General features: G+C 72.9%; 48 protein-coding genes and 1 tRNA gene (1 of these 49 cut by a window edge). 28 read left to right on the top strand and 21 right to left on the bottom strand.

The window, feature by feature from the left end:
* The first annotated feature begins 255 nt into the window (after positions 1-255).
* On the top strand, positions 256-1,272 hold the full coding sequence (locus tag ACIGDI_RS01735; protein WP_399889008.1) for an aspartate-semialdehyde dehydrogenase: 1,017 nt from the start codon (positions 256-258) through the stop codon (positions 1,270-1,272).
* Here ACIGDI_RS01735 and ACIGDI_RS01730 read toward each other — a convergent pair.
* A complete protein-coding gene (locus tag ACIGDI_RS01730; RefSeq protein ID WP_399889005.1) occupies positions 1,262-1,741 on the bottom strand; it encodes a DUF1203 domain-containing protein in 480 nt (159 codons plus the stop codon). The genes ACIGDI_RS01735 and ACIGDI_RS01730 overlap by 11 nt on opposite strands.
* A 120-nt stretch (positions 1,742-1,861) precedes the next feature.
* Here ACIGDI_RS01730 and pepN point away from each other — a divergent pair, with 120 nt between their 5' ends.
* On the top strand, positions 1,862-4,432 hold the full coding sequence (gene pepN, locus ACIGDI_RS01725; RefSeq protein WP_399889003.1) for an aminopeptidase N: 2,571 nt from the start codon (positions 1,862-1,864) through the stop codon (positions 4,430-4,432).
* A 62-nt stretch (positions 4,433-4,494) separates the two neighbouring features.
* Here the strand turns inward: pepN and ACIGDI_RS01720 are convergent, their stop codons facing one another.
* From ACIGDI_RS01720 to ACIGDI_RS01710, 3 genes are all read right to left on the bottom strand, one after another.
* A complete protein-coding gene (locus ACIGDI_RS01720; RefSeq protein WP_399889000.1) occupies positions 4,495-5,253 on the bottom strand; it encodes an SDR family NAD(P)-dependent oxidoreductase in 759 nt (252 codons plus the stop codon).
* A gap of 82 nt (positions 5,254-5,335) precedes the next feature.
* Positions 5,336-6,733 (bottom strand): sigma-70 family RNA polymerase sigma factor, encoded by a 1,398-nt coding sequence (locus ACIGDI_RS01715; RefSeq protein ID WP_399888997.1) that lies wholly within the window; start codon positions 6,731-6,733, stop codon positions 5,336-5,338.
* An 81-nt stretch (positions 6,734-6,814) separates the two neighbouring features.
* Positions 6,815-7,702, bottom strand: a complete 888-nt coding sequence (locus ACIGDI_RS01710) for a LysR substrate-binding domain-containing protein (RefSeq protein ID WP_399888994.1) — start codon at positions 7,700-7,702, stop codon at positions 6,815-6,817.
* 130 nt (positions 7,703-7,832) lie between these two features.
* Here ACIGDI_RS01710 and ACIGDI_RS01705 point away from each other — a divergent pair, with 130 nt between their 5' ends.
* Positions 7,833-8,744 carry an SDR family oxidoreductase gene (locus ACIGDI_RS01705; RefSeq protein WP_399888992.1) on the top strand — a complete coding sequence of 304 codons (912 nt, stop codon included), beginning with the start codon at positions 7,833-7,835 and terminating at the stop codon, positions 8,742-8,744.
* Here ACIGDI_RS01705 and ACIGDI_RS01700 read toward each other — a convergent pair.
* The gene (locus tag ACIGDI_RS01700; protein WP_399888989.1) at positions 8,728-9,657 is read right to left on the bottom strand and encodes an EamA family transporter; all 930 of its coding nucleotides are present in this window, start codon (positions 9,655-9,657) and stop codon (positions 8,728-8,730) included. The genes ACIGDI_RS01705 and ACIGDI_RS01700 overlap by 17 nt on opposite strands.
* A gap of 149 nt (positions 9,658-9,806) precedes the next feature.
* On the opposite strand from ACIGDI_RS01700, the gene ACIGDI_RS01695 reads away from it, so the two are divergent.
* Positions 9,807-10,316 (top strand): MarR family winged helix-turn-helix transcriptional regulator, encoded by a 510-nt coding sequence (locus ACIGDI_RS01695; protein ID WP_399888986.1) that lies wholly within the window; start codon positions 9,807-9,809, stop codon positions 10,314-10,316.
* A gap of 106 nt (positions 10,317-10,422) precedes the next feature.
* Here the strand turns inward: ACIGDI_RS01695 and ACIGDI_RS01690 are convergent, their stop codons facing one another.
* The 3 genes from ACIGDI_RS01690 to ACIGDI_RS01680 form a co-directional block, all read right to left on the bottom strand.
* Positions 10,423-10,686 (bottom strand): hypothetical protein, encoded by a 264-nt coding sequence (locus tag ACIGDI_RS01690; protein ID WP_399888983.1) that lies wholly within the window; start codon positions 10,684-10,686, stop codon positions 10,423-10,425.
* 73 nt (positions 10,687-10,759) lie between these two features.
* Positions 10,760-12,871, bottom strand: a complete 2,112-nt coding sequence (gene malQ, locus ACIGDI_RS01685) for a 4-alpha-glucanotransferase (RefSeq protein ID WP_399888980.1) — start codon at positions 12,869-12,871, stop codon at positions 10,760-10,762.
* Positions 12,872-13,102 carry a hypothetical protein gene (locus ACIGDI_RS01680; protein WP_399888978.1) on the bottom strand — a complete coding sequence of 77 codons (231 nt, stop codon included), beginning with the start codon at positions 13,100-13,102 and terminating at the stop codon, positions 12,872-12,874.
* A gap of 214 nt (positions 13,103-13,316) precedes the next feature.
* Between ACIGDI_RS01680 and ACIGDI_RS01675 the strand changes: the two genes are divergently transcribed.
* From ACIGDI_RS01675 to ACIGDI_RS01665, 3 genes are read left to right on the top strand one after another with little or no spacing between them, the layout of a single operon-like run.
* Positions 13,317-13,850, top strand: a complete 534-nt coding sequence (locus ACIGDI_RS01675; RefSeq protein WP_399888975.1) for a helix-turn-helix transcriptional regulator — start codon at positions 13,317-13,319, stop codon at positions 13,848-13,850.
* On the top strand, positions 13,847-14,542 hold the full coding sequence (locus ACIGDI_RS01670) for an ABC transporter ATP-binding protein (protein WP_399888972.1): 696 nt from the start codon (positions 13,847-13,849) through the stop codon (positions 14,540-14,542). Before ACIGDI_RS01675 ends, ACIGDI_RS01670 begins: the two co-directional genes overlap by 4 nt.
* Positions 14,539-15,897 (top strand): FtsX-like permease family protein, encoded by a 1,359-nt coding sequence (locus ACIGDI_RS01665; RefSeq protein WP_399888969.1) that lies wholly within the window; start codon positions 14,539-14,541, stop codon positions 15,895-15,897. Before ACIGDI_RS01670 ends, ACIGDI_RS01665 begins: the two co-directional genes overlap by 4 nt.
* Positions 15,898-15,994: 97 nt before the next feature.
* On the opposite strand, the gene ACIGDI_RS01660 is transcribed toward ACIGDI_RS01665, so the two are convergent.
* Entirely contained in the window at positions 15,995-16,531 is a 537-nt protein-coding gene (locus tag ACIGDI_RS01660; protein ID WP_399888966.1) for an HNH endonuclease, read from the bottom strand.
* Between the two features lie 320 nt (positions 16,532-16,851).
* Between ACIGDI_RS01660 and ACIGDI_RS01655 the strand changes: the two genes are divergently transcribed.
* The 14 genes from ACIGDI_RS01655 (at position 16,852) to ACIGDI_RS01590 (ending at position 35,639) form a co-directional block, all read left to right on the top strand.
* Positions 16,852-17,955: a mechanosensitive ion channel family protein gene (locus tag ACIGDI_RS01655; RefSeq protein ID WP_399888963.1), complete on the top strand. Its 1,104-nt coding sequence runs from the start codon at positions 16,852-16,854 to the stop codon at positions 17,953-17,955.
* Between the two features lie 215 nt (positions 17,956-18,170).
* On the top strand, positions 18,171-19,382 hold the full coding sequence (locus ACIGDI_RS01650) for an ROK family protein (protein WP_399888961.1): 1,212 nt from the start codon (positions 18,171-18,173) through the stop codon (positions 19,380-19,382).
* Positions 19,383-19,441: 59 nt separating this feature from the next.
* Positions 19,442-20,803, top strand: coding sequence for an ABC transporter substrate-binding protein (locus tag ACIGDI_RS01645; protein ID WP_399888958.1), 1,362 nt, complete (start codon positions 19,442-19,444; stop codon positions 20,801-20,803).
* Positions 20,804-21,772 carry a carbohydrate ABC transporter permease gene (locus ACIGDI_RS01640; RefSeq protein WP_399888955.1) on the top strand — a complete coding sequence of 323 codons (969 nt, stop codon included), beginning with the start codon at positions 20,804-20,806 and terminating at the stop codon, positions 21,770-21,772.
* Between the two features lie 2 nt (positions 21,773-21,774).
* Positions 21,775-22,668, top strand: coding sequence for a carbohydrate ABC transporter permease (locus tag ACIGDI_RS01635; RefSeq protein ID WP_399888952.1), 894 nt, complete (start codon positions 21,775-21,777; stop codon positions 22,666-22,668).
* 6 nt (positions 22,669-22,674) lie between these two features.
* A complete protein-coding gene (locus tag ACIGDI_RS01630) occupies positions 22,675-23,940 on the top strand; it encodes a 6-phospho-beta-glucosidase (RefSeq protein WP_399888950.1) in 1,266 nt (421 codons plus the stop codon).
* Entirely contained in the window at positions 23,931-24,905 is a 975-nt protein-coding gene (locus tag ACIGDI_RS01625; protein WP_399888947.1) for an N-acetylglucosamine kinase, read from the top strand. The genes ACIGDI_RS01630 and ACIGDI_RS01625 overlap by 10 nt, the downstream gene beginning before the upstream one ends.
* Before the next feature lie 215 nt (positions 24,906-25,120).
* A complete protein-coding gene (locus ACIGDI_RS01620; protein WP_399888945.1) occupies positions 25,121-26,566 on the top strand; it encodes a hypothetical protein in 1,446 nt (481 codons plus the stop codon).
* 14 nt (positions 26,567-26,580) lie between these two features.
* The gene (locus ACIGDI_RS01615; protein WP_399888942.1) at positions 26,581-27,624 is read left to right on the top strand and encodes a glutamate ABC transporter substrate-binding protein; all 1,044 of its coding nucleotides are present in this window, start codon (positions 26,581-26,583) and stop codon (positions 27,622-27,624) included.
* 55 nt (positions 27,625-27,679) lie between these two features.
* Positions 27,680-29,008, top strand: a complete 1,329-nt coding sequence (locus ACIGDI_RS01610) for a hypothetical protein (protein WP_399888940.1) — start codon at positions 27,680-27,682, stop codon at positions 29,006-29,008.
* A complete protein-coding gene (locus tag ACIGDI_RS01605) occupies positions 29,005-31,497 on the top strand; it encodes a tetratricopeptide repeat protein (protein ID WP_399888937.1) in 2,493 nt (830 codons plus the stop codon). The genes ACIGDI_RS01610 and ACIGDI_RS01605 overlap by 4 nt, the downstream gene beginning before the upstream one ends.
* Entirely contained in the window at positions 31,498-32,814 is a 1,317-nt protein-coding gene (locus ACIGDI_RS01600) for a PP2C family serine/threonine-protein phosphatase (protein ID WP_399888934.1), read from the top strand.
* Between the two features lie 97 nt (positions 32,815-32,911).
* Positions 32,912-34,258 (top strand): VWA domain-containing protein, encoded by a 1,347-nt coding sequence (locus ACIGDI_RS01595; protein ID WP_399888931.1) that lies wholly within the window; start codon positions 32,912-32,914, stop codon positions 34,256-34,258.
* A gap of 55 nt (positions 34,259-34,313) precedes the next feature.
* Positions 34,314-35,639, top strand: coding sequence for an FHA domain-containing protein (locus ACIGDI_RS01590; protein ID WP_399888928.1), 1,326 nt, complete (start codon positions 34,314-34,316; stop codon positions 35,637-35,639).
* 4 nt (positions 35,640-35,643) lie between these two features.
* Here ACIGDI_RS01590 and ACIGDI_RS01585 read toward each other — a convergent pair whose 3' ends face one another.
* Positions 35,644-36,633, bottom strand: coding sequence for a methyltransferase domain-containing protein (locus ACIGDI_RS01585; protein WP_399888925.1), 990 nt, complete (start codon positions 36,631-36,633; stop codon positions 35,644-35,646).
* Positions 36,634-36,706: 73 nt separating this feature from the next.
* On the opposite strand from ACIGDI_RS01585, the gene ACIGDI_RS01580 reads away from it, so the two are divergent.
* From ACIGDI_RS01580 to ACIGDI_RS01565, 4 genes are all read left to right on the top strand, one after another.
* A complete protein-coding gene (locus ACIGDI_RS01580) occupies positions 36,707-37,111 on the top strand; it encodes a globin (protein WP_399888922.1) in 405 nt (134 codons plus the stop codon).
* 113 nt (positions 37,112-37,224) lie between these two features.
* Positions 37,225-40,470: an FtsX-like permease family protein gene (locus ACIGDI_RS01575; RefSeq protein WP_399888920.1), complete on the top strand. Its 3,246-nt coding sequence runs from the start codon at positions 37,225-37,227 to the stop codon at positions 40,468-40,470.
* A gap of 1 nt (position 40,471) precedes the next feature.
* Complete coding sequence (locus ACIGDI_RS01570; protein WP_399890448.1) at positions 40,472-43,186, top strand: ABC transporter permease; 2,715 nt, start codon at positions 40,472-40,474, stop codon at positions 43,184-43,186.
* Between the two features lie 289 nt (positions 43,187-43,475).
* The gene (locus ACIGDI_RS01565; protein ID WP_399888917.1) at positions 43,476-44,444 is read left to right on the top strand and encodes an ABC transporter ATP-binding protein; all 969 of its coding nucleotides are present in this window, start codon (positions 43,476-43,478) and stop codon (positions 44,442-44,444) included.
* On the opposite strand, the gene ACIGDI_RS01560 is transcribed toward ACIGDI_RS01565, so the two are convergent.
* The 8 genes from ACIGDI_RS01560 to ACIGDI_RS01525 all read right to left on the bottom strand — a co-directional run bounded on the left by ACIGDI_RS01560 (position 44,445) and on the right by ACIGDI_RS01525 (position 53,688).
* Complete coding sequence (locus tag ACIGDI_RS01560) at positions 44,445-45,122, bottom strand: hypothetical protein (RefSeq protein ID WP_399888914.1); 678 nt, start codon at positions 45,120-45,122, stop codon at positions 44,445-44,447.
* Positions 45,119-45,532 (bottom strand): thioesterase family protein, encoded by a 414-nt coding sequence (locus tag ACIGDI_RS01555; RefSeq protein WP_200701271.1) that lies wholly within the window; start codon positions 45,530-45,532, stop codon positions 45,119-45,121. Before ACIGDI_RS01555 ends, ACIGDI_RS01560 begins: the two co-directional genes overlap by 4 nt.
* 2 nt (positions 45,533-45,534) lie before the next feature.
* Positions 45,535-47,199 carry an energy-dependent translational throttle protein EttA gene (gene ettA / locus ACIGDI_RS01550; protein ID WP_200701270.1) on the bottom strand — a complete coding sequence of 555 codons (1,665 nt, stop codon included), beginning with the start codon at positions 47,197-47,199 and terminating at the stop codon, positions 45,535-45,537.
* Positions 47,200-47,385: 186 nt separating this feature from the next.
* Entirely contained in the window at positions 47,386-47,748 is a 363-nt protein-coding gene (locus ACIGDI_RS01545) for a hypothetical protein (RefSeq protein WP_399888910.1), read from the bottom strand.
* 84 nt (positions 47,749-47,832) lie between these two features.
* Positions 47,833-49,251, bottom strand: coding sequence for a Cys-Gln thioester bond-forming surface protein (locus ACIGDI_RS01540; protein WP_399888907.1), 1,419 nt, complete (start codon positions 49,249-49,251; stop codon positions 47,833-47,835).
* 267 nt (positions 49,252-49,518) lie between these two features.
* A complete protein-coding gene (locus ACIGDI_RS01535) occupies positions 49,519-49,983 on the bottom strand; it encodes a single-stranded DNA-binding protein (RefSeq protein WP_399888904.1) in 465 nt (154 codons plus the stop codon).
* Between the two features lie 192 nt (positions 49,984-50,175).
* Positions 50,176-52,077 (bottom strand): YfjP family GTPase, encoded by a 1,902-nt coding sequence (locus ACIGDI_RS01530; protein ID WP_399888901.1) that lies wholly within the window; start codon positions 52,075-52,077, stop codon positions 50,176-50,178.
* Between the two features lie 3 nt (positions 52,078-52,080).
* Positions 52,081-53,688, bottom strand: coding sequence for a dynamin family protein (locus ACIGDI_RS01525; RefSeq protein WP_399888898.1), 1,608 nt, complete (start codon positions 53,686-53,688; stop codon positions 52,081-52,083).
* 321 nt (positions 53,689-54,009) lie between these two features.
* Here ACIGDI_RS01525 and ACIGDI_RS01520 point away from each other — a divergent pair.
* The 3 genes from ACIGDI_RS01520 (at position 54,010) to ACIGDI_RS01510 (ending at position 55,696) form a co-directional block, all read left to right on the top strand.
* Positions 54,010-54,082: transfer RNA gene (locus ACIGDI_RS01520), tRNA-Arg, on the top strand.
* A gap of 241 nt (positions 54,083-54,323) precedes the next feature.
* Positions 54,324-55,283 carry a D-2-hydroxyacid dehydrogenase family protein gene (locus ACIGDI_RS01515; RefSeq protein ID WP_399890445.1) on the top strand — a complete coding sequence of 320 codons (960 nt, stop codon included), beginning with the start codon at positions 54,324-54,326 and terminating at the stop codon, positions 55,281-55,283.
* Between the two features lie 137 nt (positions 55,284-55,420).
* Complete coding sequence (locus ACIGDI_RS01510; RefSeq protein WP_399888895.1) at positions 55,421-55,696, top strand: chaplin; 276 nt, start codon at positions 55,421-55,423, stop codon at positions 55,694-55,696.
* Positions 55,697-55,775: 79 nt separating this feature from the next.
* Here ACIGDI_RS01510 and ACIGDI_RS01505 read toward each other — a convergent pair whose 3' ends face one another.
* The 3 genes from ACIGDI_RS01505 to ACIGDI_RS01495 all read right to left on the bottom strand — a co-directional run.
* Complete coding sequence (locus ACIGDI_RS01505) at positions 55,776-56,642, bottom strand: tyrosinase family protein (protein WP_399888892.1); 867 nt, start codon at positions 56,640-56,642, stop codon at positions 55,776-55,778.
* A complete protein-coding gene (locus tag ACIGDI_RS01500) occupies positions 56,626-57,111 on the bottom strand; it encodes a tyrosinase family oxidase copper chaperone (RefSeq protein WP_399888889.1) in 486 nt (161 codons plus the stop codon). The genes ACIGDI_RS01505 and ACIGDI_RS01500 overlap by 17 nt, the downstream gene beginning before the upstream one ends.
* A 132-nt stretch (positions 57,112-57,243) precedes the next feature.
* Positions 57,244-57,671, bottom strand: partial view of a hypothetical protein gene (locus tag ACIGDI_RS01495; protein ID WP_399888886.1) — the 3' portion only. Its footprint extends 85 nt past the window's final position; only the last 428 of its 513 coding nucleotides appear in the window; its start codon lies off the right edge, out of view; it ends in the stop codon at positions 57,244-57,246.

The following is a 57,671-nucleotide window of genomic DNA, read 5'->3' as shown; positions in this document are numbered from 1 at the left end:
GTTCGACCGGATGCCGCGCCGCGCGTCGAGGCGTACGTCACACCCGCGCCCGGAGCTGCACGGCTTGCGGCGAAGGGCGATCGTAGGACGAATTTCTCCAGCTCAGAAGGGGTGTGGCGGGAGTTTGGCGGCCACCGCCCGGCCCGCGCCGTCCCGTCGGTCGGGCATGGCTCGCAAAGAATTGGACAGGTAGGCCCGGGTCGGCCGCATGATGGAAACGCCGCAGACACAGAGAACGACAGCGAAGGAGTCACCGTGAGGGTCGGAATCGTCGGAGCCACCGGTCAGGTCGGCACGGTCATGCGCAGGATCCTCACGGAACGGAACTTCCCGGTCACCGAGCTGCGCCTGTTCGCCTCGGCCCGCTCGGCCGGCACGGAGCTGGACGGCGTGACGGTGGAGGACGCGGCGACGGCGGACTACACCGGCCTGGACATCGTGCTCTTCTCGGCGGGCGGCGCGACCTCGAAGGCGCTGGCCGAGAAGGTCGCCTCGCAGGGCGCCGTCGTGATCGACAACTCCTCCGCCTGGCGCAAGGACCCCGAGGTCCCGCTGGTCGTCTCCGAGGTGAACCCGCACGCGATCGCCGACCGCCCCAAGGGCATCATCGCCAACCCGAACTGCACGACGATGGCCGCCATGCCGGTCCTGAAGCCGCTGCACGCCGAGGCGGGCCTGGAGGCGCTGGTCGTCGCCACCTACCAGGCGGTGTCCGGCTCCGGTCTCGCGGGCGTGGCCGAGCTGCACGGCCAGACGCAGAAGGTCGTGGCCGACGCCGACCAGCTCACCCACGACGGCGCGGCGGTCGACTTCCCCGAGCCCGGCGTCTACAAGCGCCCCATCGCCTTCAACGTCCTGCCCTTCGCCGGCAACCTCGTCGACGACGGCCTGAACGAGACCGACGAGGAGCAGAAGCTCCGCAACGAGTCCCGCAAGATCCTGGAGATCCCCGGGCTGAAGGTCTCCGGCACCTGCGTCCGCGTCCCCGTCTTCTCGGGCCACTCCCTGCAGGTCAACGCCCGTTTCGCCCGCCCGATCAGCCCCGAGCGCGCCACCGAGCTGCTCGCCGGCGCCCCTGGCGTGGAGCTCTCCGACATCCCCACCCCCCTGCAGGCCGCCGGCCAGGACCCCTCCTACGTCGGTCGCATCCGCAAGGACGAGACCGTCGACAACGGCCTCGCCCTGTTCATCTCCAACGACAACCTCCGCAAGGGCGCGGCCCTGAACGCGGTGCAGATCGCGGAACTGGTGGCGGCGGAACTCAAGGGCTAGAGAGCCCGCGCACCTCGTAGAGGAAGCAGCCGTACTCGACGGCCCGGACGTGGACGAGCGCCACGGCCGGGTCGTCGAACGCTTTGTGGAAGGCGTCGTCGTCCGGGGCGTCGACCAGTTCCCCGCCCAGGATGTGTCCGTCGGCGGAGTAGCGGCGCAGGACGCGGGGCGCGTTCGCGAACGGGTGGCCGTCGAGGTCGGGGCCCGCGCACTCCTCGGCGTGGACGAAGACGGGGCCCTGCTCGTCGTAGGCCCCCGGCCGGGCGCCCGTCGCGGCCGCCCAGCGGCGCAGCGGCGCGTACGACACGAGGGCGATCCGCTCCCCCGGCTCGCTGCGGCGCAGACAGCAGCGCAGGGGCGCGCCGCCCTCGTCGTCGGTGAACGGGGCCATCGGGCGGCCCGCGTCGTCCGCGGTGCGCAGTTCCGCCAGGACGGACGGGGGCACGGGTCGTGCGGTGTAGGTCGTCATGTGTTCACGGTCCCGCGTGGCCGCCGTGCTCACCGGCGGTAATTGGACATCGCCTTCTCCGCCGACGGCGTGGAAGGATGGCCGGACCGCCGAACCGACACATACCGAGGAGATGACCGCGTGCCTGGCACAAACCTGACTCGCGAAGAGGCTCAGCAGCGGGCGAAGCTGCTCACCGTCGAGTCGTACGAGATCGATCTCGACCTCTCCGGCGCGCAGGAGGGCGGTACGTACCGGTCTGTGACGACGGTGCGCTTCGACGTCGCGGAGAACGGTGCGGAGTCCTTCATCGACCTGGTGGCCCCCACGGTCCACGAGATCACCCTGAACGGCGACGCGCTCGATCCGGCGGAGGTCTTCGCGGACTCCCGCATCGCCCTGCCCGGCCTGCTGGAGGGCCGCAACATCCTGCGCGTGGTCGCCGACTGCGCGTACACCAACACCGGTGAGGGCCTGCACCGCTTCGTCGACCCCGTCGACCAGCAGGCGTACCTCTACACCCAGTTCGAGGTGCCCGACGCCCGCCGGGTCTTCGCCTCCTTCGAGCAGCCGGACCTGAAGGCCACCTTCCAGTTCACGGTGAAGGCGCCGGCCGGCTGGACCGTCATCTCCAACTCGCCGACGCCCGAGCCCAAGGACGACGTCTGGGTGTTCGAGCCGACGCCGCGGATCTCCACGTACATCACGGCCCTGATCGTCGGCCCGTACCACTCCGTGCACAGCGTGTACGAGAAGGACGGCCGGTCCGTGCCGCTGGGCATCTACTGCCGGCCCTCGCTCGCCGAGTTCCTCGACTCCGACGCGATCTTCGAGGTCACGCGGCAGGGCTTCGAGTGGTTCCAGGAGAAGTTCGACTACGCGTACCCGTTCAAGAAGTACGACCAGCTGTTCGTGCCGGAGTTCAACGCGGGCGCGATGGAGAACGCGGGCGCGGTGACCATCCGCGACCAGTACGTCTTCCGGTCCAAGGTGACCGACGCCGCCTACGAGGTGCGTGGGGAGACGATCCTGCACGAGCTGGCCCACATGTGGTTCGGCGACCTGGTCACCATGGAGTGGTGGAACGACCTGTGGCTGAACGAGTCGTTCGCCACCTACACCTCCATCGCCTGCCAGGCGCACCACCCGGCCTCGCGCTGGCCGCACTCGTGGACGACGTTCGCCAACTCCATGAAGACGTGGGCCTACCGGCAGGACCAGCTGCCCTCCACCCACCCGATCATGGCCGAGATCCGTGACCTCGACGACGTCCTGGTCAACTTCGACGGCATCACCTACGCCAAGGGCGCCAGCGTCCTCAAGCAGCTCGTCGCCTACGTCGGCATGGACGAGTTCTTCCGCGGCGTGCAGGCGTACTTCAAGCGGCACGCGTTCGGCAACACGCGCCTGTCCGACCTGCTCGGCGCGCTGGAGGAGACCTCGGGCCGCGACCTGGGGACCTGGTCGCAGAAGTGGCTGCAGACCGCCGGCATCAACGTCCTGCGCCCGGAGATCGAGACCGACGCCGAGGGTGTCGTCACCTCCTTCGCCATCCGTCAGGAGGCCCCGGCGCTCCCGGCGGGCGCGAAGGGCGAGCCCACCCTGCGGCCGCACCGCATCGCGATCGGCCTGTACGAGCTCGACGAGGCGAGCGGCAAGCTGGTCCGCGAGGAGCGCGTCGAGCTGGACGTCGACGGCGAGCTGACCGCCGTACCGCAGCTGGTCGGCAAGCGCCGCCCGGCCGTGGTGCTGCTCAACGACGACGACCTGTCGTACGCCAAGGTCCGGCTGGACGAGCGCTCGCTGGCGTTCGTCACCGAGCACCTCGGTGACTTCGAGTCCTCGCTGCCGCGCGCCCTGTGCTGGGCGTCGGCCTGGGACATGACCCGGGACGCCGAGCTCGCCACCCGCGACTACCTCTCGCTCGTCCTGTCGGGCATCGGCAAGGAGTCCGACATCGGTGTCGTGCAGTCGCTGCACCGCCAGGTGAAGATGGCGATCGAGATGTACGCCGATCCGACAGCCCGTGAGGCCCTGCTGACCCGCTGGACCGACGCGACGCTCGCGCACCTGCGCTCCGCCGAGCCGGGCAGCGACCACCAGCTGGCCTGGGCGCGCGCGTTCGCGGCCACGGCCCGTACGCCGGAGCAGCTGGACCTGCTGGAGGCGCTGCTCGACGGTTCGCAGACGGTCGAGGGGCTGACCGTCGACACCGATCTGCGCTGGGCGTTCGTGCAGCGGCTCGCGACGGTCGGCCGGTTCGACGAGGCGGAGATCGCCGCCGAGTACGAGCGGGACAAGACGGCGGCGGGTGAGCGGCACGCGGCCAGCGCCCGCGCCGCCCGCCCGACGGCCGAGGCGAAGGCGGAGGCCTGGGCGTCGGTCGTGGAGTCCGACAAGCTGCCGAACGCCGTGCAGGAGGCGGTCATCGGCGGCTTCGTGCAGCCCGACCAGCGCGAGTTGCTGGCGCCTTACACGGAGAAGTACTTCGAAGTGGTCAAGGAGATCTGGGGGTCCCGTTCGCACGAGATGGCCCAGCAGATCGCCGTGGGCCTGTACCCGGCCTTCCAGGTCTCGCGGGAGATCCTGGACCGCACGGACGCCTGGCTGGCCGACGCGGAGCCGAACGCGGCCCTGCGCCGCCTGGTCTCGGAGTCCCGTTCGGGCGTGGAGCGCGCGCTGAAGGCGCAGGCGGCGGACGCGGCCGTCTAGCCCCCACTACGAGAACGAAGGGCGCCCGGCGATCCGCCGGGCGCCCTTTCCGTTGCGTGCCCTCAGCGGGCCACCATGCCGCCGGTGACGTTGACGAAGGTGCCGGTGAGGCCGGCCGCGTGGTCGGAGGCGAGGAAGACGGCGGTGGCGGCGACCTCGGCGAGGGTGGGGTTGCGGCGGGTCATGCGCATCTGGGCGAGGTTGTCGACGATGCCCTGGACGGCGGCGGCGTCGATGGCCGGGTTGACCGCGGACAGCTTCTCGACCGAGAACGTCTCCGGCACTCCGGCCGCCCACATCCCCACGGCCCGCACCCCGCGCGGTCCCAGCTCGATCGCCAGGTTCCGCACGAGGGTGTCGATCGCCGCGTCGGCGGGCCCGGTGCCGCCCATCATCGGGCTGCCGTGCGCGGAGCCGCTGTCGAGGGTGAGGATCACCCCGGAACCGCGCTCGGCCATACGGCGGCCGGCCGCGCGGGCGGTGAGGAAGTTGGCGCGCAGGCCGTCGGTCACGGGCCGCAGGAAGTCCTCCACGGGCATCTCGGTGAGCGGGGCGCCCTGTACGTCGCCGCGCGTGACCAGGTTGAAGGAGATGTCGACGTCACCGACGCGCGCGAGGTGCTCCTCGACGGCCGCCTCGTCGAGCGCGTCCACCACGGCGACCTCGGCGTCCTCGATGTCGGCGGCCACCGCCTCCAGCGTCTCGCGGGTGCGGCCCACCAGGTGCAGGCGGGCGCCCTCGGCGGCGAAGGCGCGGGCGACCGCACCGCCGATCGAGCCGCCGGCGCCGTAGATGATCGCGGTCTTGTCGGTGAGCAGCATGGTGGTCTCCCGAGGAAAGGTGGTCCGTGTCGGTCGGACATACAGACGCACGGGACCGCGAACGATCATCGGCCGGGCGGGATCACAGGCGCAGCGGCAGGCCGAAGGCCGGGAACAGGTGCGGCTCGAAGGAGGTGATCTCCACGATCCGGTCGTCGGCGTCGAAGCGCAGGACGTCGAGGACCTGGGCGCGGTAGACGTTCGTGCCGGGCCTGCGGACGTAACCGCCCGCCGCGAGCTGGCCGTTGGCGCGGGCGGGCAGATGGCGCCAGTGGCCGAAGAACATGGGGGACGCGGGGTCGAGGCTGGGCCGCAGGAAGTCGACCAGGGCGTCCCGGCCGGTGAACCAGAAGGGGTTGGGCGGCATCGTCAGCGTGACGTCCTTGCTGAGCAGGTCGGTCATCGCGGTGAAGTCGAGCGTGCGGGCCGCGGTCATGTACTGGTGCAGGACGGTGCGCTGGGACTCCGTGGGCTCGACGGTGCGCCAGTCGGCGCGCCGGCCGGGCAGGTGGTCGCGGAGGGTGGGGCGGGCGCGCTGCAGGGCGCTGTTGGCGGAGGCGACGGTCAGGCCTAGGGCCTCGGCGGTCTCGGCGGCGGACAGGCCGAGCACGTCCCGCAGGATCAGCACGGCGCGCTGGCGGGGCGGCAGGTGCTGGATCGCGCCGAGGAAGACCAGCTCCAGGGTCTCCCGGGAGACCGCGGCGGCCTCGGGCTGTTCCTCGGCGGAGGGCAGCTCGTCGTCCGGGTAGGGCTGGAGCCAGGTGAGCCGGGCGGGGGGTTCGCCGGTGCCGTGGTTCATGCCGGGGATCGGCTCGTAGCGCTGGGGGCGGCGGGCGGTGCGGCGCTGGAAGTCCAGGCAGGCGTTGGTGGCGATGCGGTACAGCCAGGTGCGGGCACCGGCCCGCCCCTCGAACGCGTCCCGCGCCCGCCAGGCCCGCAGGAACGTCTCCTGTACGAGGTCCTCGGCGTCGTCGTAGGAGCCGGTCATGCGGTAACAGTGGACCTGGATCTCGCGGCGGTGGGACTCGGTGAGGGCGGCGAAGTCGGTCTCGGTGAGGGAGGAGCGGGCGGAGGAGGGTTCCGTCACGGCGGCCGACGTGACGCTTTCCCCGGCGGTGGTCGGCGTGACGTTTCCTGCGGCCTTTCCCGTGCCGTCTTTCGTCACGGCCGCCGGTGTGACGGAATCGTTGGCGGTGTCCCGTGCGACCCGGGCGACGCGCCTGAGCCGGGCGACGGACGCCGACAGCTCGGTCACCCCGGAGTACAGGACGGACGCCGGCTGCGGCACCAGCTCCGTCACCCGGCGCCCGATGTCGTCGATCAGCCCCTGCACGCCGGTCCCGGCGCCGGCCGCGTTCCCCTGCCGCTCCCGGTAGGCCTTCTGCCGGCAGGCGGCCGAGCAGTACACGGAGCTGCGGCCGGTGCGGCCCGCCCGCGCGGGGAGCGGTTTGCCGCAGCTGGCACAGACGTCGGCGACCACGGGCACCTCCGGGGCTGGGCGCGTTGCGTCACGCGGGTACGGAGTGACGCTATCGCGGTACGGGGCCGCGGGAGCCCTCGGTCACACCGGTTCCGACGGCCCGGTGAGGTGGGTGCGGGCGACCTTGCGGAACGAGGTCACCAGACGGCCGCGGTCGCCGGCCCGGGTGGCGAGGGCGACCTGGCTGGGCTCCACTCCGTGCAGCGGGACGGCGGTGAGGTCGGGGCGCAGCCGGACGCCGGTCGGGTGGGCCGTGATGACCAGGGCCTCCCCGGCGGCGACGACCTCGAACTTGTCCTCCAGGTCCCGGATCTCGGGGCCGTCGGGCACCGGGCGGCCGTCCGGTCGCGGTTCCAGCCGCCAGAAGGCGGCCCAGGCGGGGTCGGCGCCGATGATCCGGGGCATCGGCTCGTCCGCGATGTCGTCGACGGTCACGGACTCCTTGCCGGCCAGCCGGTGATCGACGGAGACCACCACGGCCCTGGGCTCGTCGTAGAGGACGGTCACGTCCAGCTGGTCGGTGGGGAAGGGCAGCCGGGTCACCGCGACGTCCACCCGGTGTTCGAGCAGCGCCGTGCGCGGCTCGTCCCAGCGCAGGTGCCGGCTGCGCACGTCGGCCTCCGGATGCCGGCGCCGCATCTCGCGCACGGCCGCGGTGACGATGACGCCGCTGGTGAAGCCGACGGTGAACCGGCCGGGCTCGGCGGCGGCGCGGGCCTCGGCCGCGGCCTGCTCGGCGGAGCGCAGCAGCGCCTTCGCGCGGGGCAGGAACGCCTCGCCGGCCTCGGTGAGCCGGGTGCCGCGCGGGGTGCGGTCCAGCAGCCGGGCGCCGACCTGCTGCTCCAGGCCGACGATCTGCCGGCTCAGGGAGGGCTGGGTGATGTGCAGGGCCGCGGCGGCCCGCCCGAAGTGGCGGTGCTCGGCCACGGCGGTGAAGTAACGGACCAGACGCAGGTCGAGGTCGGCCATGCGTCCAGCGTACTCACCTGCGGTGATGCCCCAGTCGTATTGCGCCATGCGGAACAGGCTTTGGACGCGGCCGCGGCCCCTCCGGAGGATGGAGAGACATCCACTCACCCCCTTCGAAGGGCGCTCGGTCATGCGCGTATTCGTCACAGGCGCCACCGGTTTCATCGGTTCCGCCGTGGTCCGCGAACTCCTCGACGCCGGTCACGAGGTCACCGGTCTCGCCCGCTCCGACGCGTCCGCCGAGGCGCTGAGGGCGGTCGGCGCCGGCGTGCACCGCGGGGACCTCGCCGATCCGGCCACTCTCGCCGAGGGGGCGGCCGCGGCGGACGGCGTCGCCCATCTCGCCTTCATCCACGACTTCTCCGGCTCCTTCGACTTCGCCGCCGCGTGCGCGGCCGACCTGCGGGCCGTGGAGACGATCGGGGCGGCGTTGGAGGGCTCGGACCGGCCCTTCGTGATGGCCTCGGGCACGGCGCTGCTGCCGCCGGGGCGGGTCAACACCGAGGAGGACACGGCCGCACCGGAGTCGTTCGGGGCGGTCCGGGCGCGCGGCGAGGACGCGGCGGTCGCGCTGGCGGACCGCGGCGTGCGGTCCGCGGCCGTGCGGTTCCCGCCGACCGTGCACGGCCGGGGCGACCACGGCTTCATCGCGATGCTGGTCGCACTCGCCCGGGAGAAGGGCTTCTCGGGTCACGTCGGTGACGGTGCCAACCACTGGCCCGCCGTGCACCGCTCGGACGCCGGCCGCCTGGTCCGTCTCGCCCTGGAGTCGGCGTCGGCGGGCAGCCGCCTGCACGCCGTGGGCGAGGAGGGCATCGCGTTCCGCGACATCGCCGCCGCCATCGGCCGCCGCCTGGACCTGCCGGTGCTGTCCGTCGCCCCCGAGGAGGCGGAGTCCCACTTCGGCTGGCTCGGCCACATCGTCCCCCTCGACGTACCGGCGTCGAACACGCTGACCCGGAAGTGGCTGTCCTGGGAGCCGACGGGCCCGGGGCTGCTGGAGGACCTGGAGGAGGGGCACTACTTCAGCGTGTCGGCGTAGGCGCGGGCGCTGTGCGGGGTGCGTCCTTCGGGGCGCTTCCGCCCGCGAGACGGGAGGGACGCGCCCGGGTCCCCAGCTGTCCGGCCACCGTCGCCCCGAACGCCAGCGCCATCCCCGTCAGTTGGACCGGCGTGAGGGTCTGGCCGAGGGCCGCCCAGCCGACGATCGCGGCGGTGAGCGGGGAGAGCGGGCCGAGGAAGGTGACCTGCGTGGCGGTCAGGCGGCCGATGCCGCGGAACCAGAGCCAGTAGGCGACGGCCGTGTTGGCCAGGGCGAGGTAGAGGTAGCCGCCGATCGCGCGGGCGTCCAGGGCGGGCGGGGCGCCCTCGACGAAGAGGGCGAGCGGGGCGATGAGCAGCCCTCCGGCGGTCAGCTGCCAGCCGGTGAGGGCGAGCGGGCCCACACCCTCGGGGCGCCCCCACTTCTTGGTCAGCACCGTGCCCGTGGACATCGACGCGGTCGAGGCGAGGGCGGCCAGGACGCCGACGGGGTCGAGCGCCCCGGCCGCCCTCAGTACGACGAGACTGACGCCGAACGCCGCCAGGGCCCCGGCGAGCAGGGCCCGCGGCGTCGGCCGCTGTCCCAGCAGCAGCGCCGACAGCCCGACCACGAACAGCGGCCCGACCGAGCCGACGACGGCCGCCATGCCGCCGGGCAGGCGGTACGCGGACAGGAACAGCAGCGGGAAGAACGCGCCGATGTTCAGCGCACCGAGCACACCCGACCGCCACCACCAGGTACCGCGCGGCAGCACCCGGCCGACGGCCAGCAGAACCAGCCCCGCGGGAAGGGCGCGGGCGAGCGCGGTGAACAGCGGCCGGTCGGCCGGGAGGAACTGGGTGGTGACGGCATAGGTGGTGCCCCACGAGACGGGAGCGAGGGCGGTGACCAGGACGGTGGCGGAGCGCTTCATGACCGGCTTCCTTCGACGGGACGGGAGACGAGGGGCGCGGCTCCACGGTCGACCCCTCCGTTAGCTTGACCCTAATTAGCTTAGCGCTAAGCAACTTTCCGTCAAGCTACTTTCTTGCGGCCGACCGGACCCGTGCGGATACTCGGGACATGAGTGCAGAGCGCAAGGACGCCGTCGACGCGATCATCGACCAGTGGGCGCGGGCGCGGCCCGACCTCGACACCAGGGCGATGGAGGTCTTCGGACGGATCTACCGGCTCTCGCGCACCATGGGCGACCGCATGGAGAAGGCGTACGCCCCGTACGGCATCTCACGCGGCGAGTTCGACGTCCTGGCGACCCTGCGCCGCTCCGGAGAGCCGTACACCCTCTCGCCGCGTCAGCTCTCGGCGACCCTGATGCTCACCACGGGCGGCATGACCGGCCGCCTCGACAAGCTGGAACACGCCGGCCTGCTGCGCCGCTCCCCCGACCCGCACGACCGCCGGGCCCTGCAAGTGACGCTGACGGAGAAGGGGCTGGAGGTCATCGACCAGGCGGTCGGCGCGGGGCTGGCCGTCCAGACGGAGGCGCTGTCCACGATGAACGACGAACAGGCCGACCAACTGGCCCACCTGCTGCGGGAGTTGCTGGCGGGGGCGCAGGGGACGGAACGCTAGACCCTGGCCCGGACCCGGTGAACGCACGAGGGCGCCGACCTCGTCGTACGCAGGGTGGTTACGCGTGCGTACGGCGAGGTCGGCGCCCTCGGGGAAAGGCGTCGGGTCAGGCCTTGACGTCGACGTTGCGGCTGGTCCGGTCCTGCCTGTCGTGGGACCTGTCCAGCACCATGACCAGGCCCGCGATGATCGCGAACAGGGCGATCGGGAGGGCCACGTAGAGGCCCAGCGTCTCGATGACGCTCAGGCCGTTGCCGGGGTCGTCGCCGTCGTCGCGGGTGAGCGCGAGCGCGGGGGACGACATGAGCAGCATCATCAGCGTCGTACCGGCGGCCAGGGCGCCGGCGCGCAGGGCGTTCTTCTTGTCCACGGGCCAAAAGTATCCAACGCCGTTCGGGGCCGCGCGTCCGGGGTGCCGTACGGGGACGTCACGGGCCGCCCGGTCATCCGGGTGCGCGCCGGCCCCGCCCGCCGGAACCCGCGTCCCGCACCACCTCCAGCAGGGCGTGCAGGCGCCCGCTGCCCGCCAGTTCCTCCAGCGTCACCGGCCGGCCCTCGGCGTCCGCGATCGGCAGCCGCCAGTTCGGGTACTGGTCCCACGTTCCGGGCAGGTTCTGCGGCCGGCGGTCGCCGACGCAGTCCGGCAGCCAGACCCCCACCATCCGGGCGGGCGTGCGCAGCAGGAACCGGTGGACGGCCTGGATACGGGCCTCTTCCTCGGAGGCTCCGTGGGCGCCTCCCGTGCCGTCGAGCAGGCCGAGCCGGGCGAGGAACGCCAGCCACTCCCCCGCGTCGGCCGCGGCCTCGGCCCGTTCCTCCGCCACGGGCCGGGTCAGCAGCCCGAGCCGGTCGCGGAGTTCGACGTGGTCGCCGGTGAGGCGGGAGGCGGTCGGCGGCAGGTCGTGGGTGGTGGCGGTGGCCAGGCAGTCGGCGCGCCAGGCCTCGGGCGGCAGGGGGCGGCCGTCGCCCTCCCAGTCGCGCTCGAACCACAGCACGGACGTGCCGAGCACGCCCCGTTCGCGCAGCCGGTCGCGCACGCCGGGCTCGACCGTGCCCAGGTCCTCCCCGATGACGACCGAGCCCGCGCGGGAGGCCTCCAGCACCAGGACGGCGAGCATGGCCTCGGCGTCGTATCGGACGTAGGTGCCCTGGGTGGGCGGGTGTCCCTGGGGCACCCACCAGAGGCGGAACAGGCCCATGACGTGGTCGATGCGCAGGGCGCCCGCGTAGCGGAAGAGCGCCTGGAGCAGGCGCCGGTACGGCCGGTAGCCGGACTCGGCCAGGCGGTCGGGGCGCCAGGGCGGCAGGCCCCAGTCCTGGCCGCGCGCGTTGAAGGCGTCGGGGGGTGCGCCGACCGACATCCCGGCGGCGAAGTACTCCTGCTGCGCCCAGGCGTCGGCGCCGCCGGGGTGCACGCCGACCGCCAGGTCGTGCACGATCCCGACCGGCATCCCTGCCTCGCGGGCCGTGCGCTGGGCGGCGGTGAGCTGGGAGTCGGTGAGCCAGGCGAGACGGCAGTGGAAGTCGACCCGGTCCATCAGCTCGGTGCGGGCGCGGGCGGTCTCGGGCGAGCGCGGGTCGCGCAGGCCCTCGGGCCAGCGGCTCCAGTCCGGCCCGTGCACCTCGGCCAGGGCGTACCAGGTGGCGTGGTCCTCCAGGGCCTCGCCCTCCCGGGCGAGGAAGTCGGCGTAGGCGGCGCGCCGCCCCGGTCCGAGCGGCACGGCGTGCACCAGTTCCAGTGCCTCGCGCTTGAGCTCCCAGACGGCGTCCCGGTCGATCAGCGCGCCCTTGTCCAGGACCGATTCGCGCAGCCGCCCGGCCCGCTCCAGCAGCCCCCGCACCCGCTCGGGGTCCTGGACGTGGGCGAATTCGGGCACGTCCTCGACGCGCAGGTGCACGGGGTCGGGGAAGCGGCGGGAGGAGGGGCGGTAGGGCGAGGGGTCGGTGGGGGCGCCGGGCACGGCCGCGTGCAGCGGGTTGACCTGGACGAAGCCGGCGCCGAGCGCGCGGCCGGCCCAGGCGGTGAGCTCGGCGAGGTCGCCGAGGTCGCCCATGCCCCAGGAGCGCCGGGAGAGCAGGGAGTAGAGCTGGACCAGCAGGCCGTACGAGCGTGCCGTGGGCGTGGGCAGCCGGGGCGGGGCGACGACCAGGTGGGCCTCGGCGGTGCGGCCGTCGGGCGCGGTGGCCGTCAGGCGGTGGACGCCGGGCGGGAGCCGGTCGGCGGAGGAACGCGTCTCGCCCTGTTCGGTCTCGATGTGCAGCCGGGTGCCGGCCGGGAGGGCGGCGAGCGCGGGGGACTCGGCGTCGGCCCAGCGCACCACGGTCGGCGGCAGCAGCCGTGCGGCCAGTTCGCGCTCGCGGGCGGCGAGTGCGGCGCCGGTCGCCTCCTCGGTGCTCGCGTCGACGCCGAGCGCGGCGAGGGTGAGGGTGACGGCGGTGGCAGAGGCGGCGACCGTGCGGTCGGGGGACGGGCTGTAGGAGGTGGCGACGCCGTGCAGCTCGGCGAGGCGGGACAGCTCGTGGGAGGGCGGTTCGGCCGGCCCCTGCGTCGTCATCTACGGCCTCGCGGCTTCCAGCTCGAAGGCCGCCGACTCACTGGTCAGGGGCGGTGCGTCGGAGAGCGGGGGCTCGCTGGTCAGGGGCTCGGCGTCGGGCAGCGGCGGCTCACTGGTGAGCGGGATCTCGGCGCGGGCGCCCTCGGCGCTGAACACGCAGAAGTGCGGTTCGTGCGCCTGGGACGGCAGATGCGCCACGGGTTTGGAGAGGGGGTGTGCCGGTGCGGCCACGAGGGGCCTCCTTGTCGGGTACGACGACCTTTCGGATTACCGCAGCCCTACCCAGTGGACGCGGTGGCAGACGTACGGGAAGGAACTAGGTGCCTCTTGTCACATTCTGCGCCACTTGGGCACCGACGACTGCCCGTCGATCACCCCGGACCACCCCGGATCACTCCACGATCACTATTCACTCAGTACATGTATCGAGTGCATAATGATCGGCATGAGCACCCGCCACATCCTGCTGGGGCTGCTCGCCTCGGGGCCGAGCCATGGCTACGACCTGAAGCGACGGCACGACGAACGTTTTCCGCAGGCCCGTCCACTGGCCTACGGGCAGGTCTACACGACCCTGCAGCGTCTGGTCCGCGACGGGCTCGCGGAGGTGGAGGGCACCGGCGCGGACGGCGGGCCGGAGCGGACGACGTACCGCTCGACCGAGGACGGGGCGCGTGAACTGACGCGCTGGGCCGGGGAGATCGCTCCTCCCGCGCCCTTCGTGACGAACGAGATCTTCGCGAAGGTCGTCGTCTCGATCCTGTCGGGCGGCGACGCGGAGGCCTATCTGAAGGCCCAGCGCGCCGCGCACCTGGAGCGGATGCGGGAGCTCACCGCGGTGAAGACCGCCAAGGGCGCCGATCTGGCCACCGTGCTCTCGGCGGACTACGCCCTCAACCACCTCGACGCCGACCTCCGCTGGATGACAACGACGGCGGCCCGGCTCACCACTTTGACCGCGGAGGTCGACGCAACATGAACAAGGGGGACAGCGCGGTGCCGCTTTTGGCGGCCCGCGAACTGACCAAGGCGTACGGCGGGACCCAGGCCCTGCGCGGCGCCTCGGTCGAGCTGGGCGCCGGCGAGATCCTCGCCGTGACCGGCACCAGCGGCAGCGGGAAGTCCACGCTGCTGCACTGCCTCGCCGGGATCGTCCGGCCCGACGCGGGTTCGGTGACGTACGCCGGGCAGCGTCTGGACCAGCTGCCGGAGAAGCGGCTGAGCGAACTGCGGCGGTCCGACTTCGGGGTGGTGTTCCAGTTCGGGCAGCTGATCCCGGAGCTGACGGCGCTGGACAACGTGGCGCTGCCGCTGATGCTGGCGGGAACCGCCCGCGCGGACGCCCGGGCGCGGGCCGGCGAATGGCTGGAACGGTTCGGCGTACGCGGCCAGGAGGAGCTGCGCCCGGGCGAGATGAGCGGCGGCCAGGCCCAGCGCACGGCCCTGGCGCGGGCCCTGGTCACCGGCCCGCGCGTCGTCTTCGCGGACGAGCCGACGGGCGCCTTGGACTCCCTGGCGACCGAGCAGGTCATGACGGCCCTGGCCCACACCGCCCGCGAGGCGGGCACGGCCGTCCTGCTGGTCACGCACGACGACCAGGTGGCGGCGTACGCGGACCGCGAGGTCCGGCTGACCGACGGCGCCGTCGCGGTGGCGGGGGTGACCGCGTGAGAACGGACCTGCGCCTGGCCTGGCTGCTCACCCGGGGCTCGGACCGGCGGGAGTGGTGGCGCGTGCTGCTGACGGCGGTGGGGGCGGCTTTGGCCACGGGTATCGGGTGCACCGTCGTCGTGCTCACCTCGCTGGAGGGGTACTACTCCGTGCCCGTGGGGTCCGGGCTGCTGGACTCCGCCGGCGACCGCGGCAACGTGAGCGTCGCGCTGGGGCTGCTGCTCATCCCGGTGCTCGGGTTCCTCGGCCAGTGCGCGCGCATCGGAGCGGTGCACCGCGACCGGCGGCTGGCGGCGCTTCGCCTCACGGGGGCCACACCCTGGCAGACGCGGCGGATCGCGGCGCTGGAGTCGGGGCTCGCCTGCCTGGCCGGTTCGCTGCCGGCCGCCGCCGTCGCCGTACCGCTGCTGCTGCGCCTGTGGCGGCACCCGGCCCCGGCCGCCTGGGCGGGCATCGCCGTGGTCGCCGTGGCGGTACCGGCCCTGGGAGCGGCCGTGAGCGCGCTGACCCTGCGCCGGGTGGTGGCCTCGCCGCTCGGCCGGGTGCGGCGGACTCGGCCCATGCGGGCTCCGGGACGGCTGTTCCGGACGGTGACCTGCCTGCTCGCCGCGACGACCCTGTTCATCCTCGTGGCCCCGGTCCTCAGCGACTCGCCCCTCTTCGACTTCGGTCCGGTGGCGGTGTTCGTCCTGGCGCTGCTGCTCAGCTGCACCGCGGTGTGGCTGACCGGCTCCTCGTCCCGGCAGCTGGGCGAGGGCCTGGCCGCCCGCACCCGGCGACCGGCGGTCCTGATCGCGGCGGAACGGCTGCGCGAGGACCCCTGGGCGGCCGCCCGGACCCATGCGGGAGTGCTGCTCGTGACGATCCTCGCCTCCGGCTTCACAGGGGTCCGTCAGGTGCTGCTCGCGGAGCTGCACACCAAGAGCGGCGAGGGTTCCCTGGCGGCTCCCCTGTCGTACTACACGACGGGCCTGGATCTGACGGCCGCCGCGATCCTCGTCGGCCTCGCGCTCGTCCTGACGGCGCTCGCCGTCGGCACCATCGAGTCCCTGGCCACCCGGCGCCGGGGACTGGCCGCGCAGGCCGCGGCGGGCGTACCGCGGGCGGTGCTGGCCCGGGCCCTGCTCCTGGAGACCGCGCTGCCACTCGCGCCCGCGGTCGCGGTGGCCGGTGTCGGCGGCTTCGGGATCGGCGCCTGGTACGCCTCGATCGTCTCCGACACCGTCGTGGCGCCGACGCCGTACCTGCCCCTGCTGATCCCCGTCGCCGTCTACGCGGCCTGCGTGCTGGCGGCAGCCACCTCCCTGCCCCTCCTGCGCCGCTCCCTCCGCCCCGCCGAGCTGCGCTACGCGTGAGCGCGTGACGGTGCGGCCCGGGAGCACGGGGGGCTCCCGGGCCGGACGCCACACGCTGCCGCAGTCCCTGTGGGCAGGGTGTGCGAAAGCCCGGACTTCAGGCGGAGATGCCGTCGATCCGGGCCAGGGCGTCGTCCGCGCCGAACGGTTGCAGATACGGCAACCAGCGCGGGTCCCTGTGACCGGTCCCGATGATGCGCCAGGCCAGGCCGGTGGGCGGGGCGGGTTTGTGGCGCAGCCGCCACCCGATCTCGAACAGATGCCGGTCGGCCTTGACGTGGTTGCAGCGGCGGCACGAGGCCACCACGTTGTCCCAGACGTGCTTGCCCCCGCGGCTGCGCGGGATGACGTGGTCGACGCTGGTTGCGACGCCACCGCAGTACATGCACCGGCCTCCGTCGCGCGCGAAGAGAGCACGGCGGGTGAGAGGAACGGGCCCCCTATAGGGAACCCGGACGAATCGCTTGAGCCGGACCACGCTGGGTGCGGGGACTGTGACGGTTGCGCTGTGCATGAAGGCGCCGGATTCCTCGAGGGAGACGGCCTTGTTCTCCAGGACGAGGACGAGCGCGCGGCGGAGCGGTACGACGCCGAGTGGCTCGTACGACGCGTTGAGGACCAGGACATGCGGCACGGATGCCTCCTTGGGCGTCGGCGGCGCGTGGCTCGCGCCGGGACGATCTGTGGTCAGTGTCCCCTCATGCCTGGTGGTGGCGCCACCATGTCCCGGTAACGGGCTGGGAGTGTTTTCGACCACATCTCATTCATCCCCCGAACCGGGATTCGTTTATCCCACCTGCTCAACCCGGGGGCGCACGGAGTCTCCTCAGAAGTTGGCAAGGATTCGCACACCGTGCCCCGATAGTGTGGTGGGCCTGCCCTTCGGTGACCTTTTCGTGACCTTGACCGCGTCGCGTGCCGGAGGGCGGACCGCTGCGCCTGGAGGTACCCGCCGTGTCCTTGCCCGCCGTCCTACCGGCCGCCGGTGCGTCGCCGTCGCCGTCCCCGTCTCCCTCGGGGTCGACCGCCGTGACGGTCCCCACGCTCCAGGACGCCCAGGAGAGCGCGACCAACGCCGCCAGCTGGGTCGAGCAGAACTGGTCGACGTGGCTCGCTATCGGCCTCAGGGTCCTGCTCATCCTGGTGATAGCGGGGGTGCTCAGAGCGGTCGTGCAGCGGGCGATCACCAAGCTGATCGACCGGATGACCCGCACCGCGGAGGCGGTCGACGGCACCTCGCTGGGCGGCCTGCTGGTCAACAACGAGCGGCGCCGCCAGCGCTCGCAGGCGATCGGCTCGGTCCTGCGCTCGGTGGCGTCCTTCGTGATCCTGGGCACCGCGGCGCTGATGATCCTGGGCGCCTTCCAGATCAACCTGGCCCCGCTGCTGGCCTCCGCCGGTGTCGCGGGTGTGGCGATCGGTTTCGGCGCCCGCAACCTGGTCACCGACTTCCTCTCCGGTGTCTTCATGATCCTGGAGGACCAGTACGGCGTCGGCGACACCATCGACGCGGGGGTCGCCTCCGGCGAGGTCATAGAGGTCGGCCTGCGGGTGACCAAGCTGCGCGGCGCGAGCGGGGAGATCTGGTACGTCCGCAACGGCGAGGTCAAGCGCATCGGCAACCTCTCCCAGGGCTGGGCGACGGCCGGCGTCGACGTGACCGTGAAGGCGAGCGAGGACCTGGACCGGCTGAAGGCCACCCTCGACGAGGTCGCCGAGAAGATGAGCGCGGAGGAGCCCTGGAACGAGCTCCTGTGGAGCCAGATCGAGGTCCTCGGCCTGGACAGCGTCCTGCTGGACTCGATGGTCGTCCGCGTCTCCGCCAAGACCATGCCCGGCAAGTCCCTCACGGTCGAACGCGAGCTGCGCTGGCGCATCAAGCGGGCCTTCGACGCGGCGAACATCCGCATCGTGGGCGGCGCCACGGCGGCCGAGGACGAGGAGGAGGCCGCCGACCCGACGGCGGCGGTCGCGGCCCCGTCGGCCCTGGCCAACCCGGACTCGGCCCAGTCGGCCGCCGCTTCGCCGATAGGGGCGCAGCGGTCGGCGCCGAAGTAACGGCCGAAGCCGAGCCCCACCCGTAGCGCACCGCCCCCGAGGTAACGACTCTGTTGCCTCGGGGGCGGTTTCTCTTGACGCCCCCTTCGCCCCGGGCTTACGTTCCTTTCCAGCCAATAGGAAACTTTCCTAACAGTGATCGCACGATGATCACCGGATGGACTTCCGTCCCAGGTCACTGAGAAGCTGGGCAGTCGAGAGGCAGGTGTCGACCCATGGCAGGAACCGCCGGTACGCCGGGCACCCCGCGCGTCCTGCGCGCCATGAACGACCGCGCCGCGCTGGACCTCCTCCTGGAGCACGGCCCGCTGTCCCGCACGCGGATCGGCAAGCTCACCGGCCTGTCCAAGCCGACCGCCTCCCAGCTCCTGGCCCGCCTGGAGGCGGCCGGGCTCGTGCTCGCCACCGGCACCACCGAGGGCCGGCCCGGCCCCAACGCCCAGCTGTACGAGGTCAACCCGGCCGCCGCGTACGCCGCCGGGCTCGACGTCACCCCCGAGCGCATCCTGGCCGCCGTCGCCGACGTCACCGGCCGCACGGTCGGTTCGTACGAGCTCCCCACCCCGGGACGCCGTCCGGCCCAGCCCGTCGTCCGGCAGGTCACCGACGCCCTCGACGGCGCCGTGAAGGCGGCGGGACTGGCCCGGGACGACGTCCACCGGATCGTCATCGGCACCCCCGGCGCCTTCGACCCCAACACCGGCCGGCTGCGCTACGCCTCCCACCTCCCGGGCTGGCACACCCCCGCCCTGCTCGACGAGCTCGCCGCCGCGCTGCCGATGCCGGTGGAGTACGAGAACGACGTCAACCTCGCCGCCGTCGCCGAACAGCGGCTCGGCGCGGCCCGCGGGCACGAGGACTTCGTGCTGCTGTGGAACGAGGGGGGCCTCGGCGCCGCGCTCGTCCTCGGCGGCCGGCTGCACCGCGGCTGGACCGGCGGCGCGGGAGAGGTCGGTTTCCTGCCCGTTCCCGGCGTGCCCCTGGTCCGGCAGGTCACCAGGGCCAACAGTGGTGGCTACCAGGAGCTGGCCGGCTCCCAGGCCGTCCCGCAGCTGGCCCGCGAACTCGGCATCGACGCCATTCCCTCCGGCCCGTACGCCGAGGCCGCGGCCGCGCTCGTCGAGCGGGCGGTGGCCGAGGACACCGGCCCGCACCGACTGCTGCTGGAGACGTACGCGACCCGGCTGGCCACCGGTCTGGCCTCCCTCGTCTCCGTTCTCGACCCCGAACTCGTCGTCCTCAGCGGCGCCTCGCTGACGGCCGGTGGCGAGGTGCTGCGCGCCCTCGTCCAGGCCGAGCTGGAGGAGCTGGCCGCCGCCCGGCCCCGGCTCGTGGTCGGCGACGTCCGTGAACACCCCGTACTGCGGGGCGCGCTGGAGAGCGCCCTCGCGACCACCCGCGACGAGGTCTTCGACACCTCGCGCTGACCCCTCTGCTCCACCCCCCTTCCCCGCCCTAGCCCCTTGCGCCTCTGGGAGACCTCGCCATGCCCGAAAAGTCCTGGAAAGTCATACCCGACGTGTCCCGGAGGGCGGCCGTCGCGCTGGCCGCCTCCGCCTCCCTCGCCCTCCTCGCCACCGCCTGCACCGGCCAGTCGAGCTCCGGTGCGAGCGACGACGCCTCCAAGGACACGACCATCAACTTCTGGCACGCCTGGAGCGCGCCGAACGAGGTGAAGGCCGTGAAGTCCTTGGTCGCCGGCTTCGAGAAGGCCCACCCCAACATCCACGTCAACGTCGTCGGCAACATGACCGACGACAAGATCAACCAGGCGCTGCGCACGGGCGGCGACAAGGCCCCGGACGTCATCTCCTCCTTCACCACCAACAACGTCGGCAAGTTCTGCTCCTCGGGCGCGCTGGTCGACCTCAACCCGTTCTTCAAGAAGGCGGGCATCGACCCGGAGACGACGTTCCCGAAGGCGATGAACGAGTACACCCAGTTCGACGGCGACCGCTGTACGGCGCCGCTGCTGGGCGACGCCTACGGGCTCTACTACAACAAGACGGCGTTCGCGAAGGCGGGCATCACCACTCCGCCGAAGACCTGGTCCGAGTTCGAGGCCGACGCCAAGAAGCTGACGATCAAGCAGGGCGACAGCTACCAGCAGCTCGGGTTCATGCCGGACTACCACGGCTGGGAGACGACGACCGAGCACTACTTCGGGCAGTTCTCGCCGACCTACTTCGACAAGGCCGGTAAGTCGCAGCTCGCCACCGACCCCGCCTTCGAGGCCGGCTTCAAGCTGCAGAAGAAGCTGGTGGACGAACTCGGCGGATTCGAGAAGCTGGAGACCTACCGCTCCAAGCTCGGTGACGAGTGGGGCCCCAAGCACCCCTTCCACACCGGCCAGGTCGCCATGCAGCTGGACGGCGAGTGGCGCCTGGGGATGGCCCTGGACGCCAAGCCGAAGTTCGACATCGGCGTCGCCCCGCTGCCCGTCCCCGACGACCAGGCGAGCCAGTACGGCAAGGGCTACATCACCGGCACCATCGCCGGCATCGCCGCCACCAGCCACAAGCAGAACGCGGCCTGGGAGTTCGTCAAGTACATCACCACGGACACCGACGCCGTGGTGGGCTTCTCCAACGGCATCCACAACGTCCCCTCGACGCTCGCGGCCCTGAAGTCGCCGAAGCTGAAGTACGACCCGCGCTTCAAGACGTTCCTGGACATCGCCGGGAACCCGAACTCCACGACGTCCCCCGCCTCCATCAACGGCGGCGTCTACCTCACGACGATCCAGCAGCTCGGCTACGACTACGAGAGCGGAAAGGTCACCGACCTCAAGGCCGCGCTGAAGAAGACGGCCGCGCAGATCGACACGGACATCGCGCAGGCGAAGTAGATGTCCGCGATCTCCCTGACCTCGAAGGACCGCAGGTCCGGCCTCGCCGCGAAGCGGCGGAAAAAGGCCCTGCTGACCCTCGCCTTCATGTCGCCCTGGTTGATCGGCTTCGCGGTCTTCTTCGCGTACCCGCTGATCTCGACGGTCTACTTCTCCTTCATGCACTACGACGGCTTCAAGCCGCCGACGTGGAGCGGCACGAAGAACTGGACCTACGTCTTCGAGCACTACCCCTTCTTCTGGCCGGCCCTGCGCAACACCCTGTGGCTGGTGCTGGTCATGGTGACCCTGAGGGTCGTCTTCGGCCTCGGCGTCGGCATGCTCATCACGAAGATCAAGACGGGCACCGGGGTGTTCCGCACCCTGTTCTACCTGCCCTACCTCGCCCCGCCGGTGGCCGCGACGATGGCGTTCGCCTTCCTGCTCAACCCCGGTACGGGCCCGGTGAACTCGATCCTGGAGAAGGTGGGCATCCCGGCCCCCGGCTGGTTCAACGACCCCTCCTGGTCCAAGCCGGCCCTCACCCTGCTCGCCCTGTGGGGGATCGGCGACCTGATGGTCATCTTCATGGCCGCGCTGCTCGACGTACCGCAGGAGCAGTACGAGGCGGCCGAGCTGGACGGGGCCTCCGCCTGGCAGCGGTTCCGGTTCGTGACCCTTCCCAACATCTCGCCGATCGTGATGTTCGCCGTCGTCACCGGCGTGATCCAGACCATGCAGTACTACACGCAGCCGCTCATCGCGGGGAAGGTCGCCTCGGGCGTGATCCAGGGCGCGGGCACCCAGTTCGAGCCCGGCTACCCGGACAAGTCGACCCTGACCCTCCCCCAGCTCGTCTACAACCTCGGCTTCCAGCGCTTCGACTACGGCTCCGCGTGTGTCGTCGCCCTCGTCCTGTTCGCCCTGTCCATGGTGTTCACCGCGTTCCTGATGCGGCGCCGGGGCGGTCTCAACCTGGCAGGTGACTGACCATGACCCAAGTCCTGGACCGGCCGGTGCCGTTGAAGGCGCCGGTCTCCCCCGCCGAACGCACCGCCCGCCGCAGGTCGCTGCTGCAGTGGATCGCCGTGCACTCCCTCGGCGTCGCGGCCGCGCTGTTCTTCGTCCTGCCCTTCGTGTTCGTGTTCCTCACCTCCCTGATGAGCGACACCCAGGCCCTGAGCCGGGACCTGATCCCGCACACCTGGGAATGGGGCAACTACAAGAAGGTCTTCGACACCCCCGGCTTCCTGACCTGGTGGAAGAACACCCTGATCTACGCCGGGCTGGGCACGGTCCTGACGGTCGTGTCGTCGATCCCGGTGGCGTACGCGCTCGCCAAGTTCCGCTTCCGGGGCCGCAATCTGTCGCTGATGCTGGTCATCTCGATGATGATGCTGCCGCCCCAGGTGATCATCATCCCGATGTACCTGTTCTGGGCGAAGCAGCTGGACCTCTCCGGCACGCTGTGGCCGCTGATCATCCCGATGGCGTTCGGCGACGCGTTCTCCATCTTCCTGCTGCGCCAGTTCCTGATGACGATCCCGAACGAGTACATCGACGCCGCGAAGGTGGACGGCTGCGGCGAGCTGCGCACCCTGCTGAAGGTCGTCGTCCCGATGGCCAGGCCGGGGATCGCGGCCGTCGGCCTCTTCCAGTTCTTCTACGCCTGGAACGACTACTTCGGCCCCCAGATCTACGCCTCGGAGAACCCCGGCGCCTGGACCCTGTCCTACGGCCTGGAGTCGTTCAAGGGCGCGCACCACACCGACTGGAACCTGACCATGGCCGCGACCGTGCTGGTCATGGCCCCCGTGATCCTCGTGTTCTTCTTCGCCCAGAAGGCGTTCGTCGAGGGCGTCACGCTCACCGGAGTGAAGGGTTAACCCCGTATGAAACTCACCGTGGTCGGCGGAGGGTCGACCTACACCCCCGAACTCATCGACGGATTCGCCCGCCTGCGCGACACCCTGCCCATCGAGGAACTCGTCCTGGTCGACCCGGCCGCCGAGCGCCTGGAACTCGTCGGCGGCCTCGCCCGCCGCATCTTCGCCAAGCAGGGGCACGACGGCAGGATCGTCACCACCTCCGACCTGGACGCGGGCGTCGAGGGCGCGGACGCGGTCCTGCTGCAGCTGCGGGTCGGCGGCCAGGCGGCGCGCGAGCAGGACGAGACCTGGCCGCTGGAGTGCGGCTGCGTGGGCCAGGAGACCACCGGCGCCGGCGGCCTGGCCAAGGCGCTGCGCACGGTCCCGGTGGTCCTCGACATCGCCGAACGGGTGCGCCGTGCCAACCCGGACGCCTGGATCATCGACTTCACCAACCCGGTCGGCATCGTCACCCGCGCCCTGCTGCAGGCGGGCCACAAGGCGGTCGGCCTGTGCAACGTGGCGATCGGCTTCCAGCGCAAGTTCGCGAACCTGCTCGGGCTGACGCCCGCCGACATCCACCTGGAGCACGTCGGCCTCAACCACCTCACCTGGGAGACCGGCGTACGGCTGGGCGGCCCAGAGGGCGAGGACGCGCTGCCCGCGCTGCTGGCCGAGCACGGCGACGCCATCGCCGCCGACCTGCGCCTGCCGCCCGACATCCTCGACCGCCTCGGCGTGGTCCCGTCCTACTACCTGCGCTACTACTACGCGCACGACGAGGTCGTCCGGGAACTGGGCACCAAGCCCTCCCGTGCCGCCGAAGTGGCGGAGATGGAAAGGCAGTTGCTGACGATGTACGGCGACCCGGCGCTGGCCGAGAAGCCGGCGCTGCTGGCCGAGCGGGGCGGCGCCTACTACTCGGAGGCGGCCGTGGACCTCGCGGCCGGACTGCTCGGCGGGGGCGGCTCGCCGTACCAGGTGGTCAACACCCTCAACCGCGGCACGCTGCCCTTCCTGCCCGACGACGCGGTGATCGAGGTGCAGGCGGCGGTGGGCCCCAAGGGGCCGACCCCGCTGCCCGTCCCCACCGTCGACCCGCTGTACGCGGGGCTCACGGCGAACGTGACGGCCTACGAGGACCTGGCGCTGGAGGCGGCCCTGCGGGGCGGCCGGGACCGGGTGTTCCGGGCCCTGCTCGCCCACCCCCTGGTCGGCCAGTACGCGTACGCCGACGCCCTCACCGACCGACTGATCGCACACAACCGGGAGCATCTCGCGTGGGCATGACCGCACGTGTCCTCGCCGTCGACGCGGGCAACAGCAAGACCGACGTCGCCGTCGTGGCGGCCGACGGCACCGTCCTCGCCACGGCCCGCGGCGGCGGGTTCCGGCCGCCGGTGGTCGGCGTGGAGGCGGCCGTGGACGCCGTCGCCGCGGCGGTGACCCGGGCCTTCACCGCCTCCGGGATGGCGTCGTCCGTCGACCATGTCTCCGCCTGTCTCGCCAACGCCGACTTCCCCGTGGAGGAGGAGCAGTTGGCGGCCGCGCTGCAGGCGCGGGGGTGGGGCACGTCGGTGGAGGTCCGCAACGACACCTTCGCGATCCTGCGGGCCGGCGTCACCGAGCCGCGCGGGGTCGCCGTCGTCTGCGGCGCCGGCATCAACTGCGTCGGCATGCGGCCCGACGGCCGCACCGCCCGCTTCCCGGCGCTCGGCCGCATCTCCGGTGACTGGGGCGGCGGCTGGGGCCTGGCGGAGGAGGCGCTGTGGCACGCGGCGCGCGCGGAGGACGGGCGGGGCGGGCCGACGGCCCTCGCCCGCACGCTCCCGGCGCACTTCGGCCTCCCCACCATGCTCGCGCTCATCGAGGCCCTGCATCTGGAGACGGTGGCGCCCGCCCGCCGCCACGAGCTGACGCCGGTCCTCTTCGCCACGGCCGCGGACGGCGATCCGGTCGCCCGCGCGATCGTCGACCGGCTCGCGGACGAGGTGGTCACCATGGCGACGGTCGCGCTGACCCGCCTCGGCCTGCTGGAGGAGGAGACACCGGTCCTGCTGGGCGGCGGCGTACTGGCCGCCCAGCACCCGCAGTTGAACGACGGCATCCGCGAGCTGCTCTCGGTCCGCGCCCCCAAGGCGGTGCCACGGGTGGTGACGGCGAGTCCGGTGCTGGGGGCGGCACTGCTGGGGCTGGACAGGGTGGGAGCGAAAGCTGAGGTGCACGACCGGGTGAGGGCGCACTTCGAGCGCTGACCTGGCGGGAACCGAACTGATTCCGGCGGCGTATTCATGGGCAGGGGGTGGTGCGGGACTCCGAGTCGCGCGCCGGTGGTGTCTCTTCCGGGGGCGACCCCCGGGCCCCCGGCGCAAGAGCACTGCGATCCGATCAAGATCCAGTGAAGGCCGGTGCGGATGTCGGTCCCGGCGGCGATACTGGCGGCGACGGATGGCCATGGGGGAGGTCAACAGTGACAACACCGCCGAAGAGCAGTGCGGCACCACCGGGTTCCGGCGTGCCCACCCTGCCCGCCGTACCGCCGCAGCCCGGGTCGCCCACGCCGCCGGGCCCCGCCCAGGCGCCGAAGCCCGCTCCCGCGCGCCGCACCGCCTTCGCCGAGGGCGTCGACCGGCTGCGCGCGGCCGCCACCACGGAGCCGGGGCGGCTGCGCGTCATCGGCGCGCTGCTCGCCCTCCTGGTCGTCGCGTTCGGCGCGGTCGCCGCCTGGCAGATGACGGACCGGGCGAGCGCCGCGGACGACGTCCTCAACAGCAGCCAGCCGCTCAGCTCCGACGCGGCCGAGATCTACGCCTCCCTCGCCGACGCCAACACGGCCGCGGCCAGCGGCTATCTCGCGGGCCCGCAGGAGAAGCCCTCCATACGGCAGCGCTACCGGCGCGACATCGACACCGCGGCGGCCAAACTGGTCACGGCGGCCGCCAGTTCCAAGGCCGGGTCGGAGTCGGCGAAGACCATCGCCGACCTCAACAGGCTGCTGCCGACGTACAAGGGCCTGGTGGAGACGGCCCGGACCAACAACCGGCAGGGCTTCCCGGTGGGCGGCGCCTATCTGCGCGCCGCGAACGAGACGATGCAGCAGCAGATGCTGCCGAAGGCCGAGGCGCTGTACCAGCGGGAGAACCAGCGGCTGAACTCCGACTACGCGGACGCCAAGGCGTTCCCGTGGGCCGCGGCCTGTCTCGGTGTCGCCGCCCTGGCCGCACTGGGCTGGTCCCAGCGGCGCAACTACCTGCGCACCAACCGGGTCCTCAACCACGGCCTGGTCACGGCCTCGGCCGCCTCCGTGGTGGTCCTGCTCTGGGTGGTCGTCGGCCACACCGTCGCCCGCGCCGGCCTGAACGACTCCTACGACCACGGCGTCCGCTCGCTGAACGTCCTGCACGACGCCCGCATCGCGTCCCTGACGGCCCGCAGCGACGAGAACCTCAGCCTGATCCGCCGCGGCGCCGACACCACCCTGGTCGACAAGAAGCCCAAGGACACGTACGCCGTCGGGTACGACACCCAGATCGCGAAGCTGGCCGGCTCCCTCACCAAGGCCCGCTCGCTCGCCGACGACACGGCGGGCAGGAAGCCGGTGAAGGACGCCGACGGCTACATGCAGGCGTGGAAGGACCGGCACGAGGTCGCCCAGAAGAAGAACGACCAGGGCGACTACCAGCAGGCCCGCGACAAGGTCATAGGCGTCGGCAAGGACCCGACGAGCGTGTGCTTCGACAACGTCGACGCGGCGCTGCAGACGGCGCTCACCCACGAGGACGCCGAGTTCAGGCAGGCCGCGCGCGGGGGCCGGGACGCCCTGGACGGACTGCCGTACGGGGCCGCCGTGCTGGCGGTCCTGGGGGCGGCCGGAGCGGTGCTGGGCATCGGCCGCAGGCTGTCGGAATACCGGTGAGAGGGGGCGTGACGATGAATGCACGGCGTCTGACACAGCGTCTGCGGGCCGGCCTGCGCGGCTGGGGCGGAGTGAGTGCGATGGCGGTCGTGTGCGCCCTGGCGCTGGCCCTCGTCCTGCTGCTGCCCCGGACCCAGTCGAGCGGTGCCGCCGCGGCCGGCGCGGGCCAGAGGCTGGCCCACGGCCTGCAGGCCGAGGCGGACGAGAAGTGCACCAACGGCAAGCTCCCGCAGGACCAGAGCCTGTCGCCGTCCGGCACCAGCGCCACACAGAAGAACGTCGACGCCATCAAGTCCCGGGGGCGCCTGGTCGTCGGCGTCGACACCAACAGCTACCGCTGGGGTTACCTCAACCCCAACAACGCCGACGGCGCGCTGGAGGGCTTCGACATCGACCTCGCCCACCGGATCGCCCGCGACCTGCTGGGCGACCCGGACAAGGTCACGTTCAAGGCCATACCCACCAGCCGCCGGATAGACGCCATCAACGACGGCGAGGTCGACATGGTGGTGCGTACCATGACGATCACCTGCGACCGCCTCGGCCTGGTCGACTTCTCGGCGCCCTACTTCAAGACGGGCCAGCAGGTCCTCGCGCCCAAGAACTCGACGATCACCGGATACAACGCGACCCTCGCCGGCAAGAAGGTGTGCTCCGCGGCGACCTCCACGGCCCTCGACAACCTCAAGGCGGACAAGGGCCACAAGATCCCCGCGTCCACCGACATCGGCACGGTCGTCCCCAATCAGCTCGACTGCCTGGTGAAGCTGCAGCTCGGCGAGGTCGACGCGGTCGTCACGGACGGCGCGCTCGCCGCAAGCCAGGCCGCGCAGGACCCGACGGTGGAGCTCAAGGGCGGCCTGTTCACCGACGAGTACTACGGCGTGGCGATGAAGAAGGGCTCGGAGGATCTGGTACGCCAGGTCAACCGGACCCTGGCGGACTACATCAAGGACGGCGGCTGGGCCGACTCGTACCGGACGTGGCTGCACCCCACCATGGACCAGGACGGCAAGAAGTCGCCGTCGGCGACCCCTCCCGAAGCCAACTACCGGTGACCGATCATCTACTGACGGACGACTGACGGATGACGACAGCAGCGAGAGGTGATCGATGGGCGTCACGGACCCCGCCGGGCCGGTGATGGACCGGGACGAGGTGGACCGTGCGCTGGCGCGGCTCGGCGCGGAGCACGAGGCGATCGAGACCTCGCTCCTCGCCCTGCAGGACCACGCGGGCCGCAGACTCCTCGAAGGTGCCGAGCTGACCGGTGTCACCAAGGAGCGCTGGGCGTCCGCGGAGGCGTCGATCACGCTGCTGTGGGCGTACTTCGACGCCTACTCCGACGCGTTGCGCTCCGCCCGGGAGATCCGTGCCCGCCGCCGCTGGTCCAGCCGCGAGGATTTGGTGGAGCTGACGGAACTGCTGCGCGGCGAGTCCGTCACGCTCGCCGGTTCCACGACCGCCGTGGCCAACGCGCCGACTCTGCAGGGCGTTTCGGGCCGGCTGAGCGAGCAGTTCTCGCTGTCGGCGCTGGTGGACCGGATGAACGAGCTGTACGCGACGAGCCTGGACATGGTCGTCGCCGCCGACGCGGTGTGGTCGGCGCTGCCCGCCCGGATCGATTTACTCGCCGCGGAACTGCAGCGCACCCGCAAGCTCGCCCACTCCGTCGGCGTGCGCCCCGGCGAGCACCCGGCCGGCGACGACCTGGAGCGCATCACGCGCACGCTGACGTCCCTGCGCGAGCAGGTGGTGTCCGACCCGCTCGCGTACTGGGTCCCGGCGCAGGGCAGTTCGGCGCCCGGCGGCGGCCGGCCGGACCTGACGGTGTACGACCGTCAGGCGCGCGCCCTGGAGGACGTGCGCCGGGAGATCGACGCCGTGCTCACCGTCCGGCAGGACGCCGAGCAGCGGCTGATCCGGCTGCGGGACGTGCTCAGCCGTGCCGACCGCACGCTCGCCGAGGCGCGCACCGCGCGCGGCGAGGTCCTCGCGAAGATCGCCGCGACGGAGGTGCCGGTGGTCAGCGGCCCGCCGACCGCACTGCAGGAGCAACTGGCGACGGCCGCCGAGTACCGCAGACACGCCCAGTGGCACCGCCTGTCCCCGCTGCTGGAGTCGCTGGAGCAGAAGGCGGAGGACGAACTGCTGCGCGCCCGCGAGTCGCTGACCGCGGTCACCGCGCCGCTGGCGGTCCGCGCGGAGCTGCGCGGCCGTCTCGACGCGTACAAGGCGAAGGTCGCCCGGCACGGGCTCGCCGAGGACCCGTTCCTGATCGAGCGGTACGACGCGGCGCGCCGCATGCTGTGGAGCGCGCCCTGCGACCTGCGCGTGGCCGAACAGGCCGTGCTGCGCTACCAGCGGGCGGCCGCCGAGCTGCTCGGCGCCCCGCGCGTGCCGGAGCAGGGCGGTCCCGAAGACCGTAGGGGGGAGTCATGAGCCAGGCACAGCAGACCTGCCAGCGGCCGGACTGCGAGGGGTCCTACGAGGACGTCGGCGGCGGCGAGCTGTACTGCGACACCTGCGGTCTCGCGCCGGTCGTCGCGCCAGGGGGCCCCTCCTCCGGGAGGAGTTCCACGGGGCCGGCCGGCGACAACGACGGCTCGGGCAGCGGCGGTTCGCGCCCGACCGGACGCGGCAGCTCCCGTACGTCGTCGCAGTCGTCGAAGTCCCGGCGCTCGGTGTCGGGGCGGCTCTCGCGCTCCCTGTCGGGCCGGTCCACGGGCCGTTCGGTGTCGGTGCGCAGCTCCGGTTCCGGCAGCTCCACCAGTGGCCGCGGCCGGCTCGGCGCGGGCCTGGTGCAGGTGCCGGACGTGCCGCGGCCCGACCCGCGCGCGATGGTGCTGGAGAACCCGGAGGTGCCCGAGCGCAAGCGGTTCTGCTCGCGCTCCGACTGCGGTGCGCCGGTGGGGCGTTCACGCGGGGAGCGGACGGGCCGTACGGAGGGCTTCTGCACCAAGTGCGGGCACCCGTACTCGTTCGTGCCGAAGCTGAAGGCCGGGGACGTGGTGCACGGCCAGTACGAGGTCGCGGGCTGTCTGGCGCACGGCGGGCTCGGCTGGGTCTACCTGGCGGTGGACAAGGCGGTCTCCGACCGGTGGGTGGTCCTCAAGGGCCTCCTGGACACCGGCGACCAGGACGCGATGGCGGCGGCGATCTCCGAGCGGCGCTTCCTCGCCGAGATCGAGCACTCCAACATCGTGCGGATCTACAACTTCGTGGAGCACCTCGACCAGCGCACCGGGTCCATGGACGGCTACATCGTCATGGAGTACGTCGGCGGCAAGTCGCTGAAGGAGATCGCCAACGGCCGCCGTACCCCGGACGGCAAGCGGGATCCGCTGCCGGTGGAGCAGGCGTGCGCGTACGGCATCGAGGCGCTGGAGGCGCTCGGTCATCTGCACAGCCGCAACCTGCTGTACTGCGACTTCAAGGTCGACAACGCCATCCAGACCGAGGACCAGCTCAAGCTCATCGACATGGGCGCGGTGCGCAGGATGGACGACGAGGAGTCGGCCATCTACGGCACGGTGGGCTACCAGGCGCCGGAGGTCGCGGAGGTCGGCCCCTCGGTGGCGAGCGACCTGTACACGGTGGCCCGCACCCTGGCCGTGCTGACCTTCGACTTCCAGGGCTACACGAACGTCTTCGTGGACTCCCTGCCCGACCCGGACAACATCGAGGTCTTCCGCGAGTACGAGTCCTTCTACCGCCTCCTGGTCCGCGCGACCGACCCGGACCCGGCCCGCCGCTTCGCCTCCGCGCAGGAGATGGGCGAGCAGCTGACCGGAGTGCTGCGGGAGGTCGTGTCGCTGCAGACGGGACGGGCGCGGCCGGCGCTGTCGACGCTGTTCGGGCCCGAACTGCGGGTCACGGACGCGGAGTTGTTCCCGAAGCTGGACGGCGAGGTGTCCCGGCTCGGGGCGCGGGCGGTGCTGCCGCGCAAGGGGCGGGCCCCGTCGCCCGCGTCCGGCGACGGGCCCCCGGCGATCGTCAAGCCGGTCAACTCCCCCGCCGCCGCCCTCGCGCTGCCGATCCCCCGCGTGGACCCCGCGGACCCCAACGCCGGTTTCCTGGCGGGTCTGATGACGACCGCGCCGGCCGAGCTGCTCGGGGCGCTCGCGGCGGCGCCCGCGCAGTCCGTCGAGACCCGGCTCAGGCAGATCCGGGCCTGGCTGGAGAACGGCGACTCCGAGGCCGCCGTCACCTCGCTGGCCACCCTGGAGGACGAGGAACCCGACGATTGGCGGGTGGTCTGGTACCGGGGCGTGGCCGCGCTGGTCACCGGCGACCAGGAGGGCGCGGCGCTCGCCTTCGACGCGATCTACGACGCCTTCCCCGGCGAGATGGCGCCGAAGCTGGCGCTGGGCCTGTGCGCGGAGGTGCTGGGCCAGCTGGACAACGCCGCCGAGTACTACCGGCTGGTGTGGTCGACCGACCCGAGCTATGTGAGCGCCGCCTTCGGGCTGGCCCGCGTCCAGCTCGCCGCCGGGGACCGGCGCAGTGCCGTGGCCACGCTGGAGTCGGTGCCGGAGTCGTCCATCCACTACACGGCCGCGCGCGTGGCCGCCGTACGGGCGCGGCTGCGCGGACGCACGGCCGTGCCCGGGGACGTACCGTTCCTGGAGGACCTGACGGCGGCCGCCGGGCAGGTCGAGGCGCTGGACGCGTACGGTCTGGATCCGGCGCGCCGGGAGCAGTTGTCGGCCGAGGTCCTCGGGTGCGCCCTGGACTGGATACTCTCCGGGGGCCGGGGTTCCGCGCCCGCGGGGCGGCGGACGCTGCTCGGCAGCGATCTGGACGAGCGGGGACTCCGCTTCGGCCTGGAGCGTTCGTACCGCACGCTGGCCCGGCTCGCGCGGGGCGGCGAGGAGAGGATCGACCTGGTGGAACGAGCCAACCGTTACCGCCCCCGGACGTGGGTGTAGTTGATGTCGCAGATGCCCCAGTTGTCCGCCTGCCCGAGCTGCGAATGGCCGCTCGAGTCGGGTGACCGTTTCTGCGGTGCGTGCGGATACGACCTGTCCGCACTGCCGCCACGGCCGGACGACCACCCGACGGTCGCGCTGAACAGCCCGGCGGCGGGCCACGACGGCATGGACCGGCCCGTCGCGCCGGAGCCGGCCGGGGCCGGTGCCCCCGTCGCCGTGCCGGCCGAGCCGCGCGGCGCGGACCCGGGCGGTGTCCCGCTGCCGCCGCAGCAGCCGCCGACCGGTTCGCCGGTCTCCCCGGCCTCCGGGGTGCGCTTCGACCGGCCGCCGGAGCCCGGGGAGTACCCGTTGCAGGCACCCGACCCGCGCGTCGCCGACCTCTCCGGGCCCGACGGGGAGGCCAAGCTGTGCGTGGCCTGCCGGGCGGGCCGCGTGGACAGCGACGGCTACTGCGAGAACTGCGGGCACGCCCAGCCCCGCGAGCGCGACCACATGGAGCAGGAGTGCGGCCCGCTGGCCGCCGTCAGCGACCGCGGTCTGCGCCACCACCGCAACGAGGACGCCTTCGGCATCGGCCACACCGCCCTGCCCGACGGCTCCCCCGCCTCGGTGGCGATCGTCTGCGACGGCGTCTCCTCCGCGACCCGCCCCGACGACGCCTCCTACGCCGCCGCCCGGGCCGCGAGCGAGTCGGTGCTCGCCGCCCTGCCCCGGGGCACGCACCCGCAGCAGGCCATGCACGAGGCGATCGTCGCCGCGTCGCACGCGGTCAACGCCCTGGCCGCCGAGCCCGCCACGGCCCGCGAGCACGCCCCGCACCAGAACGCGCCCGCCTGCACGATCGTCGGCGCCGTCGTCACGGCCGGCCTGCTGGTCGTCGGCTGGGTCGGCGACAGCCGCGCCTACTGGGTCCCGGTCGACCGCTCCTCGCCCCCGGCCCGGCTCACCGAGGACGACTCCTGGGCCGCGCAGATGGTCGCCGCGGGCCTGATGAACGAGGCCGAGGCGTACGCCGACGAGCGCGCCCACGCGATCACCGGCTGGCTCGGCGCGGACGCCTACGAACTGGACCCGCACACCGCCTCCTTCAAGCCGGACCGGCCGGGTGTGGTGGTGGTCTGCACGGACGGGCTGTGGAACTACGCGGAGGCGGCCCAGGAGATGGCCGAGGCCGTCCCCGCGGACGCCGACCGGCACCCCCTGCACAGCGCCCGGGTGCTGGTGGGTCACGCCCTGGACGGCGGGGGCCACGACAACGTAACAGTGGCCGTCGTGCCGTTCCCGGCCGTGTCTCAGGGGGCAGGATCGGCCTGAGGCCGAGTACGGGGAGGCCCGGCGGACCGGAGGGGACCGGTCCGCTTCCAGTCATCGCCTCACGGCTGTGAGGTGCACGAGGGGGATTCGATCAGGCATGGCCAATTTCTCGAAGTCGAACGTGCCGCAGTTCTCGATGGACGTGTACCAGAACGAGTACCTGCCGGAGGGCGGTCGCGAGGTCAACGCGATCGTCACGGTGACCGCCACCGGTGGCGGCACCGTCGGCAGCGCGGTCAAGGCACCTCAGCCGTACTCGCCCGGCCAGGGCCCGTCCGCGGCCGTGGCGGTCATGGTCGACTGCTCCGGCTCGATGGACTACCCGCCGACCAAGATGCGCAACGCCCGCGACGCGACGGCGGCCGCGATCGACACCCTGCGCGACGGGGTGCACTTCGCGGTGATCGGCGGCACGCACATCGCCAAGGAGGTCTACCCCGGCGGCGGACGCGTCGCGGTGGCCGACGCCACCACCCGGGAGCAGGCCAAGCAGGCGCTGCGCAAGCTCAGCGCGGGCGGCGGCACGGCCATCGGCACCTGGCTGCGGCTGGCCGACCGCCTGCTGTCCTCCGCCGACGTCGCCATCCGGCACGGCATCCTGCTCACCGACGGCCGCAACGAGCACGAGTCGCCGGAGGACCTGAAGGCCGCCCTGGACTCCTGCGCCGGACGGTTCACGTGTGACGCACGCGGCGTGGGCACCGACTGGGAAGTGAAAGAAGTCACAGGCATCGCCTCCGCTCTGCTCGGCACCGCAGACATCGTCGCCGATCCGGCCGGCCTCGCCGCCGACTTCACGCGGATGATGGAGACGGCGATGGGCAAGGAGGTCGGCGACGTAGCCCTCAGGCTGTGGACGCCGGTGGGCACGACCATCAAGTTCGTCAAGCAGGTCGCGCCCACCGTCGAGGAGTTGACCGACCGGCGCGGTGAGGCCGGCCCGCGCGCCGGGGACTACCCCACCGGCTCCTGGGGAGACGAGTCCCGTGACTACCACGTGTGCCTGGAGGTACCCCCCGCCGGCATCGGCCGGGAGATGCTCGCCGCCCGCGTCTCCCTGGTCGTCCCGCAGCCCGACGGCACCGCGGAGAACCTGGGCCCCCAGGGCCTGGTACGGGCCGTGTGGACCGACGACATGACGGCGTCCACGTCGATCAACCCGCAGGTCGCCCACTACACGGGGCAGGCCGAGCTGGCCCAGGCCATCCAGCAGGGGCTCGACCTGCGCAAAGCGGGAGATTTCGACGGAGCAACGGCCAAGCTGGGCCGGGCCGTTCAGCTCGCGAGCGTCTCCGGGAACGCCGATACTGCGAAACTGCTTGCGAAGGTGGTGGACGTCGTCGATGCCGCGACAGGTACTGTGCGACTGAAGGCGAAGGTCGCGGAGGCCGACGAGATGACTCTCGAGACACGGTCGACAAAGACTGTTCGTGTAAAGAAGTGACCGTAGAGACCCCACGCGAAGTGACCTAGAACGAACGAAGGAGGGACGCGCCGACATGCCGACCTGCCCGAACGGACACCAGTCGGGTTCCGACGACTGGTGCGAGGTCTGCGGTCACCGCATGGCCGGTGCCGTACCTCCGCCCCCGCCCCCGCCGCCCCCCGTGGGCGGTGGCTACGGCTTCCCGCCGCCGCAGGGCACCCAGCCCGGCGGCCGCCCCCCGCACCTGTCCGCCGTACCGGACCCGGAGCCCGAGCTCTGCCCGCAGTGCCGCACGCCCCGCGAGGGCGGTGCGCCGTTCTGCGAGGAGTGCCGGTGGAACTTCCTGACCAACACGGCGACCTCGTACACCCCGGCCGCCCCGCGCCCACCGGCCCCCGGCCCGAACGTGCGCTACCAGCAGCCGCCCGGCCCGTCGTACGGCGGCGGTGACTCGTACGAGTACCAGGGCTCCCGTCCGTCGCAGGTGAACCGCCCCGCCGAGCCGATCCCGTCGTTCGGCAGCGAGCCCTCCGGCCCCACCGCCTTCGGCAACGACTCCCGGCCGGGCCCCCCGCAGGGCTTCGGCAACGACCCGCGCCCGGGCGGCCCCTCCGGCTACGGCAACGACCCCCGCCCTGGCGGCCCCTCGAACTTCGGCCCCGACACCTCCCGCCCCGCCCCGCCCGGCCCCGCGCCGACCGCGGGCGGCCCGGGCGGTCCCGGCGGCGGCATCCCGCAGGCGTTCCAGCAGCCCGGTCCGGGCCCCTCCGGCCCGCCCGCCCCGCCGGCGTTCCCCCGGGAGACACAGCGCCCGCCGCAGGGCGGTCCCTCCTTCGGCGGCAACGACGACGACTGGGTGATCTCGCCGCCGTCGTCGGGCCCCGGTGCGCCGGGCGGCCCCGGCGGCGGCTACGGCTACCCGCAGCCCGGCTCCACCCAGGCTCCGCCGCCGCCCGGTCAGGGCTTCCAGCAGGCGCCGCCGCAGGCCGGTCCGGCGACCTGGACGGCGACCATCGGGCCGGACCGCGAGTACTTCATGGCGATGATGCAGCGTTCGGGTCCGGAGGCCGCGGGCCTCAACCTGCCCGCGTACTCGCCCGAGCAGCAGCGCACGCTCTCCGGCAACCAGATCACCATCGGCCGCCGCCGCCACTCCACCGGCGACACCCCGGACATCGACCTGTCGGTGCCGCCGGAGGACCCGGGCGTCTCGCACCAGCACGCGGTGCTGGTCCAGCAGCCGGACGGCAGCTGGGCGGTCGTCGACCAGAACTCGACCAACGGCACGACGGTCAACGGCTCCGAGGAGCCGATCCAGCCCTTCGTGCCGGTACCGCTGCAGGACGGCGACCGGGTGCACGTGGGCGCCTGGACGACGATCACCGTCCGCAGGGGCTGAGCGGCTAACGGGCCGGCAGGGGCCAGACGTACGGCCCCTCCGGATCGTCCAGCCAAGCCCACTCGCCGTCGCCGTGGACCGTGATGCCGTACCGCTCGCGCCGCGGCCTGCCCTCGCGCTCCCACAGGACGTAGGCCTCCTGGGGATCGAGGCTGCCGCGCGTGAGGGCGAACAGGAAACGGAACAGGTCGTCGCCCCGGGCGTGGCCCGGGATGCCGCCGAGGTGCGCCGGTTCCGGCTCGGGACGGCTCTCCCCGCGCAGCGGCACGAAGTAGGCCGGGGTGTGCAGGAAGCGGCCCTCGGCGTGGCCCGCGTCCTCGACGGTCAGGGCGATCAGGCCGGTGGCGAGCGGGGTCAGGACGCGGGCGCCCGGCGCGCACTGGGCGAGCCAGGCGAGGGGGACCGAGGACAGGGTGCAGGTCGCCATGATCCGGTCGAAGGGGGCGCGCTCGGGGACTCCGCGGGCGCCGTCGCCGGTGACGACCACGGGCCGGTGCCCGGCCGCGGCCAGGTGCCGGCGGGCCGCCTCCGTGATCTCCGGGTAGAGGTCGACCGTGGTGACCAGGTCGTCGTCGCCCAGCCGGTGGGCGAGCAGGGCCGCGTTGTAGCCGGTGCCGGTGCCGACCTCCAGGACCCGGTCGCCGTCCCGCACCCGCAGTTCGGCCAGCATCTTCGCCATGAGCGAGGGCTGGCTGCTGGAGGAGACCAGGTCGCCGTCGCGCAGCCGGGTGGCCAGCGGGGCGTCGGCGTACGCGCCGCGCATCCACTTCTCCCGCGCGCCCCGGTCCGGGTTCTCGCCCCACCGCCGCTCGTAGCCGCCCCTGACGCCGACGTAGTAGTACGGCACGAACAGATGGCGCGGAACCGCCTCGAACGCCTCCCGCCACACCGGGTCGCTCTCCCAGGCCCCGCTGAGCTCGATCTCCCGCACCAGCGCCGCCCGCGCGGTGGCGGCGAGGTCCGCCAGTTCGTCGTCGAGAGTGTGCGTGCCCATACGTCCACTGTGCACCCGGACCGAGGGACCTAAGCCTCAAGTCCTGGTTCCTTGGGTCTGAGAGCATGGAGCGGTGAAAGAGATCCGGCGCGGCACGCTTGAGACGCAGACCTTCTACGAGCAGGTCGGCGGGGAGGAGACCTTCCGCCGCCTCGTCCACCGTTTCTACGAGGGTGTGGCGGAGGACCCCGTCCTGCGGCCCATGTATCCCGAGGAGGACCTCGGGCCGGCCGAGGAGCGCCTCACGCTGTTCCTGATCCAGTACTGGGGCGGCCCGACGACGTACAGCGACAACCGCGGCCACCCGCGTCTGCGGATGCGGCACGCGCCCTTCGTGGTCAACCGCGAGGCGCACGACGCCTGGCTGCGGCACATGCGCAGCGCCCTCGACGACCTCGGCCTGTCCGAGGAGCACGAGCAGGAGCTGTGGCGGTATCTGACCTACGCGGCCGCCTCGATGATCAACACCCCGGACTGAAACCGGTCACGATCCGGTCAAGTTCGATCTACAAGCGCTTACCCCTGACCCCGCGCCTCTGACAGCATCGCCGGGAGGTCCGGACGACTTCCGGACGGCCACGGGGGGTCGGGGTGACGGGGTTCGGTGCGGTCGCACGGTTCGTTCTGCTGCGTGCCCGCGCCCACCGCCTGCTCCTGGCCGCCGCCCTCCTCACCGTCCTGCTGACCACGGCGGTCCTCGCCACCCTCACCGCCTACGCGGGCGCGATCGGCGACGCGGCCCTGCGCCACTCCCTGCGGGACCCGCGCAGCGCCGCCGACAGCGCCCTGGTCGTCAGGTCCGAGGTGCCCGCGGACCGGCGGGCCGCCGCCGACACGGCCGTACGACAGGCCGCGCGCCGCACCTTCGACGGGCTGCCGGTGACCGTGCGGACGCTGGTGCGGTCGGGCCCGTACGCGCTGCCCCGCTCGCTGCAGCCGCCGGCCGCGCGGTCCGGGGAGCCCGACCTCACGTACGTCGCGGCGCTGGATCCCACGCAGGTGCGGATCGTCGAGGGCCGGATGCCCCGGGAGGCCCCCGGCGTCGAGGCGGCCCTGCCGCAGAACGCCGCCCGGCGCCTGGGCCTGAAGCCCGGTGCCCGGCTCACCCTCACCGACCGGCTCGGCGGCCCGAAGGTGAAGGTCACGCTGACCGGCCTGTACCGGCCGGTGGCGGCCGACGCGCCCTACTGGCGGCTGGACGACCTGGGCGGCCGCGGCGTCACGACCGTCGACTTCACGACCTACGGGCCGCTGCTCGCCGCCCCCGGCGTCCTGACCGGCGACAAGGTCAGCGCCGGGCAGGCCTCCTGGCTGGTGGCCGCCGACTACTCCAGGCTGACCACCGACCGGATCGGTGAACTGCGCGACGCCGCCCGCGCGGGCGGCGCGGCGCTGCGCAGGCAGCCCGCGCTCGGCGGTTCCACGGCCGTGACCACGGGACTGCCCGACGTCCTGGACCGCGTCGAACGCTCCCTGCTCGTCTCCCGCTCCACTCTGCTGATCGTGGCGCTCCAGCTGGGCCTCCTCGCCGGCTGCGCGCTGCTGCTGGTCGCCCGGCTGCTGGGCGCCGAACGCACCGGCGAGACACGGGTGCTGCGCGCCCGCGGCGCCTCCCGCGCCCGGATCGCCGCGTTCGCCGCGCTGGAGGCGCTGTTCCTCGCCGTGCCCGCCGTGGTGTGCGCGCCGCTGCTGTCGGGGCCGCTCACCCGGCTGATGGCCGGACAGGGCGCGCTGGCCCGGATCGGGCTGCATCCGGACGTGCCGGCCGCCGGCCGGCCGGGCGTGTGGCTGGTGGCGGCGGGTGTGGCGCTGGGCTGCGCGCTGGCGGTGACGCTGCCGGCGCTGACCGTCGAGGGGCTGCGACCGGGGCGGGCGCGGGCGCTGCCCGGCTCGGTACGGGCGGGCGCGGACCTGGGGCTGCTGGCGGTGGCCGGGGTGGCGTACTGGCAGCTGGGCCGCCAGACCTCCGGTGCCGTCAGCGGCGACCGGTCGGGCACGCTCGGCATCGACCCCCTGCTCGTCGCGGCGCCCGCGCTGGCCCTGCTCGCCGGCACGGTGCTGACCCTGCGCCTGCTGCCCCTGGTGGCGCGGCTCGCCGAACGCCGGGCGGCCGGCGGGCGCGGGCTGACCGCCGCCCTGGCGGGCTGGCAGCTCAGCCGGCGTCCCATGCGCGGGGCCGGACCGGTGCTGCTGCTGGTCCTCGCCGTCGCGCTCGGCATGCTGGCCATCGGGCAGGGCGCCTCCTGGAGCCGCTCGCAGGACGACCGGGCCGACTTCGCGGCGGGCGCGCCGGTGCGCGTCCTGGGCGCCGGGGACGGCGGCCCCGGGCGCACCGACACCTACGCGGCCGTCGCGCACGTACGGCGGGCCGCCCCGGCCGTCCGCACCGAACTGCCGCTGTCCGGCGACCGTACGGCGACCCTGCTGGCGCTGGACACCGCGCACGCGGCGGACACGATGCTGCTGCGCCGGGACCTGGCCTCCGAACCGGTGGGGCCGCTGCTCGCGTCGCTGGGCACGAAGGCGCCGTCGGCCGGCGCGAAGGTGCCCGCGCACACCGCCCGGCTGCGGCTGACGGCGACCCTGCGCAGCACGCCGAGCACGGGGACGACGGCCGACGTGACGGTGACCCTGGAGGACGCCTACGGCACCCCGTACCAGATCCCGGCCGGTGAACTGCCCTCCGACGGCCGCCCGCACTCCCTCGACATCCCGGTGTCCGACGGGCCGTTGAAGCTCACCGGGGTGCAGCTGGTGCTGCCGGTGCCGGTCGGCAAGGCGGAGCGGCAGCGGCTGACGCTGGGCGGGTTGACGGCGACCGGCACGGACGCGAGCGTGCGGAGGATCGATCTGCCCGGCACCTGGAAGGCGGCCTCGTCCAGCGACAGGAACGTGTCCTCGCCGGACGGAAGCACCGACCCGACCAAGCCGGAAGTGAGCACGTCCGGATCGCCGACGGTGGAGTACGGCACCGGGTACCTGCCGGACGCGGTGCACTGGGACGCCTCGGCGCTGACCGTGCGGATGCAGGTCGCACAGCCCCCGCTGCGCGAGGTCACCGCGGTGGCCACCGACCGCTTCCTCGCCTCCGTCGGCGCGCGTGCCGGACAGCGGGTGGACGTGACCGTCGCCGGGGAGAGCGTTCCGGTACGGATCGCGCGTGCGGTACGGGAGCTGCCGACGGCGGGCGAGGCCGGCGGAGGAGCGCTGCTGATGGACCTGCGGTCGCTGAACCGGGTGCTGGAGACGCGGTACGGGACCGGGGTCACGCCGACGGAGTGGTGGCTCGCGACCGGCCCCGGCGACTCGGCCCGGGTCGCCGCGGCGCTGCGCGCGCTGCCCGACCTGGACCCCGCGCAGGTCGTCGTGCGGGAAGAGACGGCGGCGCGGCTGCGGGACGATCCGTTCGGCGCGGGACCGGAGGCGGCGTTCGCGGCGGCGGCCGGGGTGGCGGCGGCGCTGGCCGCGGTCGGCTTCGCGGTGAGCGCGGCGGGTTCCCTGCGGGAGCGGGGCGCCGAACTCGCCGTCCTGCGCGCCCTGGGCGCCCCGCGCCGCCGGCTGGCCCGCATGATCGCCGTGGAGCAGGGTGTGCTGGTGACGATGGCGCTGGTGGTCGGCACGGCACTGGGGACCGTACTGACCCGGGCGGTGATCCCCCTGATCGTCCTGACCGAGAAGGCCACCCGCCCGGTGCCGGCGGTCCTCGTCGAACTGCCGCTGTCCCAGGTGGCGTTGCTGCTGGCGGCGGTGGCGGCGGCCCCGCTGGCGGTGACGGCGGCGCTGGCGGTGCGGCGGGGTGATCCGGTGGTGTCGTTGCGGGAGCAGGGGGGTGAGTGAGATGCGTCCGGTCCAGGCCCCCTGGGTCCGTACCCGGCTGCGTGCCGCGCCCGGCACCGCCCTGGCGCTGGCGCTGCTCGTCGTGCTGACGGCGTGTCTGGCGGCGGCGCTGCCGCGGGCGGTCGACCGGTACGAGGACGCCGGTCTGCGGCGGGCCGTCGACCGGGCGCGGCCCCAGAGCACCACGGTCGCGGTGTGGGCGCAGCCGCCCTCACCGCTGCTGTCGCAGGAGCAGCGGGAGGCGGCGCTGCGGCCCGGCCCGCTCGCCGCCCGCTACGCCAAGATCCGGGCCGCCGTCGACAGCCCGCTCGTCCCCGACCCCAACCAGTCGACGTACGGCGTACGCACCGCCACGCCCATGGAGGCCTCGGACAACTGGCTGCCGCGGCCCAGCAAGCTGCCCGCGCGGATCTCCCTCGCCGCCCAGTACGGCCTCGGCGCGCACGTCACGAAGGTCACCGGCCGACTGCCGCGCACCGACGGACCGGTGACCGCGAGGACGCCCGAGGTGGAGGCCGCCGTCACCGCCGCGACCGCGAAGAGCCTGCACATCCGGCTCGGTTCGCGCATCCACGTACCGGCCGTGGGCCGCGCCTCGCTCGCCGTGCGGGTCACCGGCATCGTCACCCCGCGCGATCCCGAGGGCGCCTACTGGAGCACCCAGCCGCTGCTGCGCACCCCGGCCCTGGCCGTGGTGCCGAGCAACGACCCCAACAAGGACTACTACTGGCTCGGCGCGCTGCTGCTCTCCCCCGACGCGGCCCCGGCGCTGCTGGGCACCGCCGCGGTCCCGTGGAGCTACTGGCAGTACGCGCCGACCGCCGGCTCCCTGCACTCGTACGACACCGACCGCCTCAGGTCCGTGATCGCGTCCCTGGAGGGCGGGCCCGGGCTGCGCCGGATCGGCGCGCTGACCGGTCCGACCACCACGGTGAGCACCGACCTCGACCAGGTGCTCGGCACGTACACGGCACTGCGCGGCGGCGTCCGCCCGCTCGTCGCCGTCGCCGCCTTCGGCGCCGGCACGGTCGCGGCCGTCGTCCTGCTGATGGCGGGCGGCCTCGCCGCCGACCGCCGCCGCACCGAACTCGCCCTGCTGCGCGCCCGCGGCGCCTCCCTGCGCGGCCTCATGGGACGGCTCGTCGCCGAGACGGCGGTGGTGGCACTGCCCGCCGGTGCCCTGGGATGCGGCGTGGCGCTGCTCGCCCTCCCGGGCGCCCGCGTCTCGTACGCGATCGCGGCGGCGGCGACCGTCACGGCGCTCGCCTGCGCCACCCCCGCCGTGCGGGCGGCGGTCGCGCACCGGGTCGTCCGCGTGCACGGCGGCCGCGCGGACATGGCGTCGGTACGGCCGTCCCGGCGCCGTACGGTCGCGGAGCTGACGCTGGTCGCCGTGGCCCTGGGCGCGGTGGAGACGCTGCGCAGGCAAGGCGCTCAGGACAACCAACTGACGTCACTGGCACCGGTGCTGACCGGAGTGGTGGCGGCCCTGCTGCTGGTCCGTCTGCACCCGCTCCCGCTGCGTGCCCTGGCCCGCCCGGCCGCCCGGCTGCGCGGCACGGTGGCCCACCTGTCCCTGGCCCGGGCGGCCCGCACCTCCGCGTCGGCCGTGCTGCCGCTGCTCGCCCTCCTCACCGCCCTCACCACGGCGGCCTTCGGCGGCTCCGTCCTCGCGGGCGTGCACGAGACCCGCGACCGGGCGGCCCTCCTCGCGGTCGGCGCCGACGCCCGCGTGGAGACGTCGGCACCGCTGCCGACGGGGCTGCCCGAGCGGGTCCGCCGGATGCCGGGCGTGCGGGGGCTGGCCGCGGTGAGCATCGGCTACCAGGCCCAGCCGGGCAACGGCACACAGTCGGTGCCGCTGGCGGGCGTGGACCCGCGGGACTACGCCGAGTTGGCGGACCGGACGGACCTCGGGCCCTTCCCAGAGGCCGACCTGACGGCCCGTAAGACCTCAGGCGCCGTCCCCGCCCTCGCCTCCCCGGCGGTCGCCGAGCGCTACGGCTCCCGTCCCTTCCCCGTCCGCCTGGAGGACGGCAGCACGATCACCGTCCGCGTCACCGCCGTCCGCTCCCGCACCCCCGCCGTCACCGGCGACGACTTCCTGGTCGTCGACCGCGCCGCCCTGAGCCGCACGGCCGCCCGCCCCAACGCCCTGCTCCTGACCGGCGCCCACCTCGACGGCCCCGCCCTGCGGCGCGCCTCCGGCGGCACGGCGAGCGTCCGGCTCCGCGCGGCGGAGCGAGCCCGGTACGTCGACTCCCCCCTCCAGTCCGGCGCTGAGCACGTCTACACGGCCGCCGTGGCCGCGGGCGCCGGTTACGCCGTACTGGCCCTGCTCCTGTCCCTGCTCCGCGCCTCCCCCGAACGCGCGGCCCTGCTGGCGAGGCTGCGCACGATGGGCCTGACCCGCTCCCAGGGGCGCCGCCTGCTGATCCTGGAGTCCCTGCCGCAGGCGGCCCTGGCCGCGGCGGGCGGCGCCCTGACCGGCTGGGCGACCATCCGGCTCCTCTCCCCCGCCGTCGACCTGACGACCATCGCCCTGGCCGCCCACGACGACCCCGCCGGCCCGGCGGCCCTGCAAACGGACCCGACATCACTGACGCTGCCCGCGCTGGCGGTCGTAGCGGCGACGGTGGGCGCCGCGACCGCGCAGGCATGGTGGACGGGGAGACGGGGGTCGGTGGCGGAACTACGAGCGGGAGACACCCGATGACCCCCCTGACGACCGGCTCAGCCGACCTCGCCGCGGGCAGTCGTGCCGCCGAGGCAACACGGGTGGGCGCAGCGGCACCCCACCCATCCCCAGCCGCGGGCAGTCGTGCCGCCGAGGCAACACGGGTGGGCGCGGCGGCACCCCACCCATCCCCAGCCGCGGGCAGTCGTGCCGCCGAGGCAACACGGGTGGGCGCAGCGGCACCCCGCACGCGCGGGCGAGCGAGACGCCGTGACAGCCACCTCGCCCCCGGCCCCCTTGTCACCGACGCGACGCCCAGGAGCCCTCGATGACCACGACCAATCCCACGCTCGCCGACCTGACGACCCGCGCCCGATCCACCCGCACCCGCCCGGCCTACGGCCACGACGCCCTCATCACCTGCGACCGCCTGGTCCGCATCTTCACCACGGACGGCATCGAGGTCCAGGCGCTCCAGGGCCTCGACCTGCTGGTCCGCGAAGGCGAACTCATGGCGCTGGTGGGCGCGTCGGGCAGCGGCAAGTCCACCCTCATGAACATCCTCGCCGGCCTCGACACCCCCACCGCCGGCGCGGCCCGCGTCGCGGGCCAGGACCTGCTCACGATGACCGCGAAGGACCGCCTCGCCTACCGCCGCACCACCGTCGGCTTCATCTGGCAGCAGACCTCCCGCAACCTCCTGCCCTACCTCACCGCCGCCCAGAACATCGCCCTGCCGATGCAGCTGGCCGGCACCCGCTCCCGCACCTCACGCCGCGCCCACACCGAACGCGCCCTGGAGCTGCTGGAGTTGCTGGAGATCCCGGACTGCCGCGACCGCCGCCCGCACCAGATGTCCGGCGGCCAGCAGCAGCGCGTGGCCATCGCCGTCGCCCTGGCCAACGACCCCGCCGTCCTGCTCGCCGACGAACCCACCGGCGAACTCGACTCGCACACCGCGGAACACGTCTTCGCCGCCTTCCGCACCGCGAACGAACGCCTCGGCACCACCATCGTGATCGTCACCCATGACCAGGCGGTCGCCGGCGAGGTCCGCCGCACGGTCGCCATCCGCGACGGCCGCACCTCCACGGAGGTCCTGCGCCGCAGCGAGGTCGACGAGACCACCGGCCACGAGACGGTCGTCGCCCGCGAGTACGCCATGCTCGACCGCGCCGGTTGCCTGCAGCTTCCCGCCGAGTACACCGAGGCGCTGGGCATGCGCGACCGCGTCGCGCTGGAACTCGAGCCCGACCACATCGCCGTACGCCCGGACGACAGCGAGGACCGTTCGTGATCAGCGGCGGACGCTGACCCCCAGGGCCGCCGCCCCGGCTCCCGCCCGTCGTACGGCGATGGACCCGAAGGGCGTACGCAGCCGCAGCCACGCCCCGGAGGAGAACAGGTCCGCGGGCGTCCCCGGCCGCAGGAACCCCACGGACTGGGCGGCGTGCACGGCCCGTACCGGCAGGGGCGTGTCACCGACCGTGCGGGACCAGATCTCCCGCCCGATGGCGTCCAGTTCGGCCCTGGTACGCCGCTCGGGCGACAACTCCTGCGTACGGGACCGGAATTCGGTCACCGCCGTGCCCACCATCGCGCGCAGCTCGTCGGGCGCGGGCAGCCCGGACTCCGGCCGCCAGCCACCGCGCGGCGGCAGCACGCCGGCCCACGACGGCCCGGTCACGGCGCCCGGAACGGTGGCCGTGGCGCCCGACTCGTCCACCGTCTCCAGGAGTTCACCGGCGGAGACCGTCACGTCGAGCGTGACGTCGAGACCGTTCTCGTACGGCTTGGCGAGCCGCACCGCGCGGATCGCCAGCACCTCGAAGGACGCCGGTCGCCCGAAGACGGCGAGCGCGGTACCGGCGGCCTGCAACCGCACGGCCGCCGAACGGTCGTAGTGGATCAGCCGGGAGAGGAAGGCCGCGAGGTCCGCCGCCTCCCCCTCGTCGGCGAGGTGGAGGACCGTCATGCGGCGACGGCCTCCTCCTCGGAGTCGTCCCGGTACTCCTCCAGGAACTCCCGCTCCTCGGCGGTGATCCGCCGTGGCCGCTGGGCCTCGAAGTCGAACGGCACGACCACCGTCGAAGCACGCACATAGACCACGTCGTCGTCCTTCACCTCGTAGGTGATGGTGAAGGACGCCGCCCGTATCTGACTGACCCACAGCTCGATGTCCACCGGGTGGTGCCGGTGGACGAGCTGCCGCTTGTAGTCGATCTCGTGCCGGGCCACCACCGACCCCTGCTTGAAGTCCTTCTCCGGACGGAAAAGGAAGTCGATGCGGGCCTCCTCCAGGTAGCGGACGAAGACCGCGTTGTTGACATGGCCGTAGGCGTCCATGTCCGACCAGCGCAGGGGACAGCGATAGAGATGGCGCAAGATCAGCCCCGGGTCAGCTTCTTGTAGGTGGCACGGTGCGGGCGCGCGGCGTCCGCACCGAGCCGCTCGATCTTGTTCTTCTCGTACGACTCGAAGTTGCCCTCGAACCAGAACCACTTGGAGTCACCCTCGTAGGCGAGGATGTGCGTGGCGACGCGGTCGAGGAACCACCGGTCGTGGGAGACGACGACGGCGCAGCCGGGGAACTCCAGCAGCGCGTTCTCGAGGCTGCTGAGGGTCTCCACGTCCAGGTCGTTGGTCGGCTCGTCGAGGAGCAGCAGGTTGCCGCCCTGCTTGAGGGTGAGCGCGAGGTTGAGGCGGTTGCGCTCACCACCCGAGAGGACACCGGCCGGCTTCTGCTGGTCGGGACCCTTGAAGCCGAAGGCGGACACGTACGCCCGGCTGGGCATCTCGACCTGCCCGACGTTGATGTAGTCGAGCTCGTCGGAGACGACCGCCCACAGGGTCTTCTTCGGGTCGATGTTCTCGCGGCTCTGGTCGACGTACGAGATCTTGACGGTCTCGCCGACCTTGATGGAGCCGGAGTCCGGGGTCTCCAGACCCTGGATCATCTTGAACAGGGTGGTCTTGCCGGCGCCGTTCGGGCCGATGACACCCACGATGCCGTTGCGCGGCAGGGTGAAGCTGAGGTCGTCGATGAGGACCTTGTCACCGAAGGCCTTGTTGAGGTTGTTGACCTCGACGACGATGCTGCCGAGCCGCGGGCCCGGCGGGATCTGGATCTCCTCGAAGTCCAGCTTCCGCATCTTCTCCGCCTCGGCGGCCATCTCCTCGTACCGCGCGAGACGGGCCTTGGACTTGGCCTGCCGACCCTTGGCGTTGGAGCGGACCCACTCGAGCTCTTCCTTCAAGCGCTTGGCGCGCTTGGCGTCCTTCTGTCCCTCGACCTTGAGACGGGTCTGCTTGGTCTCCAGGTACGTGGAGTAGTTGCCCTCGTACGGGTAGGCGCGACCGCGGTCGAGCTCGAGGATCCACTCGGCGACGTTGTCGAGGAAGTACCGGTCGTGGGTGATGGCCACGACGGTGCCCGCGTACTTGGCGAGGTGCTGCTCCAGCCAGTTCACCGACTCGGCGTCGAGGTGGTTGGTGGGCTCGTCGAGAAGCAGCAGGTCGGGAGCCTCGAGCAGCAGCTTGCACAGCGCCACACGCCGCTTCTCACCACCGGAGAGGTTGACCACGGGCCAGTCGCCGGGCGGGCACCCGAGCGCGTCCATGGCCTGCTCCAGCTGGGCGTCGAGGTCCCAGGCGTTGGCGTGGTCGAGCTCCTCCTGCAGCTTGCCCATCTCGTCGAGCAGAGCGTCGGAGTAGTCCGTCGCCATGAGCTCGGCGATCTCGTTGAACCGGTCGAGCTTGCCCTTGATCTCGGCGACACCCTCCTGGACGTTCTCCAGGACGGTCTTCTCCTCGTTCAGCGGCGGCTCCTGCAGCAGGATGCCGACGCTGTAACCGGGCGAGATGAAGGCGTCACCGTTGGACGGCTGCTCCAGCCCCGCCATGATCTTCAGAACGGTCGACTTACCGGCACCGTTCGGGCCGACAACGCCGATCTTCGCCCCCGGCAGGAAGTTCAGGGTGACATCATCGAGGATCACCTTGTCGCCGTGCGCCTTGCGCGTCTTGCGCATGGTGTAAATGAACTCAGCCAAGAGAAACCGTCCGGCAGCTTGAAATCAGGCAGTGGGCAGATACACCCCATCTTGCCGTACGGCTACCCCTGGGCGGAAACGCGTATGACCGGGCACCCCTGACCTGCAGTCTTGTGCGGGGCAGGCGTCAGGCGTCGTCTGTCGGGCGTCCGGCGCCCGTCTTGATCCACGGCCATGCGTAGCGCCTCACCCCCGTCGCCCCGGCGACATGGCGGTCAGGGCCGCCGCGGCCACCGCCACCGCGCACACGGCTCCGGCCGCGCGGAAGGCCCGGTTGGAGCGCCAGGACAGGACCGACCAGCGGGACTGTGCGGACAGCAGCGAGCCCGTGCTCAGCCATGATCCGGCCGAGATCAGCGAGAGTGCCGACCCGATGGAGCCGACGGACAGCGTGCTGCCGACCGAGGCGACGGACAGGGCCGAGCCGACGGAGCCGATGGACAGGACCGATCCCACCGAGCCGATCGACAGGACGGAGTCCTGCGACCACAGGGACAGCAGGGAGCCCGAGGAGGTGCGCTGGTCCGATGACGCCGACGGTTTGGTCATGGGGTCATCCTGCCCGGCTGCCCGGCCGCTTCGCACGGGATTCCCGGCGCGTTCGGCGGATCGCCGAAGTCCCCGGCCGACGCCTCAGCCCCGCGTCCGCGCCTCTTCCTTCTTGCGGACCACGATCAACGCCGCCCCACCGATCACCACGAAGCCGATCGCGACGCCCGCGATCAGGGGGGTCGTGCTGGTGCCACCGGTCGCGGCGAGGTTGGTGTCGTCGGCGGTGCCGCCCACCGTCGCCGGGCTCGGCTCGCTGAGCGTCTGGACCGCGTCGCCGCTCTCACTGCCCTGCGTCTTGCAGTCGAGGATCCCGGTGAACCGCTGCTCGAGACCGCCGGTCCCCTTGATGGCGAAGTCGTAGGGCTGGTCCTCCTGCAGCGGGATCGTCATCGTGCGCGAGGCGCCCGCCGGAATGCTGTACTCGGTGCCCATCAGCGAGAACGTGAACGCCTCGTCGCCCTGGTTGGCCGCGGTGAGGTCGACGCCCCCCTTGGCGCAGTCCCGCGCCGCGGACAGTGCCGGTACGGCCCCCTGCTTCGCCCAGCTCGCGCTCGCGGTCGCCGAGACCGTGGACTCGCTGGAGCCGGCCAGGATCTGCGTCTGGCTGCGGCTGTCGGAGGTGAAGGCACGGCCGACGGGGACGGTGGTCGAGCCCTGCACGGTCAGCTCCGCCGAGCCGGCCGCCGCGTCCTCGGGCACGTCGAAGTAGATCCGGCTGCCGTCGGCCGCGGTGGTGAGCGGCTTGCCGTCCTTGTCGACGATCTGTACGCCCGAGATGGCGGCGTCGGCCGGCGGGGTCACCGTCACGCCGGCGGCGTCGGTGTGCACGGTCACCGGGCCGAGGAGCTCGCCGGGGTGCCCGGAGACCGCGGGCGGGTCGAGGGTCAGCGAGGCCTTGGGCTCAGCCACGTCGACGGCGCTCTTCTGCAGGTAGTCCGCGAGCCTCTCGGCCTGCGGGTCGACGGCGTCGACGTCGGCCCCGTCCGAGTAGCGCCAGATGGCCACCTGTGTGCCGGCCGCCGCGTCCTGCTCGCTCAGGCCGCCCCGGACACCCGCCTTGGCGGCGAGCGCCGCGAGGTCGTTGACCTGCGGGTAGGAGTTCTCCAGGATCCACCGGATCCTGCCCGCGTCCCGGTTGGCGCCGAGCGAGGTCCCGCTCCAGGAGGTCTCGTGGTACCGGGCGTCGCGCTGGGTGGGGTTGTGCAGGTCGACGCAGTACGTCTGCAGGGTGCCGCCGCCGTCGACGGACATCTCGAACAGGCCCGCCGAGACCTGCTGGTCGCCGGCGACCTTGTCGTGGATCACCGCGGAGCCGTACGTCTTGAGCCCGCCTATGGTGGCGGTCGCCCCGCCCTGGGCCTGTGGGGTCTCCGCGGCCGCGGCCGCGCCCGCACCGGTCAGCGCGCCGGCCGCCACGAGTCCGGACACCACCAACGCGGAGGCGAGCCGGGCCCTGGCCCCTCGCCTTCGCGCGCACAGCGCAGAGAACGAAGCAAACACGAATTCCCCTTCGAGCAGGACCCGTCAGTGTGGGGGGACGGTCCCACCAGCAGAATCAGCGGCCCCGAGCGCCCCGGGAGCCATGCCCGGCATCCTAGGGATCCCACGCACCGCCCTTGACAAGTCCGATGATCGGACGGCCGATCCGACTCGGAATCGTTATCGCCGGGACGGTTCACGGGCGGGGCTTATCGACAAATCCACCGGGTTGTTCGGGCGCATTCGCCGATAAGCCGCAGTCCGGTCAGCTCGGTACGGCCTCTGACATCACGTCACGGCGGCAGGTTCCGGCTCCTGTTGGGGACAATCGCCGGAATCACCGGGCGGGGTCTCCCAGTTGGGCTCCGGCTGCGATGCCGCGGCCGCCGGGTCCGTCCTGACGGCCCGTCGGAAGGCGGAGGTACCGCGGGCGAGATCGTGGCCGATCGCGATCGCGTCGAGGTCCGCCGAGGTCCAGTTCTGACCCTCGCGCACGTCGGTGCGCACCTTCAGCCTGCCCTGTACGACGACGGGGTCGCCCACGTTGAGGGAGGCCGCCGCGTTCGTGGCGAGCTGCCGGTTGGCCCACACCGTGAAGAAGTTGGTGTGGCCGTCGGTCCAGGTGTTGTTCTCACGGTCCAGGTACCGCGCGGTCACCGCGAGCCGGAACCGGGCCGACGGTCCCGAGGCCAGTTCCCGGTACACCGGCCGGGTCGCCACGTTGCCCACGGCGCAGATGATCGTCTCGTTCATCGCGTATCCCTCCCTGACATGCGTACGGGCCCGTCCCGTACGGCTGCGTCTGCCGCCGCGACCACGCCTTCCGCGATCGCCGCACCGCCAGACTGCCTCCGTCGGGCCGGACCCGCCGAGCCCTGTGGACCGCCACCCGCCTGTGGAAAACTCCGCCACCCGGACGAGTGAAACCCCGTCAGCGCACGAACCTCACCTGGCCGTAGCACCCACCCCCGCGACCTTCCCGTACTGCTCCCGCACCTCCCGGTAGCGCAGCAGTTCGGCCGCCACCGGGTCCAGGACGCGGGCCCGTCCGCACCCGGCGGCCGCTTCCCTGAGCCGCCGTTCCGCCTCCGTGCCGTACCGCCGCGCGGGCCCTCTGGCCGCCATCCGGCAGCTCCACTCGATCAGCGGGCCGCCGACGATGCCGGTCACCATCAGCAGGACCGGCACTCCGAGGTTGGGCGCCATGAACCCGATGATCTGCCCCAACAGCCACAGTCCGCCGACCACTTGGAGGAGGGTCATGGCGGCCTGGGCGAGCACGGCGGCCGGCCACCAGCCCGGCCGGGGCGGCCGCCCCGGTGGCAGCCCCGCGCGCGCCGCCAGTTCGTCGAGCGCCTCGGGCAGCCCCTGCGATCCTCGTACGGCCGCCTCGCGCACCGCCTGTGCCCACGGCGCGGGCAGTCCGGCCGAGGCCCGGTCGGCCAGCGTCCGCACCGCCTGCTCCACGCGCTGGCGGGCCGTGGCCTCCTCGTCGGCCTGGGCGCGCAACGGCAGCCGCCCGGTGACCGGTTCGGTCCTGTCCTGGTACCACCGCCACAGCCGCAGCCAGGGCGTCCCGCAGGCGCGGTTGGCGTTGCGCGCCCAGGCGCGTTCGGCGGCCTCGCCCGCCGCCGTGGCGCCCACGGCGTCCGCGAGCCGGGCGGCGAACTCGTCGCGCGCCTCCTCGCTCAGGCCGGTCCGCCGCCGGGTGGCGTACACGGGCCACAGCCCGACCGCGGCGGCGTCCACGTCGGCCGAGATGCGGCGCGCCGGGGCGCCGCGCTCCGTCACGAACTGGCCGAGCAGTTCGCGCAGTTCGCCGACGCCGTCCCCGGTGAGCGCGGACAGGGCGAGCACGGTGGCGCCCGGTTCGCCGTACTCGCCGAGCGCGATCCCGTCCTCGTCGAGCAGCCGCCGCAGGTCGTCGAGGACCAGCTCGGTCGCTTCGCCGGGCAGCCGGTCGGTCTGGTTGAGGACGATGAACATGACCTCCGCGTGTCCCGCCATGGGCCGCAGATAGCGCTCGTGCAGGACGGCGTCGGCGTACTTCTCGGGGTCGACCACCCAGATGACGGCGTCGACGAGTGCCAGGACGCGGTCCACGTGCTCGCGATGCTGTACGGCGGCGGAGTCGTGGTCGGGCAGGTCGACCAGGACGAGTCCGCGCAGCTGTGTGTCGGCGTCGCCGTTCTGCAGCGGGCGCCGCCGCAGCCGGGGCGGGATGCCGAGCCGTTCGATGAGACTGGCCGCCCCGTCGCTCCAACTGCACGCGATGGGCGCGGCGGTGGTGGGCCGTCGTACACCCGTCTCCGAGATGGGCACGCCGGCGAGGGCGTTGAACAGCTGCGACTTGCCGCTGCCGGTGGCGCCCGCGATGGCGACCACGGTGTGCTGTCCGGACAGCCTGCGCCGGGTGGACGCCTCGTCCAGGACGCGGCCCGCCTCGGCGAGGGTGCGGTTGTCGAGCCGGGCGCGCGAGAGGCCGACCAGTTCCCTGAGCGCCTCCAGCCGCGAGCGCAGCACGCCGTCGTACGCGAGCGGGGCCGCGGGCTGTGCGCTGTGCGAGCGGGTCTCCAGGGCCGCCGCCTGCTCGGCGGCCGTCCCTTCGGTGACGCGCCGCGCGATGAGCCCGTCGTCCCAGCTCTCGGCGGTCTCCGCGGAGTCGGTACGGCCGGAGGCGTCGTCGCTCCCCACGCGCGCGTGGGCGCCGCCGCCCTCCGTGTCGGTGCGCTTCTCTTCCGGGGCGCCCTCGCCGTGGCGGCCGTCGTCGTGCTGGTCGTTCTCGGTCACCGCGTCCCCCGCTCGGTCGGCGTGCTCGGTGTGGTCCTGGTCAGTGACGGCGGTCACCGGTCACCTCTCCTTCTGCAGTACGGACAGCGCGGCGATGAGCTCGGCCTGGGGCTCGGCGTGCACGTCGAGCGCGTCCAGCGGCGCGAGCCGGCGTTCGCGCTCGGTGAGCAGCACCCGGTCGAGGTGCTCGGCGAGCAGCCGTCCGCCCCGGTCGCGCAGCCGGAGCGCCCCGTGCGCGCCGATCCGCTCGGCGAGCCCCTCGCCCGCCGTGCGGGCCCGGCGTCCGCCGAGCAGCGTGGTGGCGACGAGCGCCGCGACCGTCTCGGTGTCGGGGGCGACCCCGCGGTCGAGGTCGCGCACCTCCTCCTCGGCGAACTCCTCCAGCTCCCGCCGCCACCGCCGTACGGCCATCCCGATGCGGTGCTCGGCGCTGTCCGGGGACGGGTCGCGTGTCTCGAGCTCGGGGGCGCGCGCCGCGGGTTCGCGCCGCCAGGCCTCGTCGACGCGCTCGTCGGCGGCGGTGACGGCGCACAGCAGCAGCGCGGCCAGGCTTTCCACCAGGGCGTCCAGCAGCTCACCTGCCGAACAGTCGAGCGGAAAGGCCCGCCACCGTTTCAGGGCGTCCCCGGCGAGGACGGCCCCGGCCTGCAGCCGCCCGCGCACCCGCGCCTGCTCGCTGTCGTACGCCGTCTCGACGGCCGAGGTGAGCCGGAGCGCGGCCGCGTACTGCGCGGCGGCGGCGCCGGCGAGTTCGGGCATCCGGGACTTCAGCGAGTCGAGCACTCCGCGCGCGGTACGGGCCATGACGTACTGCCGGGCGGCCGGGTCCTGCGCCACGTGGACGAGCCAGGTCCGCAGCGGCGCCACGGCGCTGGCCGGCAGCAGCCCACCGCCCCAGGCGGACTCGGGCAGTTCGGGCACGGTGAAGCGGGGTACGTCGCCGAGGCCGGCCTTGGTCAGGAGCGCCCCGTACTGCCGGGACACCTCGGCGACCACCTGGTGGGGCACCCGGTCGAGGACCGTCACCAGGGTGGCGTCGTACTCCTTGGCGGTGCGCAGCAGATGCCAGGGGACGGCGTCGGCGTACCGGGCGGCGGTGGTGACCATGACCCAGATGTCGGCCGCGCAGATGAGTTCGGCGGCGAGACGGCGGTTGTCGGCCAACAGGGAGTCGACGTCGGGGGCGTCGAGGAGGGCGAGGCCCGGCGGCACGGTCTCGGCGGTCTCCACGCGCAGCACGCGCGCGGGGTCCTCGCCGGGCAGCAACAGGTCGTCCGTGACCTCCCGGTGGGGCGCCCACACGCGCGTGAGGTCGGGCAGCACGCGCATGCCGCTGAACCAGTGATGGTCCTCCGGATGGCACACCAGGACCGGCGTGCGCGTGGTGGGACGCAGCACGCCCGCCTCGCTCACCCGCCGCCCGACAAGGGAGTTGACGAGGGTCGACTTGCCGGCGCCGGTCGATCCGCCCACCACCGCCAGCAAGGGCGCTTCGGGCTCTCTCAGGCGGGGCACCAAGTAGTCGTCGAGCTGTGCGAGGAGTTCGTCGCGGTTGGCACGCGCGCGTGGCGCCCCCGCCAGGGGCAGCGGGAAGCGTGCGGCGGCGACACGGTCGCGCAGGGCGGAGAGTGCGTCGAGCAGCTGAGGCCGTACGTCCAAGGTCACCACATGTGAAGAATGCCCAATTTCGGGGGAATTCTGAAGCATATGAGTATGTCTGCGCGCCGACAGGACACAAGGGATGGAAGGGATGACTGGGACGCGGGCACAGTCCAGGCATAACGAGTGCACAACACCCGGTGCGTGAGGGCCCAAAAGCGATGCACGATTCGTACCTGCCTGCGATTATCAGGACCGCTTCACCGAACCTCCACATCGAGCCACGGAGGCGAAGCAACAGGGACAAGGATGCGGGAGCCCTATCCTTGTCCCCGGCAACGTCACGGATCGGCCCACACCCGGGCACCCACGACAGAGGCCACACACCCGGCCCCCGTAGCTCAGTGGATAGAGCAGGCGCCTTCTAAGCGCTTGGCCGCAGGTTCGAGTCCTGCCGGGGGCGCGCACACCCTCTGACCTCCCCTTTCAGGCAGAGGGCCCTTTTCTCTCCCCTCGCCCGGCGGTATGTGGCCAAGCGCCTTTCACCGCGTTCGGCACACCCCGAGAGACCCCCGAAGCACTTGCTTCGCCTCGAAATCTTTAGAGCTAAAGATCCGCCCAGGTGACCGAGGGCGGAAACGGTGTCCGCCGGGTCGATGCGCGAGCATGGCGACCGGCACCACACACCGACGAAAGGACCCACCGTGCGGCTGCGCTGCGCTGTGCTCGACGACTTCCAGCAGGTGGCGACGGAACTCGCCGACTGGTCACCCGTGGCCGACCGCGTGGACGTCACGTCCTTCCCCGAGCACTTCGGCACCGAGGACGAACTGGCCGCCGCCCTGGCCGACTTCGACATCGTGGTCACCCTGCGCGAACGCGTGCCCTTCCCGGCCTCGCTGCTCGCCCGCCTCCCGCGGCTGAAACTGCTCGTCGCCTCCGGCATGCGCAACAGCGTCATCGACTACGACGCCGCCGAGGCGCACGGCGTCACCGTGTGCGGCACGGCCAGCTCCTCGACGCCGCCCGTCGAACTGACCTGGGCGCTGCTGCTGGGGCTCGCCCGCGGGATCGTCCAGGAGAACAACGCCGTGCGCGCTGACGGCCCCTGGCAGCAGACGGTCGGCGCCGACCTGCACGGCAGCCGGCTCGGCCTGCTGGGGCTGGGCAAGATCGGCAGTCGGGTCGCGCGGGTCGGCCTCGCCTTCGGCATGCACGTCAGCGCCTGGAGCCAGAACCTCACCAAGGAGTACACCGACGAGGTGGGTGTCGAACTGGCACCCTCCAAGGAGGAGTTGCTGTCGGGCAGCGACTTCGTCTCCGTCCACCTCGCCCTGAGCGACCGCACCCGCGGCCTGCTCGGCCCCGCCGAAATCGCTCTCCTCAAGCCCACCGCCTACCTCGTCAACACCTCGCGCGCCGCGATCGTCGACCAGGACGCCCTGCTGGCGGCGCTGCGGGAGGGCCGTATCGCCGGCGCGGGCGTCGACGTGTTCGACGTCGAGCCGCTGCCCGCCGGCCATCCCATGCGCACCGCGCCCCGGCTGCTCGCCACCCCCCACCTGGGCTATGTCTCGCGGGCGAACTACGCGACGTACTACGGACAGGCCGTGGAGGACATCCGCGCCTACCTCGACGGGGAACCGGTGCGGCGACTGGGCTGAGGCAAAAGGGTGCGAGCGGATGTTCAAAAGGGGTGACGCACCGGTGATCGCCGTGACTCCCCGTCAGCCACGGCGTTGAAGGGTAAGTGCGACGGCGAGTCCTGCCGCCGCGCTCACCGAATCAGAAGGAGTACGTGATGTCTCGCATCGCGAAGGCAGCCGGAGTCGTCCTCGGCACGGGGGCCGTGGCGCTCAGCGGCGCCGGCCTGGCCATGGCTGACGCGGGCGCCCACGGCGCGGCCGTCGGTTCGCCCGGCGTCCTGTCGGGCAACCTCGTCCAGGTCCCGGTCCACATCCCGGTCAACGTGTGCGGGAACACCGTCAACGTGATCGGCCTGCTGAACCCCGCGTTCGGCAACAGCTGCGTGAACAACAGCGACCACGACAAGGGTGGCTACGGCTACGGCGGCTGACCAGCCGGTACAGCCACACAGGAGCCCCGGCGCCCAGGCGCCGGGGCTCTCTCCCTGTCCCGGTCCCCTCCGCGGCCGCTCAGGCGTACCGGTAGATCCGGCTGACGTCCTCCAGCTCGGCCGGCGTCACGTCCCACGGCGGCATCCTCTCGTGCCGCGCGACGATCCGCCGGTACTGCTCGCTGCCCGGCGCCGGCGCGGCCGCCGGCAGGTAGCGGGCGTCGCGGTGCCGCTGCTGCCAGCGCCACCACTGCAGGTCGACGAAGGCGTGGTGCAGCCAGAACACCGGATCGTTGACGGAGGCGCCGCCGACCATCACCCCGCCGACCCACCGGTGCACCCGGTTGTGGTTGCGCCAGGCGGCGCTGCCCCGCCCGCTCCCCCAGCCCTCCAGCCGGTTGCGGAATCCCTTGCGCGACCTGGAGTCCCAGGGCGCGGTGTCGTAGACGGGCTCGGCCAGGGCCGACTCCAGCTCGCTCCTCGTGGGCAGGTCGATCGGATCGCGCGCGCGGCCGAGGTCCCGGGTGAGGAACTTCTCGTCGGTGACGTTCTCCTTGATGGTCCAGTTGCCCTCGGAGTAGGCGAACGGCCCGGTGGTGACCCGCCGGTCCAGGCGCCGTCCGTTGCCGCCGAGGAGGTCCGCCGTCCAGGGCGCCGACGTCGTCCCGCGGTCCTTCGTCCAGTCCCAGTACGGCACGGTCACCGACGGGTCGACCCGGCGCAGCGCCCGCTCCAGGTCGAGCAGGAACTGCCGGTGCCAGGGCAGGAAGGACGGCGCCATGTGGGCCGTACGCAGGCCGTATTCACCGTCGGGGACGTAGTACTCGATGTGCGTCCGCACGAACTCGTCGTACACTCCGCGCCGTTTCACCTCCAGCAGCGCCCCCACGAAGCGTCGCCGTTCGGTGCGGGTGAGGGTGGTGACGTCCTTACGCGTGTACGCCATGGTGTCCCCCCGCGTGCGAACGGCCCGCCATGACGTCCGTCGCGCGCAGCCGTTCCCCCGGCCCCAGTTCGTCGACGGCCGCGCGGGCCGCCTCCAGCGGGGTCGGGTACGAGCAGTAGTGGTCGACCATGCTCAGCCAGCTGCCGTCGGCGCGGCGCATCAGGTGCAGGGGCCGGGCGTCCACGGTGACCTGCCACGCGTGGGCGTCGACGGCGTCGTGCGGGACGACGGTCCGCCGGCCGCGGATGCGCCGGCCGCGGTAGACCTCGTCGAAGTCGAAGGGGGGTTCCACCGGGCGCCCGGCCCGGTGCCCGAACCGGGAGGCGGCGACGACGGGGACCACGGTGACGGCGGCCACGGCCGTGGCGAGCAGCCCGCGCAGCGCGGCCCGCCGGGCGGGCGGCGCCGGCCGGGGTCTCGTCGCCTCCTGTTCGGCCCGCACCGCTTCCCTGCCGACACTGACGACCATCGTGTGCTCCTCGTCCGGTTGCGATGTACACACCGGTAACCGTCCGAGGGGCCGCCTGGTCACCCCCGCGGGCCCGGGCCCCCGGTTCCCGGACCCCGGGGCGCGCGCGGGGAGCGAGGCGTCGGCGCGGCCCTACAGCCCCGGGCCCAGGCCCAGGTCGGCGCCGGGCACGGTCTGCAGGACCGGGGCGAGGAGGCCCGCCTGCGGCAGCTTGGCGTCCGGCAGACCGAAGTTGCCGGGGTTCGGCCGGGTCAGCGGGGCGTCCACGGTCAGGCCGGGCGCCAGGGTGCGCAGGTCGGAGGCGGGGGCCTCGACGCCCACGTGGTCGAAGGAGTCGCCGAGGGCGTGCGGCACGGGCGCGCGCAGGCCGGCGCCGGGCAGGCCGCCGGTGATCGGCAGCTGCGGCAGGGTACGCGCCGGGAGGAGCCGGCCCTCGACGAACTGGGGACCGTCCGGCTTGCCCGGCTTCGGCAGCGGGATCTCGCCGCTGACGCTCGGCAGCTCCATGTTGAGGGTCTTCTCCGCGCCCTTCAGCGGCACGGGGACCGGGACCGTGCCGA

This window comes from Streptomyces sp. NPDC085900, assembly GCF_044540925.1.
Taxonomy (GTDB): domain Bacteria; phylum Actinomycetota; class Actinomycetes; order Streptomycetales; family Streptomycetaceae; genus Streptomyces; species Streptomyces gilvifuscus.
This window is presented reverse-complemented; position numbering and strand designations above follow the sequence as displayed.

Bases quoted from the DNA above. Each gene is read 5' to 3' on its own strand.
- ACIGDI_RS01730 (WP_399889005.1), bottom strand. From the start codon at position 1,741: ATGACGACCTACACCGCACGACCCGTGCCCCCGTCCGTCCTGGCGGAA.
- ACIGDI_RS01720 (WP_399889000.1), bottom strand. From the start codon at position 5,253: ATGCTGCTCACCGACAAGACCGCGATCATCTACGGCGCCGGCGGCTCG.
- ACIGDI_RS01710 (WP_399888994.1), bottom strand. From the start codon at position 7,702: ATGGCCGACCTCGACCTGCGTCTGGTCCGTTACTTCACCGCCGTGGCC.
- ACIGDI_RS01705 (WP_399888992.1), top strand. From the start codon at position 7,833: ATGCGCGTATTCGTCACAGGCGCCACCGGTTTCATCGGTTCCGCCGTG.
- ACIGDI_RS01700 (WP_399888989.1), bottom strand. From the start codon at position 9,657: ATGAAGCGCTCCGCCACCGTCCTGGTCACCGCCCTCGCTCCCGTCTCG.
- ACIGDI_RS01695 (WP_399888986.1), top strand. From the start codon at position 9,807: ATGAGTGCAGAGCGCAAGGACGCCGTCGACGCGATCATCGACCAGTGG.
- malQ (WP_399888980.1), bottom strand. From the start codon at position 12,871: ATGACGACGCAGGGGCCGGCCGAACCGCCCTCCCACGAGCTGTCCCGC.
- ACIGDI_RS01675 (WP_399888975.1), top strand. From the start codon at position 13,317: ATGAGCACCCGCCACATCCTGCTGGGGCTGCTCGCCTCGGGGCCGAGC.
- ACIGDI_RS01670 (WP_399888972.1), top strand. From the start codon at position 13,847: ATGAACAAGGGGGACAGCGCGGTGCCGCTTTTGGCGGCCCGCGAACTG.
- ACIGDI_RS01650 (WP_399888961.1), top strand. From the start codon at position 18,171: ATGGCAGGAACCGCCGGTACGCCGGGCACCCCGCGCGTCCTGCGCGCC.
- ACIGDI_RS01645 (WP_399888958.1), top strand. From the start codon at position 19,442: ATGCCCGAAAAGTCCTGGAAAGTCATACCCGACGTGTCCCGGAGGGCG.
- ACIGDI_RS01640 (WP_399888955.1), top strand. From the start codon at position 20,804: ATGTCCGCGATCTCCCTGACCTCGAAGGACCGCAGGTCCGGCCTCGCC.
- ACIGDI_RS01635 (WP_399888952.1), top strand. From the start codon at position 21,775: ATGACCCAAGTCCTGGACCGGCCGGTGCCGTTGAAGGCGCCGGTCTCC.
- ACIGDI_RS01630 (WP_399888950.1), top strand. From the start codon at position 22,675: ATGAAACTCACCGTGGTCGGCGGAGGGTCGACCTACACCCCCGAACTC.
- ACIGDI_RS01615 (WP_399888942.1), top strand. From the start codon at position 26,581: ATGAATGCACGGCGTCTGACACAGCGTCTGCGGGCCGGCCTGCGCGGC.
- ACIGDI_RS01610 (WP_399888940.1), top strand. From the start codon at position 27,680: ATGGGCGTCACGGACCCCGCCGGGCCGGTGATGGACCGGGACGAGGTG.
- ACIGDI_RS01605 (WP_399888937.1), top strand. From the start codon at position 29,005: ATGAGCCAGGCACAGCAGACCTGCCAGCGGCCGGACTGCGAGGGGTCC.
- ACIGDI_RS01595 (WP_399888931.1), top strand. From the start codon at position 32,912: ATGGCCAATTTCTCGAAGTCGAACGTGCCGCAGTTCTCGATGGACGTG.
- ACIGDI_RS01590 (WP_399888928.1), top strand. From the start codon at position 34,314: ATGCCGACCTGCCCGAACGGACACCAGTCGGGTTCCGACGACTGGTGC.
- ACIGDI_RS01585 (WP_399888925.1), bottom strand. From the start codon at position 36,633: ATGGGCACGCACACTCTCGACGACGAACTGGCGGACCTCGCCGCCACC.
- ACIGDI_RS01570 (WP_399890448.1), top strand. From the start codon at position 40,472: ATGCGTCCGGTCCAGGCCCCCTGGGTCCGTACCCGGCTGCGTGCCGCG.
- ACIGDI_RS01565 (WP_399888917.1), top strand. From the start codon at position 43,476: ATGACCACGACCAATCCCACGCTCGCCGACCTGACGACCCGCGCCCGA.
- ACIGDI_RS01560 (WP_399888914.1), bottom strand. From the start codon at position 45,122: ATGACGGTCCTCCACCTCGCCGACGAGGGGGAGGCGGCGGACCTCGCG.
- ACIGDI_RS01545 (WP_399888910.1), bottom strand. From the start codon at position 47,748: ATGACCAAACCGTCGGCGTCATCGGACCAGCGCACCTCCTCGGGCTCC.
- ACIGDI_RS01535 (WP_399888904.1), bottom strand. From the start codon at position 49,983: ATGAACGAGACGATCATCTGCGCCGTGGGCAACGTGGCGACCCGGCCG.
- ACIGDI_RS01510 (WP_399888895.1), top strand. From the start codon at position 55,421: ATGTCTCGCATCGCGAAGGCAGCCGGAGTCGTCCTCGGCACGGGGGCC.
- ACIGDI_RS01505 (WP_399888892.1), bottom strand. From the start codon at position 56,642: ATGGCGTACACGCGTAAGGACGTCACCACCCTCACCCGCACCGAACGG.
- ACIGDI_RS01500 (WP_399888889.1), bottom strand. From the start codon at position 57,111: ATGGTCGTCAGTGTCGGCAGGGAAGCGGTGCGGGCCGAACAGGAGGCG.